The following is a 57,671-nucleotide window of genomic DNA, read 5'->3' on the forward strand; positions in this document are numbered from 1 at the left end:
TCAGCAGCACCTTCTGCTGCAGCGCCCGCGGCACCGCGAACCGCGCCATGATGATCATGAAGATGAACAGGTTGTCCACCGACAGGCTGTACTCGGTGATCCAACCGGTGAAGAACTCGGTCGCCGGGTTCGCTCCGGCCAGCAGGAACAGCCCGAGACCGAACAGACCGGCCAGACCGACGTAGAAGACCACCCACATGGTGCATTCACGCAAGGTCGGTACATGCGGGCGCCGACCCACGATCGCCAGGTCGGCCAGCAGAATGGCGAGCAGCCCCACGATGGTTGCCACCCACACCCAGTCATGCACCACCACGATGTGGCCTTCCGGTAGAGACGGTGATCTACCGGAGGTCTCTTCCACCGTGGCGCCGCCACAGCCACCGGCCCCGGGGCACCGCGGCTCGCGCCACGGCGCACCGTGTTGACGGAACCGGCGCGTCGGGAGTACTCCCCTCCTTGCCCCTATTCTCACCCCGCCACCCCGCCGTCGCGAGCCAGGGTGACCAGGTTCGCAATGCCTTTTTCGCCCGACCGGGCGAGCGGACCCGGCCGTACCTGCGTCGCTGGCGCTCGGCATACTGGCCGGCATGGTGCTGGAGGTAGGGCTGATCGACGTCACCGCTGGTAGCGAGGACGATTTCGCCGCCGCGTACCGCACGGCCCGGGAGCTGCTGACCGGCACGCCCGGCTGCCGTTCGGTGCGGATGACCCGGGGGGTGGAGAGCCCGTCCCGATTCGTCCTGCTCGTCGAGTGGGACTCGGTCGAGGCACACGAGCAGAACTTCCGGGCCAGCGAGCGGTACGGCGCGTGGCGCGGCCTGATCGGCCCGTACTTCGCGCAGCCGCCGCGGGTGGAGCACTTCACCGACCTGCACTGAGCCGAGCCACTCGCCGGGCCCCCTCGGTCGGGTGCGCACCCGGTCAGCCGAGCGGGTCTGCGAACCGCCAGGTCAGTACGGCGTCGCAGGCCGCCGTGGCCGTCTCCAGTCGCGCCGGCAGCGGCCCGGTCAGCTCGACGACCGGCGCCGGCTGCGCGGCCAGTACCTCGCGGAACCGCTCGGTCATCCACGGCCGGAGCTGTTCCCCGTCGCGCAGCCCGTCGTCGACGAACGGCACCCCGACGTGGTCGGTGAGCAGGTACAGGTCCGGGCGCCGGGCCTGCGCCGTCACGGCCGCCGAGGCCGTACCGAGGTAGCGCTGCTCCCACACCGCGGTGGCGAACGCGTCCGTGTCGCACACCAGCAGCGGCGAGGTGTCCCGGGCCGCCGTGTCCTCCCGCTCGTTCTGCCGCCGGGCCACCTCGACGAAGTCGTCGCGCTGCCACGTCACGTCGAACACCGACGCGGCCGAGTCGGCGGCGCGCAGCACGGCGAGCTTCTCCTCGGTCCGCTCCCGCCCGTACTCCGGCACCCAGCGGGTGCGCGCCCAGACGCCGCCGCGCCGCCGGTACCGGTGCGCGAGTGCCCGGGCGAGGGTGGTGGTGCCGGTGGACTCCGCGCCGACCACGACCACCCGGCGCGCCAGCCCGGCCCGTACCGGGGCGGCCAGCAGCGACCAGTGGGCCGCCGGATCCGCCCGTACCGCGGTACCCGACACCGGCACGACCCGCCGGTCCGGATCGACCGGGACGTGCCTGGCGTCGAAGCGCCGCGCCAGCTCCGGCCCGTACGACTCGGAGCTGAACACCGCGTCGATCCGCGCCGGCACCCCGTCGTCCGCCGCGGCCTTCGCCACCAGCGTGCGGGTGAACTCCACGTGCGCCGCCCACACCGCGTCGTCGTGGTAGTCGATCGGATCGTCGTCGTACCCGCCGACGACACGCACGTGCGGCTGGCCGGCATGGATCTCCCGCAGCCAGGCCAGCCGGTCCGCCAGCGGGATCGACTCCATGGTGGACGGTGCGCACACCACGGTGAGGCGGGCGCAGGCCGCCGCGGCGGTGTCGATCAGGTACCGGTGGCCCGCGTGCGGGGGGTAGAACTTCCCCAGTACCAGGCCGTGCCGGTGGCGGGCGACGGCGTTCACGGCTGCTCCGGTTCGGCCGGACCGACCGCCGGTTCCGCGCCCGCCGCCCCGGCCGTGACCGGTCGGGCACTCGCCGCCCGCACCGTGGGCCCGCCCGCCCGTCCGGCATCCGTCGGGTCGGGCGCCGGCCGCGGCCGGGTGGCGCCGGCGCGGTGCAGGTCGGCCAGCCAGCCACGCAGACCGAACAGGCACAGCGCGAGGAACAGCACGTACAGCAACGCGGTCAGCCACAACTGCTTGTAGGCGTACAGCGGGATGTAGACCAGGTCCGCGGCGATCCAGAACAACCAGCTCTCCCACCGCTTGCGCGACTGCCCGTACGTGGCGAGCAGCGACAGCACCGTGGTGACCGCGTCACCGACCGGCACGGTCGAGTCGGTGAGCCGGGACAGCAGCAACCACAACCCGGCGGTACCGGCGAGGCCGCAGCCGGCGAGCCAGCACCACTCGACCCGGGTGGTCCGGGTGACCGGCAGCTCGACCCGGCGACCGGTGCCGTACACCCACTGCCACCAGCCGTAGCCGGCCAGCGCGATGTAGACGATCTGCAGCCCGGCGTCCGCGTACAGCCCGGAGCCGGCGAACAGCACGACGAAGAACACGTTGTTGGCGATGCCGATCGGCCAGTTCGCGATGTGCTGCCGCGCGACCAGCCACACGCACAGCGCACCGGTGACGAACCCGAACGCCTCCGCACCACTCACCGACGTACCCAGCGCGGTGAACAGCGGCGCGGTCAGCGCCGCCAGGATCGACCCGAACACCCACCCTCCCCACCGAACCGGCCGGGCACACGCTACCGGTCGGTGCGGTCGGGGAGAAGTCAGGCCGGCGACATCCGGAACATCGACCCGACGTCGAACAGGGTGTCGATCCGCTCGTTGAGTCCGGCGCGCTCGTCACCCCAGACCCGCATCAGCACCTCGTCCTCGGATGCCCGCGCCATCACCACCACCAGCCGGGCCACCCCGCCGAGGATGGGATGGGTGTACCAGGAGCCGGTGGCGTCGTCGGTCTGCTGCAACGCCGACTCGGCGGCCGACCACTCGGCCGGATCGAAGCCACTGCCGGCGTACATGGTGAGCAGCTCCAGCAACGGCCGGGTGTTGCCGGCCGGCAGCCGACCACCGCCGAGCAGCGTCATGTCCTCGGCGTCCGGGGGCACTGGCGAACCGGTGCGGCGCCCGACGGTCATCAGCTGTCCACCTCACTTCACGCCGGCGGCGTCCATGCCGCGCAGCTCCTTCTTCAACTCGGCTATCTCATCACGGATTCGCGCGGCGAGCTCGAACTGCAACTCCCGGGCGGCCGCGAGCATCTGGTCGTTGAGCTGCTGGATCAGGTCGGCGAGCTCTGCGCGGGCCATCCCGGCGCCGGTCGGCTCGCCGGACGCGGCCCGGGAACGGTTGCGGCTGCGCGCCTCCGGCACCGGCGCCTTGCCCCGGGACTGCTGCCGGCCACCGCCGCCGACCAGCGACTCGGCGTCGTCGGCGGCCCGGTAGATGTCGTCCAGGATGTCGCCGATCTTCTTGCGCAACGGCTGCGGGTCGACGCCGTGCTCGGCGTTGTAGGCGACCTGCTTCTCGCGCCGCCGATCGGTCTCCTCCAGCGCGTGCCGCATCGACGGGGTGATCGCGTCCGCGTACATGATCACCTGGCCGGACACGTTGCGGGCGGCGCGGCCGATGGTCTGGATCAGGCTGGTACCGGAGCGCAGGAAGCCTTCCTTGTCCGCGTCCAGGATCGCCACCAGCGACACCTCGGGCAGGTCGAGCCCCTCCCGCAGCAGGTTGATGCCGACGAGCACGTCGTACTCGCCCTGGCGCAGCTCGCGCAGCAGCTCGACCCGGCGCAGCGTGTCGACCTCCGAGTGCAGGTAGCGCACCCGGATGTTGTGCTCCAGCAGGTAGTCGGTGAGGTCCTCGGCCATCTTCTTGGTCAGCGTGGTGACCAGCACCCGCTCGTTGCGCTCGGTGCGCTCGTTGATCTGCGCCATCAGGTCGTCGATCTGCCCCTTCGTGGGCAGCACCACCACCTGCGGGTCGACCAGGCCGGTCGGCCGGATCACCTGCTCGACGAACTCACCACCCGAGCGCTCCAGCTCCCACGGGCCGGGGGTGGCCGACATGTACACGGTCTGGCCGACCCGCTCTTCGAACTCGTCGAACCGCAGCGGCCGGTTGTCGGCGGCCGACGGCAGCCGGAAGCCGTGCTCGATCAGGGTGCGCTTGCGCGACGCGTCGCCCTCGTACATCCCGCCGATCTGCGGGACGGTGTTGTGCGACTCGTCGATGATGGTCAGGAAGTCGTCCGGGAAGTAGTCGAGCAGGGTGTGCGGCGGGGTGCCGGGCGCCCGGCCGTCGAAGTGCATCGAGTAGTTCTCGATGCCGGAACAGAAGCCCACCTGCCGCATCATCTCGATGTCGTACTGGGTGCGCATCCGCAGCCGCTGCGACTCCAGCAGCTTGCCCTGCCGGTCCAGCTCGGCGAGCCGCTCGCCCAGCTCCGCCTCGATGTCGCGGATGGCCCGCTCCATCCGCTCCGGGCCGGCCACGTAGTGGCTCGCCGGGAAGATCATCAGATCCTCGGCCTCCCGGATCACCTCACCGGTCAGCGGATGCAAGTAGTACATCTTCTCGACCTCGTCGCCGAAGAACTCGATGCGCACCGCGAGCTCCTCGTACGCCGGGATGATCTCCAGCGTGTCCCCGCGCACCCGGAACGTGCCGCGCTGGAACGCCACGTCGTTGCGGGTGTACTGGTCGTCGACCAGCCGGCGCAGCAACGCGTCCCGGTCGTATTCGGTACCGACGGTCAGCCGCACCGCCCGCTCGATGTACTCCTGCGGGGTGCCCAGGCCGTAGATCGCCGAGACGGTGGCCACCACCACCGTGTCGGAGCGGGTCAGCAGGTTCATCGTCGCGGCGTGCCGCAGCCGGTCGACCTCCTCGTTGATCGAGGAGTCCTTCTCGATGTAGGTGTCGGTCTGCGGGATGTACGCCTCGGGCTGGTAGTAGTCGTAGTAGCTGACGAAGTAGCCGACCGCGTTGTTGGGCAGCAGCTCCCCGAGCTCCTTCGCCAGCTGGGCGCACAGCGTCTTGTTGGGTGCCAGCACCAGGGTCGGCCGCTGCAACCGCTCGATCAGCCAGGCGGCGGTGGCGCTCTTGCCGGTGCCGGTGGCGCCGAGCAGCACGGTGTGCCGCTCCCCCGCCTTGACCCGCCGCTCCAGCTCGTCGATCGCGGCGGGCTGGTCACCAGCGGGTTGGTAGTCGCTGATCACCTGGAAGGCGCCCTCGCGACGGGGGATCTCACGCGTCATGCATCCAGGCTACGACGGGCCCCCGACAGTTCGGGGCGGCCGACGCGGCACGGTCGCGCAGCCCGGGCGGCCACGCCGAAACCGGCACGAATCTCGCTGTTCGCCCACTCGGCCGGAACGGGTTGTGTGGCCCACCCCACCGGTCTACCGTTCGTGGCAGCAGGCCGCTTGCGGCACCGACCGGGGAAGACGAGCGAGGCCGATCCACTCACGGTCTCGTACCGCATCTCCGGCGGGGGTCGCAGCCCCGGCCACGGCCGGTGAGGCGCGCCCGAGGCAGGTCGGGGGTTGAGCCTGACCGCCCACCGTGGGCGACCTGCCCGGCGAGGCTCCGGCCGCGAGGCCGGGGCCTCGCCGCGCGAGCCCCGCCCGGCTCAGAGCCAGCCGTTGTCGCGGGCGATCCGGGCCGCCTCGGTGCGGTTGCGGGCCCCGGTCTTCCCGATCGCGCTGGACAGGTAGTTGCGCACGGTGCCACCCGACAGCGCCAGCCGGTCGGCGATCTGCGCCACCGAGGCGCCGCCCGCGCCGGCCGCCAGCACGTCGCGTTCGCGCTCGGTCAGCGGGCTCGGCCCGGCGCCGAGCGAGGCGACCGCGAGCGCGGGGTCCAGTACCACGTCACCGGCGGCGACCCGGCGGATCGCGGCGGCGAGCTCGTTCGGTGGGGAGTCCTTGACCACGAAGCCACGCGCGCCGGCGTCCATCGCCCGCCGCAGGTAGCCGGGACGGCCGAAGGTGGTCAGGATCAGCACCCTGGTCTCCGGTACCGCGACGCGCAGCTGCTCGGTCGCCTCGATCCCGGTCAGGACCGGCATCTCGATGTCCAGCAGCGCCACGTCCGGGCGGTGTGTGCGGGCCGCGGCCACCGCCGCCGCCCCGTCGGCGGCCTCGGCCACGATCGTCAGGTCCGGTTCCAGGCCGAGCAGCGCCGACAGCGCGCCCCGGACCAGGTGCTGATCCTCGGCCAGCAGGATCCGGATCACGATGCCCCGGCAGCGGCGGCGACCCGGCCGCCCGGCGCGGTGACCGGCAGCTCGGCCCACAGCCGGTACCAGCCGTCGACCCGCTCGGTGTGCACCGCGCCGCCGAGCGCGGTGACCCGCTCGCGCAGCCCGGTCAGCCCGTTGCCGTACGGGCTGGTGGCGTCGCCGTGGCCGTCGTCGGCGACCTCGACCACGACCGGGTCGGCCGACCGCACGGTGATCCGCGCCGTGCCGGCGCGGGAGTGCCGGACCACGTTCGTGACGCCCTCGCGCACCACCCAGCCCGCCACGTCGGCGAGCGGGGCCGGCACCGAGCCGGCGTCCGGGGCGGACAGCACGCAGCCGATGCCGGCCGCCGCGAGCAGCGCCTGCGCGGTGGACAGCTCGCCGGTCAGCGACGAGTCCCGGAACCCGGACACGGTGGCCCGGACCTCCTCCAGCGCCTCGCGGGCGAGCCGGCCGGCCTCCGCGCTCTGTTGCCGGGCCCGCTCCGGGTCACTCCCGGCCAGCCGACCGGCGAGGTCGGACAGCAACGCGACGGCCGCCAGCCGCTGGCCGAGCACGTCGTGCAGGTCCCGGGCGATGCGCAGCCGCTCCTCGCTGACCGCCAGCCGGGCCATCTCGGCGCGGGCCATGCGCAGCAGCACCATGGTGCGCAGCAGCCAGAAGAACATCGAGGTGAACAGCGCCACCGCCGCCACCGAGGCGACGTAGCCGATCAGGCTGACGCCCCGGTCGCCGTACCCGACGGCAACGACCGTGGTCGCCACCAGCGTGGTGACCTGGCTCGGGATCCACCACCTCGGCGGCAGCTGCCCGGGCAGGATCGCGACCAGGTAGTACGGGAACGCGTACCGCCAGGTCGACCCGATCGGGACCATCAGCAGGACGCCGACGGCGATCAGCCCGATCAGCGCGTACGGCGCGGCCAGCCGGAACGGACGCTGCATGCCGACGTGGATCAACCGGACGAAGAACACCACGTAGGCGGCGAGGCCGACGATGGCGAACACCAGCATCGGCGCGCCCGGCGGCTCGGTGGCGACCGACACGCAGATCGGGATCAGGTAACCGAGCCAGGCGCAGGTCAGTAGGGTCGCCGCGCGCCGCCGGCGCGGCGTCCACTCGAAGTCCTCCTGCGTCACACCTGACATGGTGCCTCACTCCCCGATCGCCGCATCGCCCCGGACGCACCGGTACCGGTCGCCGGGCAGCATGCCCGCCCGGCGACCGGCCCGGTCAGGACGCCTTCCGGAACCGCCAGCCGGCGAACCCGAGCAACACCACCAGCCAGGCCGCGAACAGCAGCGCACCGCTGCCGAACGGCTGGTGCCCGTCGAGCAGCCGCCAGCTCAGCTCGCCGGCCCGGTACGACGGGAGCACCCGCGCGACCTGCGCGAGCCAGTGCGGGAACACCTGTACCGGCATCCACAGTCCGCCGCCGATGGACAGCACGAACAGCAGCGCCACCGACACCCCGCTCGCCACCTCGTCGCGCACGCTGTACCCGATCGCCACGCCCAGCGCGATGAACGGGATCGTGGCGAGCCACAGCAGCGGCACCAGCGCGAACCAGGTACCGGCCGGCAGCCGTACCCCGTTGACGACGAAGCCGCACGCCATCACCAGCAGGATCACCGGCAGCGTCAGCAGGATCGAGGCGCCGAGCTTGATGCCGAGGTAACCGATCGGCCGCAGTGGGGTCAGCGCGAGCGTCCGCGTCCAGCCGCGGGTGCGCTCGGTGGCGATCCGGGCGCTGACCCCGGTGAGCCCGGCGCCCATCGCCCCGTACAGCGCCATCGACACCATGTACTGCGCGGACCAGTCCTTGTCGCCGCCGCTGCCGAAGACCTGCGTGAACAGCAGGTAGAACCCGACGGGGAAGCAGATCGTGTAGGCGAGGAACGGCACGTTGCGCAACGTCCGCCGGATCTCCATCACCAGGTACCGGCCCATCAGGCCACCTCCGCCGGTGCGTCGGGTCGGGTCAGGGCCAGGAACGCGTCGGTCAACGCGGCCGCGGCCACCTCGATGTCGCGCGCCTGCGGGTAGCCGGTCACCAGCGCCCGCAGCGTCGCGTCGGAGTCGGTGGTACGCACCAGCACCGCGTCGCCGTGCACCTCGACGTTCGTCGCACCGGGCAGCTCCGCCAACGCCGCCCGGTCCGCGCCGGGCAGCGTGCATCGCACGGTGCGGGCCGCGGCCATCGCCCGGATCGCGGTCGTCGGGCCGTCCGCGACGACCCGGCCCCGGTCGATCAACACGATCCGGTCGGCGATCTCGTCCGCCTCCTCCAGGTAGTGCGTGCTGAACAGCACCGTGCGACCGGCCGCCGCGAACCCCCGAACCGAGGCCCAGAAGTCGCGCCGGGACGCCACGTCCAGCCCGGCGGTCGGCTCGTCGAGTACCAGCAGGCTCGGGTCGCCGAGCAGCGCGAGCGCGAACCGGACCCGCTGCGCCTGGCCGCCGGAGAGCCGGTCGGTACGGCGCTTCAGCAGGTCGGCCACCCCGGCGGTCTCGGCGACCTGCCCGATCGGGAGCGGATGCGGCTGCAGCGCGGCGATCGCGGTGAGCAGCTCGCCGACCCGCGCCCCCGGGATCAGCTCACCGGTCTGCAGGACGGCGCCGACCGATCCGGCGTCCAGCGCCGCCCGCGGGCGGGTGCCGAACAGCTCGGCCTGCCCGGTGTCCGGCGCCCGCAGGCCCAGCATGATGTCGACGGTGGTGGACTTTCCGGCACCGTTGGGCCCCAGCAGCGCCACCACCTCGCCGGGGCCGATGCGCAGATCGACGCCGGCGACGGCGGTCACTGCTCCGTATCGCTTGCGGATGCCGCGCAACGACACGGCATCGGAATGCTTCAACTCGGTCACCAGTACAGGGTCCCGAAGACGCGAAAGCGCCGGTAGTGCCGTTCGAGCAGCGTTCCGCCATGACATTCGTCAGTGCCCGGCGGAAACCAGGGCGGTGGTCCGCCCCCGGCGGAAACCAGGGCGGTGGTCCGCCCCCGGCGGAACCGGTCCGCCCCCGGTGGAAACCAGTCGGCGCCCGGCGAAACCAGTCGGTGCCTGGCGGGACGGAACCAGCGCAGTGGTCGGCGCCACCACGGGCATTGCTGCCTAGGTAACTGGATCTTTGTCGGGACGCCAGCCGGTGTCGGCCATCCAGCGATCCAGCCGCGGCAGCGCATCGTCGAACCAGGGCCCCTTCAGCTCGGCGTACGCCGAGGTCGTTGCGCCCGAGGCGGCCAGCCGCTGCTTCAGCGCCGCGTAGCCGTCCCGCATCGCCGGCTCGGCGCGCAGCCAGTCGCGGAACGCCAGCGCGTACCGCCAGGCCGGGCTCGCCTGCGCCCGTACGTGCAGCTGCACCAGCCGGCCCGGGTCCGCCGACCCGTGGAACCGCTTCACCAGCACCGGCTCCGGCGCCCCCGCCGGCGGCGGGTCGTCCCACCAGTCCCCGCCGTACCGGGGCAGGCCGGCCGCCGCCAGCGGCTCGGCCAAGGCGTCCGCGGCGGCCAGATCCGGCACCACCAGCTGCAGGTCCAGCACGTCCTTCGCCGGCAGGCCGGGCACCGAGGTCGACCCCACGTGGTCGAGCCGCACGTAGCGGTCGCCCAGCGCGTACCGGATCCGCGCGGCGATCCGCTGGTACTGGATCGGCCAGGTCGGGTCCGGCGCGACGATGTGCAGCCGCTCGGGCCGGCGCACCGGCCGCTGCTGCCGGACGTTGCGCTCGTAGTCCAGCAGCCGGGCCGACCACAGCCGCTCGACGGCGCCGTCCAGCGCACCCCGGGTACCGGAGTTGTCGAGGACGACGTCGGCGGCGGCGCGGCGCCGCTCGTCGCTGGCCTGCGCGTCGATCCGGGCCTGCGCGTCGGCCACGCTCATGCCCCGCGCCACCAGCCGCTCCCGCCGAACGGCCGGGTCGGCCTCGACCACCACCACCAGGTGGTAGGTGGGCGTGAGCCCCACCTCGACCAGCAGCGGTACGTCGTTGACCACCACCGCGTCGGCCGGTGCGGCGGCCATCAGCTCGTCGGACCGGGCCCGCACCAGCGGGTGCACGATCGCCTCCAGCCGGCCTCGCGCGGCCGGATCGGCGAACACGAGCCGCGCCAGCCGGGCACGATCCAACCCCTGCGGGCCGACGACATCCGGCCCGAACTCGGCCGCCACCGCGGCGAGGCCCGGCGTACCGGGCGCGACCACCTCGCGCGCCAGCACGTCCGAGTCGACCAGCACCGCGCCGCGCGCCACCAGCCGCCGAGCCACCTCAGTCTTGCCGGCGCCGATCCCGCCGGTCAGTCCCACCCAAAGCACGGGCGCAAGTCTGCCAGCCGGGCCCGCCACCCCGGGCACGACACCGTCGCGCCCGGGTACGAGATCGCGGCCACGGGCGCCCTGATACGAGGTCGCGGGCACGGGCACCCGGTACGAGATCGCGGGCACGGGCACCCTGGTACGAGGTCGCGGGCACGGTTCCGGGCGTCGCCCTGGTACGACGAAGCCCCGCCGGGATACCCGGCGGGGCTCGGTCGTGCTATCCGGTGCGGCGCAGTCCGGTCAGGACTTGCCGCCGGCCAGCTTCTCCCGCAGTGCGGCCAGCGCCTCGTCGGTCGCCAGCGTGCCGGCCGGCTCCTGACCGCCACCGCTGGTGGCCGGCGCCGACTGGGTCTGCGTGCTGCCGGAACTCACCGGCGCGCCACCCGCCGGTGCCTCGGCGGCCGCGGCCGCCTCCGCCTCGCGCGACTCCGTGATCTGCTTCATGTGCTGCTCGAACCGGGTGTGCGCCTCGGCGTACTCCCGCTCCCAGGCCTCGCGCTGGCTGTCGTAGCCCTCCAGCCACTCGCCGGTCTCCGGGTCGAAGCCCTCGGGGTACTTGTAGTTGCCCTCGGCGTCGTACTCGGCGGCCATGCCGTACAGCGTGGGGTCGAAGTGCTCCTCGCCGGTGTCGGCGAAGCCCTCGTTGGCCTGCTTGAGCGACAGCGAGATCCGGCGGCGCTCCAGGTCGATGTCGATGACCTTGACCATGACCTCCTTGCTCACGGTCACGACCTGCTCGGGCACCTCGACGTGCCGCTCGGCCAGCTCGGAGATGTGCACCAGGCCCTCGATGCCGTCGTCGACGCGCACGAACGCACCGAACGGAACCAGCTTGGTGACCTTGCCCGGCACGATCTGGCCGATCTGGTGGGTCCGGGCGAACTGGCGCCACGGGTCCTCCTGGGTCGCCTTGAGCGACAGCGACACGCGCTCGCGCTCCAGGTCGACGTCCAGCACCTCGACCTCGACCTCCTGGCCGACCTCGACGACCTCGGACGGGTGGTCGATGTGCTTCCAGGACAGCTCCGAGACGTGCACCAGGCCGTCCACGCCACCCAGGTCCACGAACGCACCGAAGTTGACGATCGAGGACACGACGCCCTTGCGGACCTGCCCCTTCGCCAGCTTGTTGAGGAACTCGGTGCGCACCTCGGACTGGGTCTGCTCCAGCCAGGCGCGGCGGGACAGGACCACGTTGTTGCGGTTCTTGTCCAGCTCGATGATCTTCGCCTCGAGCTCGCGCCCCACGTACGGCTGGAGGTCGCGCACCCGGCGCATCTCCACCAGCGAGGCGGGCAGGAAGCCACGCAGCCCGATGTCGAGGATCAGGCCACCCTTGACCACCTCGATGACGGTGCCGCGCACGACGCCGTCCTCGTCCTTGATCTTCTCGATCGTGCCCCAGGCCCGCTCGTACTGAGCGCGCTTCTTGGACAGGATCAGGCGGCCTTCCTTGTCCTCCTTCTGGAGGACGAGGGCCTCGATGTGGTCACCGACGGACACGACCTCGTGTGGATCGACGTCGTGCTTGATCGACAGCTCGCGCGAGGGGATGACGCCCTCGGTCTTGTAGCCGATGTCGAGCAGGACCTCGTCCCGGTCGACCTTGACGACGGTACCTTCGACGATGTCGCCGTCATTGAAATACTTGATCGTCTCGTCGATGGCCGCGAGGAATGCTTCCTCGGAGCCGAGGTCGTCAACGGCGATCTGGTTGCCGGCGGCCTTGCTGGCCGCGGCGATGTTCGAGGTGGCCTCGACACTGCTCGTCATGTGGGAGAGTGCTCCGTCGGTGGATGATCTTCTCGGTCTGCACGCGGCGGGATCAGCTCACCCGAGCGGAGGCAGCAGCCGTGAAGAAGATCAAGATGACGAGGATCCCCTGTTGTGACCACCGGACCGGCTCCGGATGATGGCGGGCCTGCTCCCTGCTGAGACACGCAGACCCCGAGCGCACCGGCAAGCCTACCGTGCGCCATACCATAAGGTCCAACCCTCCCCCAAACCATGGCGGTACGCCGCGAGCCGCGCCCGGAATCATCCGGTTCGTACCAACGGTGGCCGATCGTGCCCGGACCGCTACAGCACGGTGAGGTCGACGGTCGCGGCGAGGGCGGCGTAACCGGCGTCGCTGGGATGCAGGTGGTCACCGCAGTCGTAGTCGGTGGCCAGCCGGCTCGGGTCGGTCGGATCCCGCAGCGCCGCGTCGGCGTCGAGCACCGCGTCGAACACGCCGCTGGTGCGGATCCACGAGTTGACCCGCACCCGCACCGCGTCGCCGGCGGGCGACCAGGCGCGGGCGCCGGCGTACGGCAGCAGGGTCGTGCCGACCACCCGCAGGCCGCGGGCGTGCAGCGTGGCGACCATCGTGCGGTAGCCGGCGATCAGCGTGGCCGCCCGCACGCCGCGGTCGAACTGGATGTCGTTGATGCCCTCCAGCACGACCACCGTGCGCACCCCGAGCCCGGCCGGCACGTCGGTGCCCAGCCGGGTCAGCGCCGCCACCCCGGAGGTCGGCGGGCCGTCACGCAGCAGCCGGTTGCCGGCGATGCCGGCATCGAGCACCGCGTGCCGCTTCCCCGGCGGTCGCCCGGCCAGCCGGTCGGCGAGCAGATCCGGCCAGCGCCGGTTGGTGTCGCTGCTGGAACCGGTGCCGTCGGTGATCGAGTCGCCCAACGCGACCACCGTGCCCACCGCATCGGCGGTGCGCACGTCGACCCCGGCCAGCAGGTACCAGTGGCTGGTGGTGTGGCGGAACGCGGTGGCACCGGCGGTGGTCGCATCGCCGCCGGCGAGGTAGTTCGTCTGGTGCGCGGAAGGGTGGTAGCTGACCGCCAGCCGTGTGTGCCGGGGCAGGTACAGGCTGACCAGCAGGTCCCGCCCGCCGGTCACGGTCAGCGGCACCGGGTCCGAGGCGACCGACGTACCGGCCGGCACCCGTACCGAGCGGGCGCCGGCGAAGGTGACCTCGCGCAGCAGCGCCGGCGCGGCCGTCGCGCCCGGCTGGGCCGGCAGCGCCACGGTGGTGTGCCCGACCGTCACGGACCTCGTCCCGTACGTGTTGGCCAGCCGGATGCGCACCGCGGTGCCGCCGACGCTCAGGTGCACCACGTTGCGCACGGTGCAGGAGCCGCACGGCAGCCGGCCGGCGGTCGCCTGCGCGGCACCCCATCCGCCCAGCCAGTGCCCGGCCCGGGCCGGCGTGGACGGCAGGTGTTCCAGCCCGGCCCGCCGGACCAGCACCGCCGGGGTCACCACCAACGCCGTCAACACGACGGCGAGCAGGGCGGCAGGCAGCAGCCGACGCGAACCCATCCGGGTCCTCCAGCGTGACGAGGGGTGTGGCATCCAGGCTAAGGCGGGTCCGCACGGGTTCCGGCACGCTGTGGCTCTACCGTGATGTGATGTCGAATGACCGGGTCGCCCGCCGCCCGCTGGACAGCGACGCCACCCGCCGGGCCGCGCGCCGCTGGTGGGACTCCGATGCCGAGGACTACCAGCGCGAGCACGGCGCGTTCCTCGGCGACGCGGACTTCGTCTGGTGCCCGGAGGGGCTGCGCGAGTCCGACGCCCGGCTGCTCGGCGACGTGGCCGGCCGGCGCATCCTCGAAGTGGGCTGCGGGGCGGCGTCCTGTTCGCGCTGGCTGGCCCGGCAGGGCGCGCGACCGGTCGCGTTCGACCTGTCCGCCCGGATGCTCGGCCAGGCCCGCGCCGGCGCCCGCCGCTCCGGTACCGACGTGCCGCTGGTGCAGGCCGATGCGCTGGCGCTGCCGTTCGCCGACGGCGCGTTCGAGCTCGCGGTGACCGCGTTCGGGGCGATCCCGTTCGTGGCCGACTCGGCCCGGCTGATGCGCGAGGTCCATCGGGTGCTCGCGCCGGGCGGCCGGTTCGTCTTCGCGGTGACCCATCCGATGCGGTGGATCTTCCTGGACGACCCGGGCGAGCGCGGCCTGGTCGCGGTGCACTCGTACTTCGACCGCACCCCGTACGTGGAGTACGACGAGCGGGGCGTCCCCAGCTATGCCGAGCAGCACCGCACCCTCGGCGACCGGATCCGGGAGCTGGTCGGCGCCGGGTTCGTGCTGGACGACCTGATCGAGCCGGAGTGGCCGGCGGGCCACGAGCAACTGTGGGGCAGTGGAGCCCGCTGCGCGGCCGGCTGTTTCCCGGCACCGCCATCTACGTCGCGCACCGCTGAGCCCGTCCCGGCCGCCGGGCCGGCGTAGGTTCGGCCGATTACGCCCGGTACGGGCATCGCCGTCGTTACCGTGAGCGCGTGACTGCCGACAGCGCGACAGCGGCCGACGCCGGACCGGTCGAGGTGACCGGCAGCCGCCGTTGGCTGATCATCAGCGGCCTGCTCGCCTGCATGCTGCTCGCCGCGCTGGACCAGACCATCGTGGCCACCGCGCTGCCCACGATCGTCTCCGACCTCGGCGGCGTGGCGCACCTGTCCTGGGTGGTCACCGCGTACCTGCTGGCGGTCACCGCGACCACGCCGTTGTGGGGCAAGCTCGGCGACCTGTTCGGCCGCAAGCGGCTGCTGCAGATCGCCGTCGCCGTCTTCCTCGTCGGCTCCGCGCTCGCCGGTACCAGCCAGAACATGCTGATGCTGATCGCGTTCCGGGCGATCCAGGGGCTCGGCGGTGGCGGGCTGCTGGTGCTGTCCCAGGCCACCGTCGCCGACGTGGTACCGCCGCGCGAGCGGGGCCGGTACCAGGGCGTGTTCGGGGCGGTGTTCGGCGCCTCCAGCGTGATCGGGCCGCTGTTGGGCGGCTTCTTCGTCGACAACCTGTCCTGGCGCTGGGTGTTCTACGTCAACCTGCCGATCGGCGCGGCGGCGCTGGTGATCACCGCACTGGTGCTGCCGGCCGCGCTGCCGCGGGCGAGGCCGTCCATCGACTACCTGGGCATCGTGCTGGTCGCCGCCGCGTCGGTGGCGCTGGTGCTGTTCACCAGCTGGGGCGGCACCGTCTACCCGTGGCTGTCCTGGCAGGTGATCGGCCTCGCGGTGCTCGGGGCGGCCCTGATCGCCGCGTTCGTCGCCGCCGAACGCCGCGCCGCCGAGCCGGTGATGCCGCTGCGGCTGTTCTCCACCAGAGTCTTCTCGGTCGCCTCGGTGGTCGGGTTCGTGGTCGGCTTCGGCATGTTCGGCGCCATCACGTACCTGCCGATCTACCTGCAGGTGGTGACCGGCGTCGGGCCGACCGAGTCGGGCCTGCGGATGCTGCCGATGATGCTCGGGGTGCTCGTCACCTCGATCGGCAGCGGCCAGCTGATCACCCGCACCGGCCGGTACAAGATTTTTCCGGTGCTGGGTACCGCGGTGATGACGATCGGGCTGTACCTGCTGTCCCGGATGGACCAGCACACCGGGTTCTGGGCGGCGTCGGGCGCGATGCTGGTGCTCGGCGCCGGGCTGGGCATGGTGATGCAGGTGCTGGTGCTCGCGGTGCAGAACGGCGCCGAGTACCGCGACCTGGGCGCGGCGACCTCGGGAGCGACGTTCTTCCGCTCCATCGGCGGGTCGTTCGGGGTGGCGGTGTTCGGCGCCATCTTCGCCAGCCAGCTGACCTCCAACCTGGCCCGCTACCTGCCGCCGGGCGCGCTGCCCGGCGACGCCACGGTCGCCGCCGGCCCGTCGCGCGAGTCGCTTCGCCGGCTGCCGCCGGCCATCCTCGACGACGTGGTGCACGCGTACGCGCGCAGCATCCACACCGTGTTCCTGTGGGCGGTGCCGGTCGCGGCGCTGGCCTTCCTGCTCACGTTCCTGCTGCCGGCGGTGCCGCTGCGCAGCACCAGCCGGGCCACCGATCCGGGTACCCCGCCGAGCGGCCGCGACTCGTGGGCGGAACTGGAACGCGCGCTGACCCTGCTGGTACACCGGCAGGACGCGGTCAAGGTGTACGGCTGGTTGGCCGAGCGGGCCGGCGTACCGGTCGGCGCCGGCCCCTGCTGGCTGCTGTGCTGGCTGGGCCGCAACCCGGCACCGGCGCCGGCCGACCTGCCGCGCCGGGAGGGCATCGGGGCCGGCCGCCTCACCCAGTGGCTCGGCGAGCTGCGCGACGCCGGGCTGGCCCGTATCGGCACCACCGTGACGCTGACTCCGGACGGCCGCGACGCGCTCGATCGGCTCGCCCAGGCCCGCTGTGCGGGGTTGGAGCGGCTGCTCGACGGCTGGGAGCCGGATTTGCATCCGGACCTGCACGAACGGCTGGTCAAGCTGGCCCACGAGCTGCTGGGCACCGAACCCGGCCGCGAGGTCCGGGCCGGCTGACCCGCCCGGCCGATCGCGCGTCCCGCCCGGTTCGCCGCCGCCCGGACGGGGCCGGCAGACTGGCTGCTCGGAGGTGGTCATGAAGGTATACGTGTCGGTGGACCTGGAGGGCGTGGCGGGCATCGTCGACTGGGCCCAGTGCACCCGCGGCGGGGAGGACTACGAGCTCGGCCGGCAGCTCGCGCTGGCCGAGGTGAACGCCGCGATCGAGGGGGCGCAGGCCGCCGGCGCCACCGAGATCCTCGTCAACGACGCGCATTCGGTGATGCGCAACCTCGCCCCGGACCGGCTCGCCGGGCACGCGAACTACCTGTCCGGCCGGTTCAAGCCGGACTACATGATGCAGGGGCTCGACGACGGCTTCGACGCGGTGCTCTACCTCGGGTACCACGCCGCGATGCCGACGGCGGGCATCCTGTCCCACACGTACAACCCGGGCGCGATACTGGACGTCCGCATCAACGGCACGATGGCCGGCGAGTCCGGCATCAACGCGCTGGTGGCACAGCACCACGGGGTGCCGGTCGCGGTGGTCACCGGCGACCAGTACGTGGGGCCGGAGGCGGCGCCGTTCTGCCCGGGCATCCGCTCCGCGGTGGTGAAGGAGTCGGTGAGCCGGTGGGCGGCGAACAACCTGCACCCGGAGCGGGCCCGGGCGCTGATCGCCGAGCAGGTCACCGCGGCGCTGCGGGAGCTCGGCACGCTGGCCGCGCCGGGGATCGAGCTGCCGGTGACGATCGAGGTGGACCTCGCCACCCCGGACATGGCCGAGCAGGCGTCCTGGATCCGGTCGGTGCGCCGTACCGGCGGGAACACGGTGCGGTTCACCGACGACGATCCGCTGCGCGCGTTCCGGACGTTCATGACCGTGGTGTTCCTGACCCGTTCGCTGGTCGAGTCGCGCTGAACGCCGGCCCGACCGGCGGGACACGAACGGGCCCGGATGCACCGCACCCGGGCCCGTCGTGTGTCGCTGGATGTCAGGCGGTGATGCCCGCCTCCTCGACCGCGACCTCGTCGTGCGGGGTGTGCTCGATCATCTCCTCCATCCGCTGCTTGGACATGCGGGTGGTCCAACCCAGCCAGTAGATGACCGCGGTCAGCACCGCGCAGGCGACGAAGCCCCAGATCAGCCACGAGTCGCCGGCGCCCTTGTTGATCAGGCTGCCGACGTAGCTGACGATGGCCAGCCCGGCCAGCCAGATCACCGTCCAGTAGCCGTGCTTGAAGTCCAGGCCACCGACCGACTTGATCTGCCCGGTCGCCTGGAACACCGCCAGCAGGATCAGGCCGACGATGATCGCGACGAAGAACTTCCAGTTGGTGTCCCAACCGGACCAGAACACGATCAGGTTGGCCGAGTAGAACGCCAGCACCGGGATGATGTGCCCGCCCGGGATCCGGAAGGGCCGCTCCTGGTCCGGCAGTTCCTTGCGCATCGCGGCCCACACCAGCGGCCCGGAGCCGAACGAGAGCACCGTGGCCGAGGTGACCAGGCCGACCAGCTGCTGCCAGCTCGGGAACGGCAGCAGGAAGATCACGCCCAGGATGAACGTGATGATCGTCGACACCCACGGCACGCCGGTCTTGGTCAGCTTGCCGACGCCCGCCGGCGCGTTGCCGTTGCGGGCGGTCACGTAACCCAGCCGCGAGGTGACCGCGGTGTAGATCAGGCCGGTGTCACCGGGCGAGACGATCGCGTCGATGTAGAGCACGACCGCGAGCCAGGCCAGCCCGATCGCGGACGCGATCGCGGCGAGCGGACCGAAGTCGTTCTTGAACGCCAGGTCCGTCCACCCGTGCGAGGTGACCAGGTCGTGCGGGTTGACCGCGGCGATGAACGCGATCTGCAGCAGGATGTAGATCACCATGGTCAGCACGACCGACCCGATGACCGCGAACGGCACGTTGCGCTTCGGGTTGCTCGTCTCACCGGCCAGCTCGATGCCCTGCCGGAAGCCGAGGAACGAGAAGACGACGCCGGCGGTCGCGATCGCGGTGAAGATGCCGGAGGGCCCCTTCGGGGCGAAGCCGTGGCTGGTGAAGTTGGCGCCATGGAACGCGGTGATCAGGAACATGACGATCACCAGGACGATCACGATCAGCTTCCACCACACCAGCACGTTGTTGATCTGCGCGAAGTAGCGCACGCCCAGCACGTTGATGATGCAGAAGACCGCCAGCAGGGCGATCGCCACCACGATGCCGACCGGCCGGAGGGTGAACACGCCGCCGGCGTGCGCCTCGGTGAAGCCGGAGTAGTACTTCGTCGCGTACTGCAGGACGCCGGTGACCTCGATCGGCGCGACCACCGCCGCGGCGAGCCAGGTGATCCAGCCCAGCGTGTAGCTGGCGAACGTGCCGAACGCGTACTGCGGGAACCGGATCACGCCGCCGGTGACCGGGAACATGGTGCCGAGCTCGGCGAACGTCAGTCCGATCAGGATGATCATGACGCCGCCGATCAGCCACGAGAAGATCGCGGCCGGGCCGGCCTGCTGGGAGGCGCGCAACGCGCCGAACAGCCAGCCGGAGCCGATGATCGAACCCACGCCGGTGAACAGCAGTCCGATCATCCCGATGTCGCGCCTCAGATGGCGCTTGTCTGCCGGGCCGGAGCCCGGGGTCTCTCCTGTCGCGGCGCTCAATCCACGACCTCCTTGTCCGTCACCGACCGGGGCGCGAGGACGGCCACCGATCCGTACCTGCCGCAGTCGGGACCGATGTCCCAGGCCGCTTGAATGCTCGATACCCGAGAAGGCGGGCGGATGATCAACAGGCACATTACTTCTACTTAAGACAACTGAGAGTTATACGACTGCGCGTGTTCCCACGCGACCACGGATCATGCCCCTGTCAACACCCCTACCTGTACGCTCCGGAGTCAAATTACGATGTTTATGGGAGTCTGATCGTACATTTCGGGCGCAGAAGGCACGCGGGGTGATCACATGTACGATCTACAACGAGTGGGTAACGCGGCCGTTATCCGCCCGACAACGAAGGACAGAAGTGCACGCCACGACACCGACAGTGTCGGTTGACGCGGTGGGCGCGAGCACGCGCCGGGATCCGAGCGGCCGGGCGCGCCCCGCCGGAAACCCCCGCGGTCAGTGACCGGCGGTCGACCAGTCCGGCCCGACCCCGACCGAGACCGACAGCGGCACCGACAGCGCCTGCGCCTGCCCCATCTCGGTGCGCACCAGCTCCTCGACCGCGGCCCGCTCCCCCGGCGCCACCTCGAACACCAGCTCGTCGTGCACCTGCAGCAGCATGCGCGAGGCCAGCCCCTGCGCCCGCAACGCGGCGTCGACGCGCAGCATCGCCAGCTTGATGATGTCGGCGGCCGACCCCTGGATCGGCGCGTTCAGCGCCATCCGCTCGGCCATCTCGCGCCGCTGCCGGTTGTCGCTGGTCAGGTCGGGCAGGTAGCGACGGCGACCGAGCATCGTCTCGGTGTACCCGTCCCGGCGGGCCGCATCGACCAGGCCGCGCAGGTAGTCGCGCACCCCGCCGAACCGCTGGAAGTACTCGTCCATCAGGCCGCGGGCCTCCTCGGCGGTGATGCCGAGCTGGCTGGACAGCCCGTACGCCGAGAGGCCATAGGCGAGGCCGTAGTTCATCGCCTTGATCCGGCTGCGCTGCTCGCCGTCGACCGCCTCGGCAGCCACCCCGAACACCCGGGCCGCGGTCGCCGCGTGGAAGTCGGCACCGGACACGAACGCCTCGATCAGCGCCTCGTCGCTGGACAGGTGCGCCATGATGCGCATCTCGATCTGGCTGTAGTCGGCCGTCAACAGCTGCTCGAACCCGTCGCCGACGACGAACGCCCGGCGCAGCCGGCGGCCCTCCTCACTGCGGATCGGGATGTTCTGCAGGTTGGGGTCGGTGGACGACAGGCGCCCGGTGGCCGCCACCGTCTGCTTGAACGTGGTGTGGATGCGGCCATCGGCGCTGACCGACTTGAGCAGCCCCTCCACCATCGACCGCAGCTTGGACACATCGGCGTAGCGCAACAGGTGGGGCAGCACCGGGTGCTCGCTCTGCGCGTACAGCGACTGCAGGGCGTCGGCGTCGGTGGTGTAACCGGTCTTGGTGCGCTTGGTCTTCGGCAGCCCCAACTCCTCGAACAGCAGCTGCTGCCGCTGCTTGGGTGAGCCGAGGTTGAACTCGCGCCCGACCACGTCGTACGCCGCCTGCGCGGTCGACTTCACCTCGCCGGCGAAGTGCGCCTCCAGCTCCGACAGGTAGTCGGTGTCGGCTCCGATGCCGGTGCGCTCCATGCCGGCGAGCACCCGGCACAGCGGCTGTTCCAGCCCCACCAGCAGCTGCACGCTGCGGCCCTCGGCGGTGTCGCCGCCCCCGGCCGCCGCCGCGACCGGGTCCGGCCCGCCCGGTTCGGCCGCGGCGTCGCCGCGCGCGGCAAGCTCGGCCAGCAGCGCCGGCGCCAGGTCCAGCGTCGCCCGGGCCCGCAGCATCAGCTGCTGCTCCGCCGCCCGCTCCCCCAGCGCGTCGGCCAGCCCGTCGAGGGTGAGCTGCCCGTTGTCCGGCTCGTCCGCCCGCAACTCGCGGTGCAGGTAGCGCACCGCGAGGTCTTCCAGGTCGTAGCTGCGCTGATCCGGCCGGGCCAGGTAGGCGGCGAGCGCGGTGTCGGTGGCCAGCCCGGCCAGCTCCCAGCCATGCGCCTGCAACGCCAGCAGCACCGGCTTCGCGTCGTGCACGATCTTCGGCCGGTCGGGGTCGGCCAGGAACGCCGCGAGCGCCGCGTCGTCGGCCGCGTCCAGCTTCGTCGGATCGAGATGGCAGGCCGCGGCACCCTCGTCGACGGCCAGCGACAGCGCGGTCAGGCTGCCCGTCCCCCGGCCGAACGAACCGGACACCGCCAGCCCGACCGGCACCCCGGGCCTGGTGTGCGCGGCGAGCCAGTCGCTCAGCCCGCCGGTCGACAGCACCGAGCCGGCGACGTCGAAGCCCTCCTCGGCCTCCGGCTCGGGCGCGGCCAGGTAGCTGTAGAGCCGGTCGCGCAGTACCCGGAACTGCAACGTGTCGAACACCTGCGCGACCTGCTCGCGGTCCCAGCCGTGCCAGGCGAGGTCGTCCGGCTGCACCGGCAGCGGCAGATCGGAGATCAGCTCGTTCAGCTCGTGGTTGCGGATCACGTCGGCCAGGTGCGCCCGCAGCGACTCGCCCGCCTTGCCCTTGAGCTGGTCGGCGGCGGCCACGATGCCCTCGACCGACGAGTACTGCCCGATCCACTTCGCGGCGGTCTTCGGGCCCACGCCCGGCACCCCGGGCAGGTTGTCGGAGGTCTCGCCGACCAGCGCGGCGAGATCGCGGTACCGCTCGGGCAGCACGCCGTACTTGTCCTCGACCGCGGCCGGGGTCATCCGGGCCAGCTCGGAGACGCCCTTCTTCGGGTACAGCACGGTGACGCTGTCGTCGATCAGCTGGAACGAGTCGCGGTCGCCGGAGCAGATCAGCACCTCGAAGCCGGCACCGGCGGCCTCGGTGGCCAGCGTCGCGATCACGTCGTCGGCCTCGAACCCCTCCTTGCTGACCTGCACGATGCGCAGCGCCGCAAGGACCTCGCCGATCAGGCTGACCTGGCCGTGGAAGTCGGCCGGCGTCTCGGCCCGCCCCGCCTTGTACTCCGCGTAGCGCTCGGTGCGAAACGAACGCCGGGACACGTCGAACGCCACCGCGATGTGTGTCGGCTGCTCGTCGCGCAGCACGTTGATCAGCATCGAGGTGAACCCGTACACCGCGTTGGTGGGTTGGCCGGTGCTGGTGGAGAAGTTCTCCACCGGCAGCGCGAAGAACGCCCGGTATGCGACCGAATGGCCGTCGATCAACAGCAGGCGGGGCCGCCCCGACCCGGCCGAACCGGTCGCAGGTGCAGGGCTCGGCGCGGAACTCTTCGTGCTCGCAGTCACCTGAGTGACTGTAGCGGCGGGCACCGACAAAACCGACGGCGCCCGCCGCCGCTCAGCGGTCCCGACCGGCCGGCGCCGGACCGGCGCCGACCGCCTTCCGGTCGGGACCGCTCACAGCACCTTCGACAGGAACAGCTTCGTCCGCTCCTGCTGCGGGTTCTCCAACACCTGCGAGGGCGGCCCGGACTCGACCACGACCCCGCCGTCCAGGAAGACCACCGTGTCGGCGACCTCGCGGGCGAACCCGATCTCGTGGGTGACCACCACCATCGTCATGCCGGAGGCGGCCAGGTCGCGCATCACCTGCAGGACCTCGCCGACCAGCTCCGGATCCAGCGCGCTCGTCGGCTCGTCGAACAGCATCAGCTCGGGATCCATCGCCAGCGCCCGGGCGATCGCCACCCGCTGCTGCTGCCCGCCGGACAGCTCCGCGGGGTACGCGCCGCCGCGGTCACCCAGACCGACCCGGGTCAGCAGCTCCGTCGCCCGCGACCGGGCGTCCGAGCGACGGATCCGGCGCACCCGGCACGGCGCCTCGATCAGGTTCTGCTCCGCGGTCAGGTGCGGGAACAGGTTGAACCGCTGGAACACCATGCCGATCCGGCTGCGCTGGGCGGCGACCTCCTTCTCCCGCATCTCGTGCAACCGGTCGCCGACCTGCCGGTACCCGACGAGCTCGCCACCGACCCAGATGCGCCCGGCGTCGATCTTCTCCAGGTGGTTGATACAGCGCAGAAACGTCGACTTGCCGCCGCCCGAGGGACCCAGTACGCAGGTCACCTCGCCCGGCGCGACCGCCAGGTCGATGCCGCGCAGCACCTGGCTGCGGCCGTACGACTTGTGCACGTTGTCGGCGACCACCATGTACCGGCCCGGATCGGCGGTCACCTGCGCCTGCACCAGGCCGCCGGCATCCTCGTCGCTCATGAGTCCACCTCCGTACCGACCGCGCCACCGGCGCCGGCGGAGCGCGCGCCCCGCAGCCGGATCGCCCGCGGCCCGTGCCCGCGGGAGAACCGCTTCTCCAGGAAGTGTTGCCCCACCATCAGCACCGAGGTCATCGCCAGGTACCAGATGCAGGCGGCCACCAGCATCGGGAAGATCGCGTAGGTGCGGGCACCGATGTGCTGCAGCTGGAAGAACAGCTCGTTGGTCACCGGCACGTACGCCACCAACGAGGTGTCCTTGAGCATCGCGATCGTTTCGTTGCCGGTCGGCGGCACGATCACCCGCAGCGCCTGCGGCAGCACGATCCGCCGCAGCAGCAGCGGCCGGCGCATCCCGAGCGCCTGCGCCGCCTCGGCCTGGCCCGGATCCACCGACTGGATGCCACCGCGCACCACCTCGGCCATGTACGCGCCCTCGGACATCGCGAGCGCGAGCAGCCCGGCGACGAACCCGCTCAGCAGCGTCACGGCGTTCACGCCGAACAGCCGCGCGTTCAGGTCGATGCCGAACAGCGCACCGAGCTGATGGTCGAACGGCAGCCCGAACTCCAGCCGGCTGTACAGGATGCCCAGGTTGCCGAACAGCACGCACAGCACCAGCCGCGGCACGCCGCGGAAGAACCAGACGTACACCCAGGCCGCGCCGGCGAGGATCGGGTTGGGCGACAACCGCATCACCGCGAGCACCACGCCGAGCGCGATCCCGATGATCATCGCCAGGACGGTCAGTTCGATCGAGGTCACCGCGCCGCGCACCACCGGCGCCGACAGGATGTTGTCGAACAGGAACGTCCACTGGAACGCCTTGTTCGTCACCAGCATGTGCGCGAACATCAGCGCGAGCACGACGAGTACCGCGACCGCCACCCAGCGGCCGGGGTGGCGCACCGGCACCGCTCGGATCGGCTCCGGCCGTCCCCGGCCGGAGCCCGTCACACCGGTCGACATCATCGACTACTGCGACACCGACGGGTTCACCGTCGGATTGTCGATCTTGCCGACCTGCACGCCCCAGTTCGTCAGGATCTTCTCGTACGTGCCGTCCGCCATCAGCGCCTTCAGGGCGCCCTGGATGGCCTGCGCGAACGCGAGCTGGTCCTTCTTGATCACGTACCCGTACGGCGCCGCCTCGTAGATCTTGCCCAGCGACTCCAGCTGCCCCTTCGACTGCTTCAACGCGTACGCCACGATCGGCGAGTCGGCCAGCATCGCGTCGTCCTTGCCCGACACGACCGCGGCCGTCGCCTGGTCCTGACCGTCGTACTGGTCGATCTTGATGGCCGGCTTACCCGCCGAGGTGCACTTCTTCGACCGCGCCTGGATGTCGTCGACCTCGATCGTGTCGGTCTGCACCGCCACGGTCTTGCCGCAGGCCGCGTCCGGCGACACGTTCTTCGGGTTGCCCTTCTTGGTCGCCCACCAGACACCGGCCGAGTAGTACGTGACCATGTTGGCCTGCTTCATCCGGTCCGCGTTGACCGTGAACGACGACACGCCCGCGTCGTACTTGCCCGACTCGACGCCGGCGATGATCGTGCCGAACTTCGCCGACTCGTACGTCGCCTTCAGGCCCAGCTTCGCCAGCACCGCGTTGTACAGGTCGACGTCCCAGCCCTCGACGGTCTTACCGTCGGAGGCCAGGAACTCGTTCGGCGCGTACGACGAGTCGGTACCGATCTTGAGCGTGCCCTTGCTCTTGATCGCCGCCGGTACCTTCGCCGCCAGCGCCTTGTCCACCCCCACCTTCGGCGTCGGCGACGGCTTGCCCGTCCCCGACCCGGAGCCGTCGCCGCCGCTGCCACCGCCGCAGGCGGCCAGCGTCACCGCCAGCACGGCCGCGACCGCGCCGGTGCACGCCCACCGGACGCCCGACCTGCCAACCATCCTCATGACAATCCTCCAGATTTGCCGTCCTGGTCCGACCCGGGCCGCTACGCGACGCCCAGGTAGGCCTCCTGGACCGTCGGGTCGGCGAGCAGCTCCGCGCCCGTGCCGGTGCGTACGATACTTCCGGTCTCCAGCACGTATGCACGGTGCGCCAGCGACAGCGCCTGCTGCGCGTTCTGCTCCACCAGCAGGATCGTCGTACCCTGCGTGTTGATCTCCGCGATGATCGCGAAGATCTGCTGGATCAACATCGGCGCCAGCCCCATCGACGGCTCGTCGAGCAACAACACCTTCGGCCGCGCCATCAGCGCCCGGCCGATCGTGAGCATCTGCTGCTCTCCACCAGACATCGTCCCGCCGAGCTGCTTGCGCCGCTCCGCCAACCGCGGAAACAGGTCGAACACCCGATCCCGGTCCTCGGCTATTCCGGCAGTGTCCCTGCGCGTGTAGCAGCCCAGGTCCAGGTTCTCCTCGACCGTCATGCCCGGGAAGATCCCGCGGCCCTCCGGCGCCTGCGAAATACCCGACACCACGCGCTGATCCGCCCGCATCCGGGTGATGTCGCGGCCCTGCAACCGGATGCGGCCCTGCTGAGCCGCGCGCAGCCCGGAGATCGCCCGCATCGTGGTCGTCTTCCCGGCGCCGTTCGCGCCGATCAACGCCACGATCTCGCCCTCCTCGATGCCCAGGCTGATGCCGTGCAGGGCCTCGATCCGACCGTAGGCGACGACCAGGTCTTCCAACTCAAGCAGCATCGTCCGGCACCCCCAGATACGCAGCGACCACCTTCGGATCCGACCGCACCTCCGCCGGCACCGCGTCGGCGATCTTGCGACCGAACTCCAACACCACGATCCGGTCGGTCACCCCCATCACCAGCCGCATGTCGTGCTCGATCAGCAGTACCGTCTGACCCCGGTCCCGGATCCGCCGGATCAGCTCCAGCAGCTCCTCCTTCTCCGCCGGGTTGAACCCGGCGGCCGGCTCGTCCAGGCACAGCAGCGCCGGCTCGGTCGCCAGGGCCCGGGCGATCTCCAGCCGCCGCTGGTCGCCGTACGGCAGGTTGCGGGCCAACTGGTTCGCCGTCGACCCGATGCCCATGAAGTCCAGCAGCTCGTGCGCCTTCGCCCGCCCGGCCCGCTCCTCCTTGCGGTGCCGCGGCAGCCGCAGCAACGCACCGGGCACGCTGGTGCGGTGCCGGGCGTCCGTACCGACCAGCACGTTCTCCAGCGCCGTCATCTCCGGAAACAGCCGGATGTTCTGGAACGTACGGGCGATGCCCAGCCGGGTGATCTGGTGCCGGCTGCGGCTGACCAGCGGCCGGCCGTTGAGCCGCACCTGACCGGTGGTCGGCCGAAACACCCCGGTCATCACGTTGAAGCAGGTCGTCTTGCCGGCGCCGTTCGGCCCGATCAGCCCGAGGATCTCGCCCTCGTTGACCGTGAAGCTGACATGGTCGAGCGCGGTGACCCCGCCGAAGCGCATCACCACGTCGTCGACCTCCAGCAGCGGCCGCGTCTGCCGCGCCGTACCCGCCCCGTCAGCGGCCGGCGCACCGGCCGCGTCCTTCGCCGGCTCACCGGCAGCGCCCATGGCCGGCTCACCGGCGGCACCCTCGGGCGGCCCGCCAGCGGGACCCATGGCCGACTCGCCGGTCGTGTCCACCTCAGACATTCGCGGTCGCCTCCTCCGCAGCCTCGCGTTTGCGGTCGGCCAGCTCCACCGCGCGTCTCCGGCTGGGGATCAACCCCTGCGGCCGGAAGATCATGATCACGATCAGCGCGAGGCCGAACACCAGGAACCGCTTGTCGGCGAACCCCCGGAACCGCTCCGGCAGGTACGAGATGAGCACCGCACCGAGCGTCACCCCGGCCAGGTTGCCCGCCCCGCCCAGCACCACGGCCGCGACGAACAGCATCGAGGTCAACACGTCGAACGAGTTGGAGTTGATGAAGCCCTGCCGGCTGGCGAACAGCGCACCGGACAGGCCACCCAGGCCGGCACCGATCGCGAACGCCCACAGCTTGAACTTGAACGCCGGGACACCCATCAGCTCCGCGGCGTCCTCGTCCTCCCGGATCGCGAGCCAGGACCGGCCCACCCGGCTGGACTCCAGCAGCTTGACGCCGAACATGCAGATCAGCACGACGGTCAGCGCCAGCCAGTAGAACGGCCGGGTGTCGATGATCCCGAAGATCGGATCGCCGTTGCCCCAGTGGCCCGGCGGCGCCGGCACGCTCGGGATACCGATCTGGCCCTTCGTGATCGACCAGTTGACCGCGATCAGCCGGACGATCTCACCGAAGCCCAACGTCACGATCGCCAGGTAGTCGCCGCGCAACCGCAGCGTCGGCCCGCCCAGGATCACCCCGGACACCATCGACAACGCGATCGCGATCGGGATCAGCATCAGCCACGGGTACTTCGTCGCGAGCGGCGACGCGGGCGAACCGAAGATCGCCACCGAGTACGCGCCGACCGCGAAGAACCCGATGTAGCCCAGATCCAGCAGGCCGGCCAGCCCGATCACCACGTTCAGGCCGACCCCGACCAGCACGTACACCGCGACGGTGAACAGCACCGAGGCGAAGTTCGTGTCCGGCGTCGGGATCAACGGAATCGCCAGGTTCGGCAGCAGGTAGAAGAACACCGCCACCGCCACCCCGAACAGGATGCGCACCGGCCGCGGAATCGCCCGCCAGCGCGACCGCATCGCCGACAGGCCGGCCAGCCGCCGGTCGTCGGCCGTTCGCAACGCCGACATGACCGGGTTACCCCGCCGTGCCTTACCCCCACCGGGGCCCGTGCTCGTCATGCGCGCGCCTTTCCGAGCGACTCACCCAACAGGCCGGTCGGCCGGAACATCAGGATGACCACCAGCACCACGAACGCCACCACGTCCCGCCAGGACGTACCGAACAGCGCCGAGCCGTAGTTCTCCACCAGCCCCAACGCGAGACCGCCCAGCAGCGCACCCCGCAGGTTGCCGATCCCGCCCAGTACCGCGGCGGTGAACGCCTTGATACCCAGCAGGAAGCCGATGTCGGCGCGAGTCACGCCGATCTTCAGGTTGTACAGCAGGGCGGCCGCACCGGCCATCACCCCGCCCAGCGCGAACGTCAGCACGATCACGCGGTTCTTGTTGATGCCCATCAGCGCGGCCGTGTCCGGATCCTGCGCCACCGCGCGGATACCCCGGCCCAGCCGGGTCCGGTTGATGAACTGGTCCAGCACCACCATCATCACGATCGCGGCCAGCAGCACGCCGAGATCGACGTTGGTCACGTGCACGTTGCCGATGGTGATCAGGTTCGCGGTCTTGAACAGATCCGGCATGCCGTACTGGTTGCGGCCGGTGATGACACCCACCGCCTCGCTGATCGCCACCGAGGCGCCGATCGCGGTGATCAGGAAGACCAACCGGGGCGCGTTGCGCCGCCGCAGCGGTCGGTACGCCACGAACTCGACGGTCAACGCCGTCACACCCGACCACACCATCGCGCCGACCAGCCCCACCAGCAGGTACACCACCATCATCGGCAGCGACGGGACCGGATCGTTCTCGTGCAGGCCCACCAGGTTCCAGGCGATCAACGCGCCGAAGGTACCCATCATGAACACTTCGGAGTGCGCGAAGTTGATCAGCTTGAGCAGGCCGTACACCAGCGTGTAGCCCAGGGCGATCAACGCGTAGATCGCGCCCTGGGACAGACCGGTGACCGTCAGGTCACCGATGTTCGAGAACAGGAAATGGAAATTCAACGACGCTCCACGGCGACAAGGCGCCCCCGGCCATCCCGTCGCCGGCCGGTGCCGCGAGACACCGGCCGGCGACCCGGAACGGGCCACGAGCACGAAGGGCTGCCGCAGGGCCGGCGGAGCGCGCCGCCGGCCCCGGCGGCGGTCAACTGGTGGCCTTGATCTCCTGGTCCTTCACGATCTCGCCGCCGGAGACCTTGTACGACCAGATCACGATCTCCGACTTCGCGATCTCGCCGTTCTTGTCGAACTTGATGTGCTTGGTCACGCCGTCCTTGTCGTACGAGTCGATGAACGACAGCATGTCCTTGCGCGACGTCTTGCCGGCGGCAATCCCGTCCAGGAACACGTTCGTGGAGTCGAACGCCTCCGGACCGTAGGTGCCCGGTTCCTTGCCGAACGCCTTCTTGTAGTCGGCGAAGAACGTGCCCTTCGCCTCGTCACCCGGGATGCACGGGCAGGTCACCACGGCACCCTCGGCCGCCGCGTTGCCGGCGCCCTTGACGAAGCCCTCGTCCTTCACGCCGTCGTCGGACACGAACGTCGCCTTCACGTTCGCCGCCCGCAGCTGCTTCACGAACGGACCCGCCTCGGCGTAGTACCCGCCGTAGAAGACCGCGTCCGCCTTCGAGCTCTTGACCTTCGCCACGGTCGCCTGGAAGTCGGTCTGCTTCGGCTGCACCGTGTCGGTGCTGACCACCGCGGAACCCAGGCTCTGCTTCACCACGTCGGACAGACCCTTGCCGTACGCGGTGGTGTCGTCGATGACGAAGACCTTCTTCGCCTTGACCGTGTCCTTGAGGTAGGTCGCCGCCGCCGGGCCCTGGGCGTTGTCGTTGCCCAGCATCCGGTGGAAGACCTTCCAGCCCTTCTGGGACAGCGACGGGTTGGTCGCCGACGCCGAGATCAACGGCAACCCGCCCTGGTCGAAGATGCCGTCCGCGGCCTCCGACTCACCGGAGAACGCCGGGCCGACCACACCGACGACCTTCTGGTCCTGCACGAGCTGCTGGGCCAGACCCGGCGCCTGCTTTTCGTCACCCTGCGAGTCCTTCGACTCCAGGGTCACCTTGCAGTCCTTGTGCTTCGCGTTGTACTGGTCGACCGCCAGCTTCACGCCGTTGTAGATGTTGATACCGAGGTTCGCGTTCGGACCGGTGCGCGCGCCGAAGAAGGCGATCTTCGAGTCGCACTTGCCCGACGCGGACGAACCACCGTTCTGCTCGGCACAGGCGCTCATCGCCACCACCGCCGACAGCGCGACCGGGACCACCAGCCACGCTCGTGTCACCCTGACGTTCACGTTCTGCTCCGCCTCCCTCAAGACGCGCGCCCACTGGTTCCGCGGTGCCGGGACACGACGTACCTGACAGGGCGCGCGCCTGCCTGTGTGGCGCGGAACGTAACCGAGGTCGGGCCCCTACGGGAAGGTGGGCAGGGGGTCCGACGTACCAAACCGTTATCTGGCAGACGCTCAGCGCTGACGCCGCCACCAGCAGAAACCATCATTCAGCGGGAGCAATCACGGCAGACCGCACCCCGCCGTCCGACCACATCACGAGCAGGTAACGGTCAGCGCGACACCGCACGGAAAGCCACCGGCGCGAGCCGTTCGCGGGCACGACGCAACGGCCCGACGGGCTCGGCGCACCGCGGGCTCGGGCGATGCGGATCAGGCCTCGGCGCCCTCGGTGCGGGCCGTACCGCCCTCGGCGACGATGCGGTCCGCCACCTGACGCATGGTCAGCCGGTGGTCCATCGCGGCGCGCTGGATCCACCGGAACGCGTCCGGCTCGCTCATCCCGTACTGCGTCATCAACTGACCCTTTGCCCGGTCGATCGCCTTGCGCGAGTCGAGCCGCTCACCGAGGCTCGCCACCTCGGCCTCCAGCGCCGCCAGCTCGGCGAACCGGGACAGCGCGATCTCGATCGCCGGCACCAGGTCGCTCTTCTGGAACGGCTTCACCAGGTATGCCATCGCACCGGCCGCCTGCGCCCGCTCCACCAGGTCACGCTGGCTGAACGCGGTCAGGATGACCACCGGCGCGAGCCGGTCGCCGGCGATCTGCTCGGCGGCGGCGATGCCGTCCATGATCGGCATCTTCACGTCGAGGATCACCAGGTCGGGTTTGTGCTCGCGGGTGAGCCGGACCGCGGTTTCCCCGTCCCCGGCCTCGCCGACGACCTCGTAGCCCTCCTCGGCCAGCATCTCGGCGAGATCGAGCCGGATCAGCGCCTCGTCCTCCGCGATCAGCACCCGCCGGCGGGCGGTCTCGCCCGTCTGTTCCGCACTCACGACTCGGCCTACCTCCGGTCCCGGTCAAGCCTCCGACGGTGCCGCGTACCCAGCCCCGTCGACCACGCCACAGCCTAGCCGGTACGCTTTGCACGTCTGGATCTGAGGAGTCTTCCACCAACCAAGGGTGATGTCCGATTTTCCTGACAAATGCCGAGATGGTGGAATAGGCAGACACCGAGGCCTCAAAAGCCTCTGCCCTCCGGGGCGTGCGGGTTCGAGTCCCGCTCTCGGCACCAGAACTGTCACACGGTGCCGGCAGAGTGCGACCATGCATCCGCCCGAGACCTACGAGCGCGCCGTGCGGCTTCGCGAATCGGGCGTTTCCCTCGCCCGGATCGCTGACCAGCTCGGCCTGCCCCGCGGAACGGTCGCGCACTGGATCTACGGCTCGCGCGCCCGACACATGGCGCTGCTTCGGGCGAAGCAGCCGGTCCGGGTCTGCGCCGGCTGCACCCGGGACCCCGGCGATCTCGACGACCCTCGGGCGTACGCGTACCTGCTCGGTCAGTACCTCGGCGACGGCCACCTGGTCACCAGCGCCCGGGTGCCGGTGTTGCGGGTCTACTGCGCGAACGCGTACCCGGACATCATCGAGGAGTGCCGGCAGGCGATGCTCAGGGTGTTCGCCAGGAGCGTCAGCATCGTGCCGAGGGCCGGCTGCGTAGGAGTGCAGAGCTATTCGACGCACTGGCCGCATCTGTTCCCACAGCACGGCCCAGGGCCGAAGCACCGCCGCCCGATCTCGCTGGTGAACTGGCAGCAGGCGGTGGTCGCGGAGCAGCCACGAGCGCTGCTCCGCGGCTTGATTCACGCCGACGGATGTCGGTGCATCAACCGGGTGACGACGCGCGGCAAGCAGTACGCGTATCCGCGGTATCTGTTCGCGAACGAGTCGGTGGACATTCTGGGCATCTGCGGGGCGGCGCTGGACCGGATCGGGGCGCGCTGGCGGTTCAACCGGCGCAACAGCATCTCGGTGGCGACCCGGGCGGACGTCGCGCTGCTGGACGAGTTCATCGGCCCCAAGACCTGAGCCGCGCGGAGGGCCGGGCCGGTCTCAGCGCGGTGTGCGGGCGGTGTCAGCGCGCGCGGGCACGCTGGTCTCGACGAGCTGTGGAGAGGAACGTGAGGATGGGACACGCGGATGTGCGTGCGCCGGGCGGGTGGTGCCGGTGACGTACGCGATCGAGGCCGAGGGGCTGGTGAAGCGGTTCGGCGCGACGACCGCGCTGGCCGGGGTGGATCTGGCGGCGCCGGCCGGCCGGGTGCTGGGGCTGCTGGGTCCCAACGGCGCGGGGAAGACGACCGCGGTGCGGGTGCTGGCGACGCTGATCCGGCCGGACGCCGGGACGGCGCGGGTGTCCGGGTTCGACGTGGTGCGTCAGGCGCACGAGGTGCGCCAGCTGGTCGCCCTGACCGGCCAGTACGCGGCGCTGGACGAGGGTCTGACCGGGGTGCAGAACCTGATCCTGGTGGGCCGGCTGCTGGGGTTGTCCCGGCGCGAGGCGAAGGCGCGGGCAGCGGCGTTGTTGGCGCGGTTCGGGTTGTCGGAGGCCGGCGCCCGGCGCGCGAAGACGTACTCGGGTGGGATGCGCCGGCGGTTGGACCTCGCGGTGAGCCTGGTGGGCCGGCCGAGCGTGCTGTATCTCGACGAGCCGACGACGGGCCTGGACCCGCACTCGCGCAACGAGCTGTGGTCGATCGTGCGGGGGCTGGTGGCGGACGGGGCGACGGTGCTGCTGACCACGCAGTACATGGACGAGGCGGACCAGTTGGCGGACGACATCGTGGTGGTGGACCGGGGCACGGTGATCGCAACGGGTACGCCGGACGAGTTGAAGACCCGCACGGGTGGTCAGACGTTGGAGATCCGGCCGACGGATCCGGACCGGATCGAGGAGGCGGCGGGCATCGTGGCGGCGTTGGCGGGGGTACGGCCGGTGGCCGAGGGCGGGCGGTTGTCGGCGCCGGTGTCGGATCCGGCGTTGCCGGCGGCCGTGTTGCGCCGGTTGGACGATGCGGCGATCACGGTGACGGAGCTGGCGTTGCGTCTCCCGAGCCTGGACGACGTGTTCCTGTCGTTGACCGGCCACCGGGCGCAGGCGCAGGCCGAGGGCGAGCCGATGGTCGAGACCGTGTCGGGGAGGGCGTGATGGCGAGCGTGGCGGCGCCGGCGACGCACCGGTTGGCTCCGTGGACGGCGGTGCAGCACTGCTTCACCCTGGCCTGGCGCAACCTGGTGCAGCTGAAGTCGAATCCGGGTGAGCTGGCGGGTTTCATCATCCAGCCGCTGGTGTTCATCGTGCTGTTCGTGTACGTGTTCGGCGGTGCGATCGCGGGAACGTCGGGCTCGTACCTGCAGTACGTGTTGCCGGGGCTGATCGCGCAGTCGGGCGTGTTCTCGATCATGGCGACGGGTGCCGGGCTCAACCAGGACATCACGAACGGGGTGTTCGACCGGTTGCGGAGCCTGCCGATCGCCCGGTCGGCGCCGCTGGTGGGGCGCACGATGGGCGAGCTGGTGCGGTTCGCGGCGTCGCTGGTGATCTTGCTGGCGTTCGGGATGCTGATCGGGTTCCGGGTGCACACCAACCCGCTGGAGGCAGCGGCGGGCCTGCTGCTGGTGCTGGCGTTCGGGGTGGGCCTTGCGTGGGTGTCGATGCTGATCGGGCTGTTGGCGAAGTCGGCGACGACGGTGCAGTTGTTCTCCGGGGTGTTGATGTTCCCGATCACGTTCGGCTCGAACGTGATGGTGCAGACGAGCACGATGCCGGGGTGGCTGCAGGCGTGGGCGAACGTCAACCCGGTGTCGTACCTGTCGACCGCGGTGCGGGGGCTGCTGACCGGTACCCCGCTGGGTTCGTCGGTGTGGTGGTCGTTGGGCTGGTCGGTGTTGTTGACGGCGGTCTTCGCGCCGTTGGCGATCGCGGCGTACCGGCGCAAGGTGTGAGGCGGCGGGCCGCCGGCCCGCCCCGCACTGTCTACTGTGGATCGAGCGGGATCTGCAGGTAGCGGTAGATGCCCTCGAGGTTGAGTTCGGCGCCGTCGGCGCGGGCGCGGGCGTAGTCGTCGGCGCCGAGTCGAGCGCCGATCTCGTCGAGGGCGGCGGCGAGTTCGGCGTTGGGGTGGGTGCGTCCGGACCAGAGGGCGTCGAGGGCGCCGGCGAGCGTGGCGGCGTGCCGCGGGTCGTGGTCGCGGTGGGTGAGGATCAGCGTCTCCGCGAGCAGCGAGGCGAGCGGCAGGTCGAGGTGGGCGCCGCGGGCGAGGCGGCGCAGCCCGTCCCGGGCGAGGGTGTCGGCCTCGTCGGGGCGGCCGGCGTCGAGGGCGACCCGGGCAAGCCCGTTGTACGCCATGGCGGCGAGCTGTGGCGGCCGGTGCCGGGTGGCGGTGTCGTCGGTCCAGTCCAGGACGCGCCGGTAGCAGGCCTGCGCCTCGGGGTAGCGACCGCGCGCCCGGTGCGCCTCGGCGCTGACGGTTTCGCGCTGGAACCACCACTCGTCGTCGCCGGGGCGGTCGCCGCGGCTGGTGTGCGCGCGCAGCGCGATGGCCTGGGCGAGTTCGGCTTCGGCGGTGTCGACGTCGCCGGCGCGGAGGCGGATGTGGGCGAGCCGGAGCAGGAAGCCGGGTTGTTCGCGGTCGGGGATGAAGCGGCGGGCGATGTCCCAGGCTTCGGTGAGGACCTCGGCGGCGCGTTCGGCGTCGCCGGCGAGGACGAGGTGTTCGCCGTAGCCGACAAGCGCCGCGGACAGCCCCCAGCGTTCGCCGAGGGTGCGGAACGCCTCGACGGCGCCGGCGAAGTCGTCGCCGGACTCGGCGATCGACCGGTACGCGTCCTGGACCAGGTTGGCGTGCACGAGCCGGGCGGCGGCCGCGGTCCAGGGCTCGGCGTGGTCGACGAGGTCGGCAAGCAGGCGGCGGACGGCGTCGTGGTTGCCGACCAGCATCCCCGGTACGGCGCTGCCGAGGGCGAGCAGCGGGGGCAGCGGCCCCTCGCCGCGGGCCCGCTCGACGAGGCGTTCGAACTGGTCGATGACGGTGCGCAGCCGTTCTGGTTGGTGGCCGTGTTCGGCGATCAGTTCGAGGTTGGCGCCGCCGAAGCAGATGGCGTACGCGGCGGTGAGCCCGGCGGGTGGTTCGGCGGGGGCGATGCGGTTGACCTCGCGCAGCCATCGGATGGCGTCGTCGGCGTGCCCGAACAGGAACCAGTACCAGACGAGTGCGGCGCCGAGCCGCAGCGCGCTGCGGTCCTGCCGGTCGTCGATGGCGTACCGCAGGGCGGCCAGCAGGTTGTCGTAGTCGGCGCTGAGCCGGGCGAGGGCCGTCTCCTGCTCGGCGGTACGCAGGATGGGTTCCTGGGTCTCGGCGAGGTGCAGGTAGTGGCGCAGGTGAGCGGCCCGGGTGGCGCGGGTCTCGCCGGCCTCGGCGAGCCGCTCGGCGCCGTAGGCGCGCAGTGTCTCGAGCATCCGGTACCGGTTGTCGTCGCCGGCGTCGACCAGGGACTGGTCGACCAGGCCGGTGAGCGCGTCGAGCAGTGCGGTGCCGGGCAGCGCCGGGTCGGTGGTGTCGGGCGGGTCGGCGCAGACGGCGTCGAGCGCGTCGAGGCTGGCTCCGCCGGCGAACACCGACAGCCGGCGGGCCAGCGCGCGTTGCGGTTCGTCGAGCAGGTCCCAGCTCCAGGACACGACCGCCCGCAGGGTCTGGTGTCGGGGCAGCGCGGTGCGCTGCCCGCCGGTGAGCAGCCGGAACCGGTCGTCGAGCCGGTCGGCGACCTGGTCGGCGGTGAGGCTGCGCAGCCGGGCGGCGGCGAGTTCCAGCGCCAGCGGCGCGCCGTCGAGGCGGCGGCAGATGGCGCCGACGGCGCCGGCGTTGCCGGCGGTGACGGTGAAGCCGGGGCGGACGGCGGCGGCCCGGTCGACCAGCAGCCGTACCGCGGGGCTGGCCCGGGTGGCGGTGATGTCGACGCCTTCGGCGGGGGTGTCCAGCGGCGGTACCGGGTAGAGCTGTTCGCCGGTGAGGCCGAGCGGCGCGCGGCTGGTCGCGAGGATCGACACCTGCCGGCAGTGGGTGAGGATCTCCTCGGCCAGGTGCGCGGCAGCGTCGACGAGGTGTTCGCAGTTGTCCAGGATCAGCAGCAGCTGCCGGTCGCCGAGCAGCTCGCCCAGCTGTACGGCGCGGTCGCGCAGGCTGGACGGGCTGCCGGTGAGCGTGGGTGTGCTCGCGCCGAGCGCGGCGAACACGGCGTGCGGCACGTTGGCGGGGTCGCTGACGCCGGCGAGTTCCACCAGCCAGACGCCGTCCGGGTGGGTGTCGAGCTGCGCGCCGGCGGCTTCGGTGGCGAGCCGGGTCTTGCCGGTACCGCCGGGCCCGGTGAGGGTGACGAGCCGGTTGTCGGCCAGCAGCTTGCGCAGCTCGCCGAGTTGCCGGTCGCGGCCGACGAAGCTGGACAGGGCGACGCGCAGGTTGGTGCGCGGGGTGGCCGGTGTCGCCGCCTCCGGCGCCGGCGACCGGTCGGCCGCTGGCGGGCTCGCCGGTCTGCCGGCACCTGGCGGGTTCGGCGCACCGTCGCCCGGCCGGCTCGGCGTGGCGGGCGCGCGGGTGGGCGTGGTTTCGCCGCGCAGGACGGCGAGGTGGGCGGCGGCGAGCTCGGTGCCGGGGTCGACCCCGAACTCGTCGGCGAGCGCGGCGCGGGTGCGTTGGTAGGCGGCGAGCGCGTCGGCTTGGCGCCCGGCGGCGGCGAGGGCCCGGACGGCGAGGGTGCAGAGCCGTTCGTCCAGCGGGTGTTCGCCGGCCGGTCCGGCGATGGTGGCGGCCGCCTGCTGCGGTGTGCCGGCGGCGAGCTGCGCCTCGGTGAGATCGCCGAGGGCGGTGCGCCGGTCGGCGTGCAGCCGCTCGGCGGTGGCGGCCGCGTACGGGGCGGTGACGTCGGCGAGCGCGGGTCCGCGCCACAGCCGCAGCGCCTCCTGCAGCCGTTGGATGGCGCCGGCGGGGTCGCGGTGTCGCAGCCGGTGCCGGCCGTCGGCCGCGAGCGCGGCGAAGCGGCGCACGTCGACTGCGTCGGCGGGCACGTCGAGCTGGTAGCCGGCCGGTACCGACCGGATCGGGGTGTCGGCGGGGAGCGCTCGGCGCAGCCGGGACACCAGGGACTGCAGTGCGTTGCCGGCGCCGGCGGGCGGTTCGTCGCCCCACAGCGCGGCGATCAGCCGGTCGGTGCCGACGGGCCGGCCGGCGTCGAGGGCGAGCCGGGCCAGCAGGGCCCGGAGCCGGGCACCGGCGACGACGACGGCGCCGTCACGTCCGGCACTGCTGTCGCGGTCGGTGTTGGCGGCGGATCCGATCTCCACCGGCCCGAGCAGGCTGATCTGCACGGCACCTCCTCCCGGTTGTCGATTCTCCCCCGCGGAGGCGAGCGCCAGCCGCACCGGGGCCCACCGACCGCCGCAGAAACCGCCGGGGGATCGCATGGTCGGCTGGCTCCGCGCGGGCGCGAAAGCGCTCGATGTCCCGTCATATCGAACAGATCTTGACAACTCCGGCGGTACGTGAGCTGATGGGACCGACCCGGCGTCGATGCCGCGCCCACGTTGTGTCGCATCGCCCCTCGCGCCGGGCGCCGCCGTCGCAGGAGGTCCCATGCGTGTGTTCCGCGCCCTGCCCGCTGCCGCCGCGCTCGTGCTCGCCACGGCGAGCCTGTCGGCGTCGATGGCCGGCACGCCCGCCAGCGCCGCACCGGCCCCGGTCCCCCAGATCGCGCCGACGCCGCAGCAGGTGACGCCCGGCCACGGCACGCTCGCGGTGCCGCCGACGGTGACCGTGGTCGCGGGCCCCGGCACCGACTCCGCGGCCCGTAGCGCCTTGCGCGCGACGCTGCGGGCGGCCGGCGCGCGGCACGTACGTACCGTGTCGCCGGCGCAGGATCAGCCGGCCGGCGCGCTGACGGTGTACCTGGGTGGGCCGGCGGAGAACCCGGCGACCGCCGGCGCGCTGGCCGGGCTGCACGCCGACGGCCCGGCCGGGCTGGCCGCCGAGGGGTACGTGCTGGCCAGCGGCAACGAGCGCGGGCACGGCGTGGTGGCACTGTCCGGTGTGGACGGTGCCGGTACGTTCTACGCGGTGCAGACGCTGCGGCAGCTGATCGTCCATCACACGCTGCCGGCGGTGACGGTGCGGGACTGGCCGGCGATGCCGATCCGCGGCACGATCGAGGGCTTCTACGGCACGCCGTGGTCGCACGCCGATCGGCTCGACCAGCTCGACTTCTACGGCGCGCACAAGCTCAACACCTACGAGTACTCCCCCAAGGACGACCCGTACCTGCGGGCGCAGTGGCGCGACGAGTACCCCGACGCGCAGCTGGCGGAGCTGGCCGAGCTGGTGGATCGGGCGAAGGCCAACCACGTGCGGTTCACCTATGCGCTGTCGCCGGGGCTGTCGGTGTGCTACTCCTCGGCCGACGACCTGGCGAAGCTGGTGGCGAAATTCGAGCAGGTGTACGCGATCGGGGTGCGCTCGTTCAACATCCCGCTCGATGACATCAGCTACACCAAGTGGAACTGCGACGCCGACGCGCAGAAGTTCGGCACCGGCGCGGCCGCCGCGGGCGCGGCCCAGTCGTACCTGCTGAACGCGGTGAACGAGGCGTTCATCGCCCAGCACGACGACGTGGCGCCGCTGCAGACGGTCGCCACCGAGTACTACAACGTCACCGAGTCGCCGTACAAGAAGGCGCTGCGCGAGCAGCTCGACCCCGACGTGGTCGTGATGTGGACCGGGATCGGGGTGATCGCCCACGAGGTCACCGTCGAGCAGGCACAGCAGGCCAAGCAGGTGTTCGGGCACGACATCCTGCTGTGGGACAACTATCCGGTCAACGACTACCTGCGGGGCCGGCTGGAGATGGCGCCGTACCTGCACCGGCAGGCCGGGCTGTCCGGGGTGCTGGCGGGCGACACGGCGAACCCGATGAACCAGGCCGCGGCGAGCAAGATCGCCCTGTACACGGTGGCCGACTTCTGCTGGAACGACGGCGCCTACGACCCGCAGCGGTCCTGGACGGCCGGCATCGAACAGTACGCCGGGGGCGACCACCGGCTCGCCGCGGCGCTGCGCGCGTTCGCCGACGTGGAGTACCAGGTTCCGAACATCACCGGGGAGCAGGCACCGGAGCTGTCCGCGGCGATCACGGACTTCTGGGCGGCGTGGGCGGCGAACGACGCGCACGGCATCGCGACGTTCGAGCGCCGGGTGGCCGCGTTCGCGGCGGCGCCGGGGGTGATCCGGCAGCACGCCGAGCCGTCGTTCGTCACCGAGACCGACCCGTGGCTGACCTCGATGGGCGCCTGGGGCCAGGCGATGACCACCGCGCTGGACCTGCTGCACGCGCAGCGCGACGGCGACACCGACCGGGCCGCCACCGACCGGGCCGCGATCGCCGACCAGGTGGCCGCCGCCACCGCACCGGTCGACCCGATCGACGGCAAGACCCCGGTCAAGGTCGGTGACGGCGTCGTCGACCAGTTCGTCACCGACGCCCTCGCCACCGACTGACGTCGCGTCGGTGGACTGCCGCCGCGGCCCACCGACGCCGCGGAGGTGGACCGCCGGTGCGGCCCATCTCCTTGTCCTGCAACGGTTTCGCCGGCACGCGCCCGTCGGGTCGAGTCGTGACCGGCCTACTCCGTCGAGGCCGCGAAGCCGGCGAACTCGACGGTGGCCGGGCTGCCGGCGGCGTGCGAGGTGACGAACATCCCTGCGTCCTGGACGGCGCCCTGACCCCGCACGGTCGCGGTGCCGACCGGATGCCAGGTGTTTCCGTCCAGCGAGTAGTACCCCGCATAGCGGTCCACCGCGCTACGTACCAGTCGCAGGTGCACCGGCAGCGTGTACGCGATGGTGCCGTTGGCCGGCGTCACCGCGTTGATCCGGGTACCGCCGTCGGAGTTCCACTCCAGCTGGATGCCGCCGGACGGGGAGACGAGCAGGATCACGCCCTCGGGGCCCGAGTCGGACGCGGTGATGTCGTCGCGTACCAGGATGCCGGCCTTGCCGAACCCGGAGAGGTGGTCGGCGCCCGTCACGGTGGTCTCGATCGTCGTACCGGCGCTGACCGCGCCGGGACGGTAGATCGTGGTGTACGCATCGGCGCTCTTGTACAGATCCTTCCCCGCACCGGAGATGCCGAACGCACCGTCGAGCTGGGCGTACCGGGCGGGCCCGTCCGTCGCCGACGAGTACGTTCGGTAGGGCGGGCGAACCGGCGGGCTGGTCATCGCGACGGTGACCGACGTCGAGGTGCTCCACCGGAGCCGGCCGTGCCAGCGTCCGCCGGCCGTGGCGGTGAGCTCACCGGTCGGGAACAGCTGGTCGGGCGGCGCCGGGGTGAGCCGGAACGTCGCATGCACGCTCTGCCCGCTCGCCACGGCGGCAAACACGGTCGGCGAGGTCGCGCGGACCTGCCAGCCGTGCGGCGCCGACACACCCAGCTCGGCGCTCTGCACCGGCAGTACCCCGTAGTTGGTGAACGTGGCGGTCGCGGTCACCGGTTCGCCACCGGTCACGGTGCCCAGCCCGTCGAGTCGCAGAGCGGTGTGCGGCGCGTCCTGCGCCGGGTTGTCGATCGGGGTCACCCGGTACAGCGCGGCGCCGTGTGCGGGCACGTTCGCCGCGACGACCCCGGCGGTCTCGGTACTGTCGTGCTCCCACAGGTCGCGGACCCGGTACCCGGTGGTGTCAGCGGCCAGCCCGACCTCGGCGGCGGTGGTCGACATCGGCTGGCTGGTCGCCGAACGGTTCAGCAGCGCCACCGCGACACTCCCGTCGGCCAGCTGCTTCGCCCACACCTCCCGGTCGCCGTCGTCGCGTACCTTGGTGCCCTCGATCCCGGCCGGATCCTGGTCGATGGCGATGACCTCGCGGTTGGCGAGGACGTCCCGCGAGGTGGCGTCCAGGTGGCGGATGTCGGCGCCGGCGATCAGCGGCGCGGCCAGCATCGCCCACATACCGAAGTGCGCGCGTGCCTCCGTGTCGGTCAGGCCCGGGTAGCTCGCGGTGTACCCGCCCGGTACGACGCCGACCTCCAACATGTCCGGGTCGTTCCAGTGCCCGGGCCCGGCGAACGGCGCGAGCCCGACCTGCCGGTCGAGGATGTTGACCACCCCGGCCGCGCCCTGGTCCCACACCGGCTTGATGTCACCGGTGGTACGCCACATGGTCGCGACGTCGTCCCAGTAGCCGGTCGCGCCCAGGGCGTTGCCGTCGGACGGGTTGATGCTGTACACGATGTCGCGGCCGGTGGCGTGCAGCGCGTCCCGCATCTGCGCGAAGGCGGTCGTGCGGTCCACGCCGTACTCGTCGGCACCGCACCAGTCGTACTTGAGGTAGTCGACGCCCCAGGACGCGAAGGTGTCGGCGTCCTGCTGCACGTGCCCGAGCGAGCCGGACATGCCGGGATACCCGCGGTTGCGCTGCGCGCAGCTGCGCGCGCCGGGGTTGCCGTAGATGCCGAGCTTGAGGCCGAGCGAGTGGACGTAGTCGGCGAGCGGCTTGATGCCGTGCGGGAACCGGGTCGGATCGGCCTGCAGCGCACCGTCGACGGTACGTTCCGGCGCCTGCCAGCAGTCGTCGATGTCGACGTAGCCGTACCCGGCGTCGCGCAGGCCGGTCGACACCAGCGCGCGAGCCTCCTCCCGGACCACCTGGTCGCTGATGTCGCAGCCGAACTGGTTCCAGCTGTTCCAGCCCATCGGCGGCGTGGCGCCGACGGTGTCGGTCGAGGTCGAGTTGCCCGCGGATCGGGCGCCGGGGGCGCTCGCGGCTGCCGGCCCCGGGCCGGCGAAGGCGGCGACCAGAAGGACGATCAGGGCCGCGGTCGCGCCGAGTCTCGGGCGAAGCCGCGGTGGCGGATGGTGCGCGCGGTGCGGCATGGAGGACTCCCTCGCAATGTTTGATTGTGTTGTCTCACCGAACCAGCGGCCGTCGTCCGTATGTCACGGCAGCCGGGAGCACAGGATGGTCGACCTTGAGGTGCAGGTAGACGAGGGGTTGAGGGCAGGCGACGGCGCGCCGGGCCAAGGAAGGGCACTCTGCATCGGACAGCTTCAAACTCAAGCACACAGAACACGACAGGTCAACGGTCGGCAGAAGAAAGGAGTCGACTGGCCGAGCCCGGAGGCGGCCACGGGACGCCGGAGCGTCAGTCGCCGACGCGGCGCAGCAGGCCCTCCTGGACGACCGTGGCGACGTGGTGGCCGTCGATGGTGAAGATGCGGCCGGTGGCGAGGCCGCGGCCGCCGGAGGCCGACGGGCTCGAGCAGTCGTACAGGAACCACTCGTCGGCGCGGAACGGGCGGTGCAGCCACAGCGCGTGGTCGAGGCTGGCACCGGCGAACCCGTCCGGGCCCCACACCTCGCCGTGCCAGGACAGGACGGAGTCCAGCAGGGTCAGGTCGGAGGCGTAGGTCAGCGCGCACGCGTGCAGCAGCGGGGTGTCCGGCAGCCGGCCGGCGACCCGCAGCCAGGCCCGCTGGTGTACCTCGGCCGGCCGGTCACCGCTTTTCACCCAGCCGGGCTCGCCGACGTAGCGCACGTCGACCGACTGCGGCACCCGGGACCAGATGCCGAGCCGCTCGGGGTAGCGCGCCATCCGTTCGGCCAGCGTCGGCACCGACTCCGGCGGTGGCACGTCGGCCGGCATCTCGGCCTGGTGGTCCAGGCCCGCCTCGGCGCGCTGGAACGACGCCGACATGAAGAAGATCGGCCGGCCGTGCTGGATCGCGGTGACCCGGCGCACCGAGAAGGACCGGCCGTCCCGGATGACTTCCACCGAGTACACGATCGGGATCGACGAGTCACCGGCGCGCACGAAGTAGCCGTGCAGCGAGTGCACCGTGCGGTCCGCGTCGACGGTACGGCCGGCGCCGACCAGGGCCTGCGCCGCGACCTGGCCGCCGAACACCCGCTGCGGGGCCACCGCGGGGCTGCGCCCCCGGTACAGGTTGACCTCGATGGTCTCCAGGTCGAGCACGTCGAGCAGGTCGTCGACGGCGGCCTGCCCGGTCAGCTGCTCCGTCGATCCGGGGTGCCCGCCGCCAGGCCCGGCATCCGGATCCGGCCGGCCCGCCGCGTCGGTACGGCCGGCCGGGTCGTGCTGGTCGGCCACGGCGCTCAGGTGGCGTCGGCCAGCGAACCGAGCCGGTGCACCCGCACCGTGTTGGTCGAGCCAGGCACGCCGGGCGGGCTACCCGCCACGACCACCACCGAGTCGCCGGACTGGCCCCGGCCGACCTCCTGCAGCGCCTGGTCGACCTGCCGGAACATGTCGTCGGTGTGGTGCACGAACGGCACCAGGAACGTCTCCACGCCCCAGGTCAGCGCCAGCTGCCGGCGCACCTTGTCGTCCGGGGTGAAGGCGAGCAGCGGCAGCGACGAGTGCAGCCGGGACAGCCGGCGCACCGTGTCGCCGGTCTGGCTGAACGCCACCAGCGCCTTCGCGCCGATCACCTCGGCGGTGTGCGCGGCCGCGGCGGTGATCGCACCGCCCTGGGTGCGCGGGTCGTGCTGCAACCCCGGACAGCAGAACTCGCCGGACTCGGCGTACTCCACGATCCGGGCCATGGTGCGCACCGTCAGCACCGGGTACCGCCCGACCGAGGTCTCGGCCGACAGCATCACCGCATCGGCGCCGTCGAGCACCGCGTTCGCCACGTCGGAGGTCTCCGCGCGGGTGGGACGGGAGTTCTCGATCATCGAGTCGAGCATCTGGGTGGCGACGATGACCGGCTTGGCGTTCTCCCGGCACAGCTGCACCGCGTGCTTCTGCACCATCGGCACCTGCTCCAGCGGCAGCTCGACGCCGAGGTCGCCACGGGCCACCATCAGCCCGTCAAACGCGTCGACGATCGCATCCAGCCGGTCGACCGCCTCCGGCTTCTCGATCTTCGCGATCACCGGGACCCGGCCGCCGAGCTCGTCCATGATCTCGTGCGCCGGCTTGATGTCGTCGGCGGAGCGGACGAACGACAGCGCCACCAGGTCGACCCCGAGCCCCATCGCGAACCGCAGGTCGTCGGCGTCCTTGGCGGACAGCGCCGGGACGCTGATCGCCACGTTCGGCAGCGACAGTCCCTTGTGGTCGGAGACCGGGCCGCCCTCGACCACCAGGCAGCGGATGTCGCGGCCCTCGACGTCGGTGACCTCCAGCGCGATCTTGCCGTCGTCGACCAGCAGCCGGTCGCCGAAGTGCACCTCGCCGGGCAGCTTCTTGTACGACACGGAGACGCGCTCGGCGGTGCCCTCGACGTCCTCGGCGGTGATCACCACCGAGTCGCCGGTCTTCCACTCGACCTTGCCGTCGGCGAAGGTACCGAGCCGGATCTTCGGACCCTGGAAGTCGGCGAGGATGCCCACCGCCCGACCCGCCTCGTCGGCGGCCTGCCGGACCATGTGGTAGACGGCCTCGTGGTCGGCGTGGGTGCCGTGGCTGAAGTTCAGCCGGGCCACATCCATGCCGGCCTCGACCAGGCCTCGCATCCGGTCGGGCGTCGCCGTTGCTGGCCCGATGGTACAAACGATCTTCGCTCGACGTGTCACGGCAGCCAGGCTATACCCGACGCCGGATCGACTGTGGCGCCCGTCCCACCCTGTCCGATCAGCGGAAAGAGGCATCCGCGGGCTCCTGCCGGCCCGGCCGGAAATCGTTCGCCGACAGCACCGAAACGGCGAAGATCCGACAGTGTGGACGCGTTCGACGCGACGGATCACGGGTTGGTCACCGGTACCCCCGGAGCTTGTCCGGCATCGCTACCGTTGCCGCGTCCGGTACCGATACCGCCTGACGATCCCCGGGACGGTGCGCATGCCCAGCGAGTACGACTACGTCAGGGAGCCGAGCGGCTCCACCCCCGGCACCTGGCTGGGGCTGTCGATCGCCTCGACGGTGTGCTGCTGCACCCCGTTCGGCATCGTCGGCATCGTCTTCTCCGCGCTGGCGATGGGCGCCCGCGACCGCAACGAGATGGCCGAGATGGAGCGCCACCTCTCCCGCGCCCGCGGCTGGACCATCGCCGCCATCGTCTGCGGCATCATCGGCGGAATCATCGTCTTGGCGCTCCGCGGCACCTCCGACTTCAACTGACCACGGCGGGCCGGGCCGCGGCGGCGGCCGCGGCGATCCGGTCCACGTCGGCGGCGACCGTGGCGGTGTCCTCGGGCCACAGGCTGCCCGGGTAGCGCAAGTCGCCCCACCACTGCGGCGTGAACACACCGTCGTCGCGGGCCGCGGCGAACTCCGCGGCAAACCACGGCAGCGCACCGCGCGCCAGCGTCCGGGCCAGCGCCTCGGACGCCGCCGGCACGCCTACGTCTGCGAGATGGCTGAACCGTTCCCGCCGATCGGCTACCTCGACACGCTCGCTGGCGCTCTCTACGTCGAGGCCGATACCGTGGACCGGTTCAAGAGCGTTCTCGATCGACTCTGCGCCGTTGCCCTCGATGAGCGCGAGTCGGTCGCGCTCATCGAGACGGCGCCAAAGGATCTGGAGTGACTGGATTCCACCCCGAGACTGGCCTTTTGGAATGGCGCACCAGCTCGCGCAGCAGCAGTAGCGGCGGCAACTGCGTTGAGGTCGGTGCTGGGCGTTGGCACGTAAGCGCCCATAGCAGCGGTGGCGGTGCCTCCCGTGTCGAGGGCGGTGACGTACCTGACGCAGTGGCGGTGCGGGACAGCAAGGATCGGGACGGCGGCATGCTCGTCGTCGGCACCGCACCATGGACCGCATTCGTCGCCGCCGTGCGCAACGGCCCCCTCGGCTGATCGCGAACTGTCCAGCGGGCGACATAGGTGATTGCACCATTGCGCTACGTTTCTCCCCGTAGTTGATCTCGAGGAGGACCGTCGTCGGCCGGTGGGAACGGCGCGGCAGCAGCACCGAGTTCCGGTGGCGGCGGCAGTGCACTCCCCTGGATCATCGCCGTCGTCGTGGCCATCGCGCTGGTCGTCGTCATCGTCGTCGTCGCACGGCGGCGCAGTCGCACCGCCGGAGAGGTGAGACATCCCGGCCGCAGCGGGACCGGGCGTCCCGGTCCAGAGGATGAGGACATGTCTGCGACTCGCGGCTCGTGGCGAGCGACGCCCACGCCGTACACGGTGAGGTGGGTGTCCGCGTGAGTTACGAGGTGCCGGGGTGGCTGGAGTGGCTCAGCTGGGTGGTGGGGGCGGACTGGCCGGCCGGCGACGAGGACGCGATGCGCCGGCTGGCGGACGCGTGGACCGCGATGGGTACCGCGCTCGGCGACGCCTCGGACAACGGTGACCAGGCGGCCGATCTGGTCATGACCGCGCTCGACGCCGCCGACGGTCGCGCGTTCGACCGGACCTGGTCGGCCTACTCGGGTGACGACGAGGCGTACCTGTCGAAGCTGAAGGAGGCGTGCGACGGTCTCGCGACGCTGTGCGAGGGCTGCGCCGAGGACATCGAGTACGCGAAGTACACGTTCATCGTCATGCTGGCTCTGCTCGCGTTCGACATCATCATGATGATCGCGGCCGCCGCGGAGACGTTCGGTGCCTCGCTCGTCGAGATCGCCGTCGAGGAGGGCCTGACCCAGCTCGCCGCCCGCCGCGTCGCCACCATGGTGGTCGAGAAGATCGCCGAACGTACCGCCGAGAAGGCCGCCGAGTTCTCGGTCAAGCAGCTGGTCAAGGAGGGCATCAAGAGCACGCTCAAGGGCGAGCTGCCCGACTTCGGCGCGCAGCTGCTGATGACCGCGCAGGGCGACGAGAAGGGCGGCTGGAACTTCGCGCGTACCGGCAACAGCGTGCTCAACGCGGGAGCCGGCGCCGTGCTGGGTGGTGGCGCCGATCTCCTGGGCAACAAGACCGGGCTCGGTCGCGCCGTCTTCGGCGACAACCTGTTCGGGCAGACGGTCAAGGGCGCGGTGGTCGGCGGGGCGACACCGTTCGCGGTCGGCGCGGTGACCGGTGAGCCGGCGTCCTGGCGCGACGTCGCGGAGGGCGCGACCGGTGGCGCGGCGGGCGGCGCGATCGGCTTCGCCAGGGGCAAGGCGGAGGAATGGGCCAGTTCCACGCCGCACGGCGACCACGTCGCGATCCCCGACGCCGATCCGCCCGAGACGCTCCTCGCCTCCTCGTCCCGACCGGTCACCGACACGTCCACAGTGGACACGTCCGCGACGGTGGATGCCGGCCGCTCCCCCGCCAGCGCGGACGTAGGCACGGCGTCGTCGGCGGGTGGACCCACACACGCCAGTGCCACGACCCACGTCGACTCCGGCGCGCCTGCCGGCACGGCACGGGCGGAGCCCGCTCGGTCCACGACGCACCCGGCGCAGGACCGTACCCGCGTCGCAGAGCCCACCCGACACGGCACCGGCGACTCCTCCGGCGCCGATCGCTCCCGCCGTGCCCCCGACCGCCCCACCCCGCCTTCCCAAGACGCGGCGCGCGCGGGCCGCGCATCGCCCGATGCCCCACGCACCCTCGCCGGCCCCGACGGCATTGCGGCCCGAGACGGCGGGCCACGGCAGCCCGGTGGACGATACGCCGACGACGTCGGTGCCTCGGCCGACCATTCTCCTCAGGCGGGGACCCATGCCGGCGCCGCGCCGTCGCCCACCGCGGATGCTGTGCGGACAGGGGATGGCAGCAACGCCGGAGATCGTGGTCGGGGCGGAGACGGCGGCCGAGGCGGGGACGGAGAGCGGGCCGGCGATGGCCGCGGCGCCGACCGGTCGGTCCACACGGACGACGCCCAGTCGGCCAACCGGCATCGGACCGCGACCGAACCGCAGACGTCACGCCACGAGGCATCGGAGCGATCCGGGCGCGGCTCGGCCACGCCCGTCAACCACATCGACGCCGTCCTCAACCCACCGGCCCGAACCGCCCACCCCACTGGCGGCGAGACCCCCGGGTCCGGGACTGCCGAAACATCGGCACGCCGTGCCACCGACCAGGCCGGCGCGTCGCCCCGCCAGACCACGAGTTCGGACGCCGCCGGCACGTCAGGACAGCGCACCGGAGATCCAGCGTCGAGCCGAGATCCCACGACTGGGACACCGGGCCGGGCTGCGAGACACGATCGTTCGCGCACGCCTGCCGCCGACGAGCGCGCGACAACGGATGACCCATCCGCGCCGCACCCCAGCGACGGCAGTGCCGAACAGCCCGGTTCCCGTGCCCTGGACGGGGTGGCAGCCAAAGATCCTGCGGCGGCGGACGCGGGACAGCCGTCGGCTGACAAGGGGGCGAGCGGAGAACTCGACTACGACCCGCAGCATCCTGGCTTCAACGCGGTGGGCGTGGACCACGTCATCCGCGATGGTCATGAATGGGTACACGTCTCGGACGTCGGCTGGCACCGCGTCGATTACCGATCCACGGACGAACGATACGCCGGCAAAGGATTCGCCACTCGGCTCAAAAGCTTCGTCCACAAATATTTCCCTCCGCGCGACGGTCACACCTCCGACGACCTTTTCAACGAGGCCCGCGGCAAGCTCGCCCATCCGGTACCTGACGAGCTTCGCGACCGCTACCAGGAAGCCACCGACGAGGAACTCGTCGCACTGACCAAGATCCGGGAAGAATCGAGGTTCGAATCTGCCGACGACCTCGTCATCCAGAAAGTACTGAGCCCTTTTCATCGTGGTGGGGATGTGTTGGGCCGCTGGGGATCGAGACGGGTTCGTGACCGAGAGGGGCGTGTCGCGGTCGGGGATGTAGCGAAGCCCTTGCTATGACGGCGATCGACCAAGATCTGCTGTCGTCAGCAAGGGCTTCTTCATGTTGTTTTACCGTGCCGCGCTGCCGTTGTCATCTCAGACCCTGACCTTCGTGTCTGGACTCATCCGCCGCCATCGTCGGCAACTCGGCTCGCGGTGGCGGGCGCTGGATGCGGGGCAACAGGCGCTGCTGGTGCTGGTGTATCTGCGCAAAGGTGAACCGTTCACGCAGGTCGGGGCGGGTTTCGAGGTGTCCACAGCCACCTGCTGGCGCTACGTCAACGAGACGGTGGAGCTGCTGGCCGACCGGGCACCGAAGCTGCAGGCGGCGCTGAAGACCGCGAGGCGGGCCGGCATGGCCTACGTGATCATCGACGGAACCCTGGTCCCGATCGATCGGGTGGCCGCCGACCGGCCGTTCTACTCCGGCAAGCACCGGATGCACGGGATGAACCTGCAGGTGATCTCGGCACCCGACGGGGCCATCCTGTGGGTGTCGGGTGCGTTGCCCGGCAGCGTGCACGACACCGCCGCCGCCCGCATCTGGAACATTCTCGCCGCGCTACGCCAGGCCGGGCTGATCGCCCTGGGCGACAAGGGCTATCACGGGATCGGCGAGCCGGTGATCACTCCGTACAAGGGCAAGGGTAAACCCGAGTCTCAGAAAGCTGCCAACCGGGCGCACGCGAGGCTGCGTGGCCCCGGCGAACGCGCCAACGCCCAGCTCAAAACCTGGCGCATCCTGCGCAAGCTACGCTCCAGCCCCCACCGCGCCGGCCGACTCGCCAAAGCCATCCACGTCCTTCAAGACCACGAACTCGCAGCAGGATGAAAAAGGCTCACTGTCCGACGCCGTCACCAACGGCTATCTCGAATCCAACTGGGACACCGTCGGGGGATTCGTGGCGAAGCTGGTCGACACCCTTCACCTCACCACTCCTGCAAAGATCTTCTCGGCGCTACGGCTCGATTATCCTGGGTCGCAGTTCAGGCCGACGCAGGAAAGCATCACGGTGCTCCGCACACGGATCAACCCGGGAACAGCTGAAAGAAATCTATTCGCCCCGGGATCGCCACGCACGGTCCGAACTGCAGATCAAGTTGGCAGTCACAGACTCGCCTGGCGCGTGCACGAGGACGCTCCGCCGTTCTCGGGAAGTGCCTTCACCGCGGAACCCGTCGACGGTGTTCCCGAGTTCCTGATCGGCGATGGACCTGGATATGACGGTGCCATACGCCTTAGCGAGGGTGCCGAAATCTGGCGGATCGCAGCGAACGGCGACGAGCAACTCGTCGCCGTCTTCCATGGCGGGGTCTGGACGCAACTCACGAACAAGTAACTCGGTGGCTCCAGATATCGGACCACACGATCGTTACTCAGGCTGAGGCTCGTCCGCCTGAAAGATCCCTGGAAACATCCACGGCCGGACCGAAACCAGCACACCATCCGGGTTGCGGAAGATTATCGCCCGGTAACGATCGTCGCAGCGCGCTTCAACCGACCTAGGTGGCTCTCGGACCCCATTGCGAGGGACGAACTCCACCGCTGTTGCACCCACCTGCGGAGCACTGGCATCTGAGGCGCCTTCGGCGAGACGAAAGTTGGGGGCGACGGAGGGTACCTCGCCGACGAGAGTCGCCTCGGCTCCACCAACGCACCGCAATAGCAGTTCGACCGTGATCACTGACGCCGTGCCGTATGCGCGTGCCGCTGCGACGTCGTCGAAGCGGCGCGGCGGCTTGTACTTGTCCGGTGTACTCCACCACCAGACTCCCTGCACCACCGCACCCAGGCCGAACAGCTCATTGGTCATCAGGAGAGCGCGATCTCGTGGAGGTCGGGGAGGTCGGTGCGGGGAGCCCACGTCTGGTAGACGCCCTTGTCGACGCGGTCCATGCCGAGGGCTTCGGCGACCGGGGCCTGGCCCCCGGTGTACTCGATGCGGACCCGGTCACCCTCGTCATAGAGCGCCTTGATCGGCACGCCGCGCCAGGTGCCGACGGTGGAGATGTAGGCGCCGGCCAGGCCGTCCTCGTCGGTGACGTCCCGCTCGTACCGGCCGGGTGCCGTCTCGCGGAAGCCGTCGCCCGGCCGATCGGTGTAGATGAAGACCCGGTACCCGTCGGTGTTCGCCGGGTACGGCTCGTCGTGCCAGATCAGGTAGAGCCCTTCGCGGATCATCGTCACCTTCCCGCCAGCCGGTTCCAGCGTGCGTTGGACGAGCTGTACACGGCGACGAGGTCCTCCCGGCCGCGACGATCGATGCGGTACATCTCGGCACCGGAGGTGATCCGGGTGCTGTCCACCTTCCACTCCGGGATCGGCGTCGCCGGGTCGACGGCGAAGCCGTTGCCGGCGAAGGGTGGGTGCTCGACAACCCAGCCGCGATCGCCCCAAGCACCGAGCGCTGCCGCATCGGTGCCACCCCACGGAACGCGGAACACGCTGGTGACCACCGGGCGCCAGCGGATCACCCACACGTACTCGTCGTCGCGGCTGAACGGCGATCCCGCGTAGTCGAGGCCGAGCCCGGCGACGATGTCGGGCACGGTGCGCAGCGGTTCGACGTCGGCGAGCTTGTACACGTAGCCGGCGACCAGGTCGTACCCGTCGTCGAGGTAGCGGCCGAGCTGGTCGGGCGGTACCACCTTCTGCATGACGCTCGGCGCCCCGCCGCTCTCCGGCGGAGACGACGAGGCGCTTGCCCCGGCACCGTCCGATGACGAGGGCAAGCCACTGTCCTCGGCGGATGCCGAGCGGGAGGACGTGCCGCTCTCTCCGGCAGCCGGGTCGCCGGCGAGGCCGGGCCCAGCGGTCGCGGCCGCAGGTGGCGGGGAGCCGATCGACGGGCCGGCCGCCGAGGGCGCCGCAGCCACGAACGGTCCCGCAGCCACGGACGGGGACGCCGTCGCGGAAGGGGTCACACCGGACGCAGACGCCGTCGCGGAAGGGGCCACGCCGGACGCAGACTCCGTCGCGGAGGGCGTCCTGTCGGACGGGGACACGGATGGTGCCGCGATGCCGAGGGCCGAGCGCAGCTGGGCGAGGTCGAAGATCGCGCCGATCGGCAGGCCGACGTCGACGCCGAGCCGCCAGCGCTCGTCCGGCCAGTTCGCGACCAGGTCGGCGAGTGACTGCTTGCGGAACAGGGTGAACCTGCCGTTGGTACCGGCGGTCATTGCGGAACCGGAGGTGAACGACGCGACCGCCCGGGTGTCACCCGAAACGAAGGTGATCCAGCTGTTGTCGCGGACCACCTCGTCGTCCATCGGCAGCACCAGCTCGCCGCCGGTCAGGACGTCGAGGTAGCCAGCCAGATCGCGCGCCTCGACGGTGGCGGCGAGGGCGCGCTCGAACTCGGTACCGGGGGTCCAGTCGGTCATGTACGTCCCGTCAGGTGGTGAAGGTGTTGGCGTCCTCGGTCTGGTCGTAGTTGTCCGCCGCGGTGACCAGGTTCTCGCGCATCTGCCGGATGCCGTGCACGACCTGCTTGATGCTGTGCGCCGTGGACTTCGCCGGCTTGCCGTAGTTCTTGAGGAATGCCTGCCCGTACTTGTCGTCGCCCCACGCGCCGCCGTCGGCGTCGAGCGCCTCGTTCAGGGTGGACAGTGCATCGGCGAGGTCGCTCGCGACGTCGCCGAGACCCGGCGCGTACCGCCGGACGGCGCGTGTGTCGATCTCCATCCGGCTCATCGCCGAGGCTCCTGGTACGGGTCGGGGAACATCCGGGCGAGGTCGAGCCGGCCGTGCTCGTCGCGGACGGCGTCGAGCCGCTCGCGCACCTCGTCCGGGACGGACGGGGCGATCAGCTCGGCGCGCTGGGTGTCGATCTTGGCCGCGGCCGCGCGGCTGGCGGCGACGATCAGCGCGCCCAGCTCGGCGGCCGGCAGCCCGGTCGCGGCGGGTTCCAGGTCGACCGCGGTGAGCCGGCCCTGATGGTCGACGGTGACGCCGATCCGGCCCTCGGCGTCGCGGGCGGTCGCGGTCAGCTCGGCGGCCCGGCGCTGCGCGTCGAGCAGTCCGCTGCGGGCCTGCGCGAACTGTTCGGTCAGTTCCGCGATGTGCTCCCGCCACTCGGGTCGCACCGCCGCTCACCCCCTGTTTGCCACCGATCGCCACCCGCACGCAAGCCTACCGACGACTCGCCAGCGCCCGCCGCGGCCACGGTGACGAGCCGAGTCACCACCGGTGCTCGACGCGGGCGATCGGCGCAGGCACGGCACCGGATCGCTGGGCCGGTGCGGGCACGCTCAGGCCACGACGACCTCGACGCCGGCCGCGCGGAGCCGGTCCAACTCGCCGCGATCGGCCGAGGCGTCGGTGACGAGCGTGTGCACGCCGTCGATCGGCACCATCTGGGCCAGCGTCACCCGTCCGACCTTGGAGCCGTCGGCGACCACGATGACGCGCTGCGCGCTGGCGGCCATCGCCCGGTTCGTTCGCGCCTCGGTCTCGTCGTGCGTCGTCACGCCCGCCCCGGCAGCGATGCCGTCGGCACCGAGGATCGCGGTGCCGACGTTCACGGCGCCGAACGTGCGCTCGGCCAGGGCGCCGACCATCTCCAGCGACTGGGTGCGCAGCGAGCCGCCGGTCGTGACGATCCGCAGGTCCGGATGCGTGTGTACCAGGTCTGCGATGGTCAGCGAGTTGGTGACGATGGTCAGCAGCGGGTGGCGGGACAGCTCCATGGCGACGCGCGCCGTCGTCGTCCCGCCGGACAGCGCGACGGCGTGCCGGTCCCGCGGTACCCGCGCGGCGACGGCCCGGGCGATCGCGAGCTTGGCGACCGGGCACTGGGTGTCGCGCAGTTCGACCGGAAGTTCGCCCCCGGAATCGACGGCTCGAACGCCGCCGTGGGTGCGCCGGACGAGTCCGTGGTCGGCGAGTTCGGCGAGGTCTCGGCGCGCCGTCGCCGCCGACACGCCGAGCATCGCGACGAGTTCGGGCAACGTCATCGCGCCGCGGTCGGCGACCGCCTCCAGGATGCGTACGAACCGCCGGCCGCGCTTGCGCGACCCGAGATCGGCGAGGGGCATGCCGTCTGTCATGGACCACTCTCCCTTGCCCACGGTCACCAGATTCCGGCGGCCGTGTCCAGCGTGTTCGCCGGCGCGACGCGGGCCGCGCCGCCGCCGGACGTCGGCGGCGACCCGGCCCGGCGTCGATGGCGCCTACCGGCCGGCATTCCCGTGCAGCGCGGACATCAGCATCCCGGTGTCCCGGGTACCGAGCCGCACGAACATCGGGATCTGGGAGAGGTCCGCGCCGTACGAGCGCAGCGTGGTGGGGCCGTGCACGGTGCGGTGGTGCAGCACGTCGTACCACCGGCCGGCGGGGATGTCGATGTCGCGTGCGGTCGTGTCGGTGTCGACCGGCGCGGCCAGCAGCGAGCCGCCGAGCATCCACTCGTTGGCGAGGGTGTAGCTGGCCCGATCTGCCGGGAAGTCGAAGAAAACCGGCCGCATGATCGGATCACCGGTGTGCACCGCCGCGTGCACCTGCCGCAGGATGTAGGGCGTCAGCTGCTCGTGCAGCAGCATCGCGTCCCGGTACGCGTCGATGGTCTGCTGGTCGTAGCGCGGGTTGACCGGCGAGGTCGAGGCGTATTCCAGCGGCATGAGCGCGGCGGCCTGTGCCCACCGGATCAGTACCTGCTTGCTCGGCGGATCCTCCGGCGCGCCGGACGAGCCCCCGATCATGTCCGTCTCGACGAACGGGTACCCGATGGTGCTCAGCGACAGCACCTGGGACAGGGACGCCTGGAAGGAGTGCCAGTCGGTGCCCTTGTCGTTGTCGCGCATGGCAAAGCCGTACTTCTGGGTGCCGGTCCAGGCGGCGGTGAGCCCGAGACCCTCCATGTCGAAGTCGTCGGCGTACTCGTGTGCCAGCTCCAGGTAGTCCCGCGTGCTGTACCCGGCGTCGGGCGCGCAGGAGGGGTCGTAGAACCGGGTGTCGAACTTGAACCCCTGCACGTCGTAGGTGTCCATCAGGTGGTGCATGATGCCGCTGAACCAGGCGCGGGCCTGCGGGTTCGCCAGGTCGACGATCCCGGCGCCCTGCTCCCCGTTCCACCACGGCACCAGGCACACCTGGTCGGGGTCGGCCTTGGACCTGAAGAAGTAGCCGTGCTGCTTCGCGTAGTCGAAGTTCTTCGTGCCCTTGTTGATCCACATCGTCATCCACAGCCCGAGGTCGTAGCCGAGCTGGTGGACCTGCGCCGACATCGCCTTCGGGTCGGGGAACCGGACCGGGTCGAACGTGTAGTCGCCGTAGTTGCTGTTCCACCCGTCGTCGATCTGCACGGCGTGGCCGGGGATGCCGTTGGCCCGCAGCTTCCGCACGTAGTCGAGGAAGCTCGCCTGGGTGACGTCGGTGTTGAACTCGGCCCAGCTGTTCCAGGTCGGGGTGGCGAAGGCGGCGTCCGGGTCGTCGACGGTCTGCGGCGTGCCGGCGATGGCGACGTAGTCCTCGTACACCGCCCGCGGCGTCGACTCGACGAACACCGTACTGGCGAAGCGGTCGGTGCGGGTGACGGTGAAGCTGCCGAGCCCGCTGTGCTCGTGGTTGATCTGGACGTTCATGTCGTCGTTGGTGTCGACCCACAGCCCGCTCGCGCTGGAGGTGTACCAGAACGGGTTGTTGCGGTCGTGCGACGAGGGGCCCATCGCCGTGTTGTCGACGTCGCCGGCGTTGAGCGGCCACGGCTGGTCGTGGATCGGACCGCCCTGTGGCGTGCTGGTGAGCCCCTGCCCGTACCAGTAGCCGGCCGAGGACAGGTCGAAGTTCTGTGCGACGGTGTCGACCGGGCCGGCGCCGGTCCCGGTGACCGTCCACGCCATGTCGTACTGGCCGGCGTGGGGAGTGAGCCGCAGCGTGATCAGGTCGCCGGGGCTGGTCGTCGCCATGGTGAGGGTGAGCGTGCCGGCGGCCCACTCGGCGCCGGTGACCCGGCTCGCCGCGTACGTCGAGCCCCCGGCGGTGAACGTCAGCGGCGCGGTCGCCGGCGACGCGGACCGACCGGTCGTCGCGAGCACGGTACGGCCGCCGCGGCTGGTCGTGATCTGGACCGGATCCTTGCGGATCGTCACCGTGTAGGCCGGCGCTCCGGCGGCGGCCGGTTCGGTGAGCGTGACGACGGCGCCGCCGGTCGTGGTCCGGGCAGTGCCGGCGGCGGCGACCGTGGTGGGGACGAGTGCAGTGGCCAGCAACGCGGCACCGAGCCCGGCGATGGCGGCACGGGCGATGCGCGCGGATGCGTGGGACATGGATCACCACTTCCTGTGCGAACGGGAGAGCGGGGAATCGGGCGCAATGCGTCTCGGCACCCGACGTCGAGTAGCGTAAACAATTGTTGCGCGACTGGTCCATGCATTCTTGGGATCAGGCATCGGCACTGATCGAATGCGCAGAAATACTGATCGACCGACTCGACGAATCCCATGCCTGCACACTAATACGGGCACGCCGGGAGGTCCGGGCGACCATTGCTTGATCAGCCTACCGGCGGATTGGAGGAATCAGGACTGGTGGAGTTTGATCGCCTCGACAGAATGGTGGACGTGCTCGAGCATTCGCCGGTACGCGAGATCGGCGTCGGAGTCGGCCAGCGCATGCAGAATCGCCCGGTGCTCCACCCAGGAATCGGGCGCGCGGTCCACCACGATCTGGGTCAGATGCCAGGCGATCCGCCGCTGGAGCCGTTCGAGGAGTTCGAACGCGGCGTTGTTGCCGCCGATGCGGGTGATGGCCCCGTGGAACGTGCCGTTGAGATCGATCAGCCGCCGCGTGTCCCGGTCAGCGAGCGCCGCCTCCCCGTCCGCGCAGATCGCGTCCAGCCGCTTGACGCCCGCCTCGTCGATGGTGCGGGCCGCGAGGGCGCAGCTGTCCGCCTCCAGGATCGCGCGCACGTGGAAGACCTCGCGGATCTCTCGCATGGTCGGCGCGTGCACGGTCGCGCTTCGCCCCGGCGACAGGTCGACGAAACCGTCCGACGCCAGCGCCCGAAGCGCCTCCCGCACCGGTTGCCGGCTGACGCCGAGGCGGGCCGCGAGCGCTCCCTCGGCAAGCCGCTCACCGGGCGCGAGCACACCGAAGACGATCATCTCCTCCACCGCGTCTCGCACCTGCTCCTGCAGGCTGGAGCGCTGAATGGTAGGGATCGCAGGGGAAGCGGACGATCCGGC

49 protein-coding genes, 1 tRNA gene and 1 pseudogene (2 of these 51 cut by a window edge) are annotated in these 57,671 nt (G+C 71.2%); 15 read left to right on the forward strand and 36 right to left on the reverse strand.

What is annotated here, in order from left to right:
- Positions 1–316, reverse strand: partial view of a TerC family protein gene (locus Asera_RS24470; RefSeq protein ID WP_030447559.1) — the start only. 677 nt of this gene lie to the left of the window's left edge; 316 of the gene's 993 nt are visible here — the first part of the coding sequence; the start codon lies at positions 314–316; its stop codon lies beyond the left edge, outside the window.
- Positions 317–590: 274 nt separating this feature from the next.
- Here Asera_RS24470 and Asera_RS24475 point away from each other — a divergent pair, with 274 nt between their 5' ends.
- Entirely contained in the window at positions 591–881 is a 291-nt protein-coding gene (locus tag Asera_RS24475) for an antibiotic biosynthesis monooxygenase family protein (RefSeq protein WP_030447560.1), read from the forward strand.
- A gap of 43 nt (positions 882–924) precedes the next feature.
- Here the strand turns inward: Asera_RS24475 and Asera_RS24480 are convergent, their stop codons facing one another.
- The 11 genes from Asera_RS24480 to Asera_RS24530 form a co-directional block, all read right to left on the reverse strand.
- Positions 925–2,028 carry an AAA family ATPase gene (locus tag Asera_RS24480; RefSeq protein ID WP_030447561.1) on the reverse strand — a complete coding sequence of 368 codons (1,104 nt, stop codon included), beginning with the start codon at positions 2,026–2,028 and terminating at the stop codon, positions 925–927.
- Entirely contained in the window at positions 2,025–2,792 is a 768-nt protein-coding gene (gene pnuC / locus Asera_RS24485) for a nicotinamide riboside transporter PnuC (RefSeq protein ID WP_084132020.1), read from the reverse strand. The genes Asera_RS24480 and pnuC overlap by 4 nt, the downstream gene beginning before the upstream one ends.
- Before the next feature lie 59 nt (positions 2,793–2,851).
- Positions 2,852–3,223 (reverse strand): hypothetical protein, encoded by a 372-nt coding sequence (locus Asera_RS24490; RefSeq protein WP_030447563.1) that lies wholly within the window; start codon positions 3,221–3,223, stop codon positions 2,852–2,854.
- A 12-nt stretch (positions 3,224–3,235) separates the two neighbouring features.
- Positions 3,236–5,347 carry an excinuclease ABC subunit UvrB gene (gene uvrB, locus Asera_RS24495; RefSeq protein ID WP_030447564.1) on the reverse strand — a complete coding sequence of 704 codons (2,112 nt, stop codon included), beginning with the start codon at positions 5,345–5,347 and terminating at the stop codon, positions 3,236–3,238.
- Between the two features lie 374 nt (positions 5,348–5,721).
- Positions 5,722–6,327, reverse strand: coding sequence for a response regulator transcription factor (locus Asera_RS24500; RefSeq protein ID WP_051802559.1), 606 nt, complete (start codon positions 6,325–6,327; stop codon positions 5,722–5,724).
- Positions 6,324–7,481: a sensor histidine kinase gene (locus Asera_RS24505; RefSeq protein WP_084132023.1), complete on the reverse strand. Its 1,158-nt coding sequence runs from the start codon at positions 7,479–7,481 to the stop codon at positions 6,324–6,326. Before Asera_RS24505 ends, Asera_RS24500 begins: the two co-directional genes overlap by 4 nt.
- Before the next feature lie 85 nt (positions 7,482–7,566).
- On the reverse strand, positions 7,567–8,283 hold the full coding sequence (locus Asera_RS24510; RefSeq protein ID WP_030447567.1) for an ABC transporter permease: 717 nt from the start codon (positions 8,281–8,283) through the stop codon (positions 7,567–7,569).
- Complete coding sequence (locus tag Asera_RS24515; protein WP_244844011.1) at positions 8,283–9,200, reverse strand: ABC transporter ATP-binding protein; 918 nt, start codon at positions 9,198–9,200, stop codon at positions 8,283–8,285. Before Asera_RS24515 ends, Asera_RS24510 begins: the two co-directional genes overlap by 1 nt.
- Before the next feature lie 246 nt (positions 9,201–9,446).
- Positions 9,447–10,646: a dephospho-CoA kinase gene (coaE, locus tag Asera_RS24520; RefSeq protein WP_030447569.1), complete on the reverse strand. Its 1,200-nt coding sequence runs from the start codon at positions 10,644–10,646 to the stop codon at positions 9,447–9,449.
- A gap of 243 nt (positions 10,647–10,889) precedes the next feature.
- Entirely contained in the window at positions 10,890–12,422 is a 1,533-nt protein-coding gene (gene rpsA, locus Asera_RS24525) for a 30S ribosomal protein S1 (protein WP_030447570.1), read from the reverse strand.
- A gap of 306 nt (positions 12,423–12,728) precedes the next feature.
- Entirely contained in the window at positions 12,729–13,964 is a 1,236-nt protein-coding gene (locus Asera_RS24530; RefSeq protein ID WP_030447571.1) for an SGNH/GDSL hydrolase family protein, read from the reverse strand.
- 89 nt (positions 13,965–14,053) lie between these two features.
- Here Asera_RS24530 and Asera_RS24535 point away from each other — a divergent pair.
- The 3 genes and pseudogenes from Asera_RS24535 (at position 14,054) to Asera_RS24545 (ending at position 17,833) form a co-directional block, all read left to right on the forward strand.
- A pseudogene (locus Asera_RS24535) lies at positions 14,054–14,847 on the forward strand (class I SAM-dependent methyltransferase).
- A gap of 78 nt (positions 14,848–14,925) precedes the next feature.
- Positions 14,926–16,926, forward strand: a complete 2,001-nt coding sequence (locus Asera_RS24540) for an MFS transporter (protein WP_030447573.1) — start codon at positions 14,926–14,928, stop codon at positions 16,924–16,926.
- 79 nt (positions 16,927–17,005) lie between these two features.
- Positions 17,006–17,833: a M55 family metallopeptidase gene (locus Asera_RS24545; protein ID WP_030447574.1), complete on the forward strand. Its 828-nt coding sequence runs from the start codon at positions 17,006–17,008 to the stop codon at positions 17,831–17,833.
- A gap of 73 nt (positions 17,834–17,906) precedes the next feature.
- Here Asera_RS24545 and Asera_RS24550 read toward each other — a convergent pair whose 3' ends face one another.
- The 11 genes from Asera_RS24550 to Asera_RS24600 form a co-directional block, all read right to left on the reverse strand.
- Complete coding sequence (locus Asera_RS24550) at positions 17,907–19,574, reverse strand: APC family permease (protein WP_051802536.1); 1,668 nt, start codon at positions 19,572–19,574, stop codon at positions 17,907–17,909.
- A gap of 462 nt (positions 19,575–20,036) precedes the next feature.
- The gene (gene polA / locus Asera_RS24555) at positions 20,037–22,784 is read right to left on the reverse strand and encodes a DNA polymerase I (RefSeq protein WP_030447576.1); all 2,748 of its coding nucleotides are present in this window, start codon (positions 22,782–22,784) and stop codon (positions 20,037–20,039) included.
- A 186-nt stretch (positions 22,785–22,970) separates the two neighbouring features.
- Positions 22,971–23,723: an amino acid ABC transporter ATP-binding protein gene (locus Asera_RS24560; protein ID WP_211255656.1), complete on the reverse strand. Its 753-nt coding sequence runs from the start codon at positions 23,721–23,723 to the stop codon at positions 22,971–22,973.
- Positions 23,724–23,782: 59 nt separating this feature from the next.
- Positions 23,783–24,754, reverse strand: coding sequence for an amino acid ABC transporter permease (locus Asera_RS24565; RefSeq protein WP_030447578.1), 972 nt, complete (start codon positions 24,752–24,754; stop codon positions 23,783–23,785).
- A gap of 6 nt (positions 24,755–24,760) precedes the next feature.
- Complete coding sequence (locus Asera_RS24570; protein WP_051802537.1) at positions 24,761–25,690, reverse strand: ABC transporter substrate-binding protein; 930 nt, start codon at positions 25,688–25,690, stop codon at positions 24,761–24,763.
- 47 nt (positions 25,691–25,737) lie between these two features.
- Positions 25,738–26,448, reverse strand: a complete 711-nt coding sequence (locus tag Asera_RS24575; RefSeq protein ID WP_030447580.1) for an ABC transporter ATP-binding protein — start codon at positions 26,446–26,448, stop codon at positions 25,738–25,740.
- A complete protein-coding gene (locus tag Asera_RS24580; RefSeq protein WP_244844221.1) occupies positions 26,438–27,178 on the reverse strand; it encodes an ABC transporter ATP-binding protein in 741 nt (246 codons plus the stop codon). The genes Asera_RS24575 and Asera_RS24580 overlap by 11 nt, the downstream gene beginning before the upstream one ends.
- A gap of 181 nt (positions 27,179–27,359) precedes the next feature.
- Positions 27,360–28,406 carry a branched-chain amino acid ABC transporter permease gene (locus Asera_RS24585; RefSeq protein WP_030447582.1) on the reverse strand — a complete coding sequence of 349 codons (1,047 nt, stop codon included), beginning with the start codon at positions 28,404–28,406 and terminating at the stop codon, positions 27,360–27,362.
- A 98-nt stretch (positions 28,407–28,504) separates the two neighbouring features.
- Positions 28,505–29,455 (reverse strand): branched-chain amino acid ABC transporter permease, encoded by a 951-nt coding sequence (locus Asera_RS24590; RefSeq protein ID WP_030447583.1) that lies wholly within the window; start codon positions 29,453–29,455, stop codon positions 28,505–28,507.
- A gap of 142 nt (positions 29,456–29,597) precedes the next feature.
- Positions 29,598–30,755: a branched-chain amino acid ABC transporter substrate-binding protein gene (locus Asera_RS24595; RefSeq protein ID WP_035297387.1), complete on the reverse strand. Its 1,158-nt coding sequence runs from the start codon at positions 30,753–30,755 to the stop codon at positions 29,598–29,600.
- 369 nt (positions 30,756–31,124) lie between these two features.
- Positions 31,125–31,748, reverse strand: a complete 624-nt coding sequence (locus Asera_RS24600) for an ANTAR domain-containing response regulator (protein ID WP_030447585.1) — start codon at positions 31,746–31,748, stop codon at positions 31,125–31,127.
- 152 nt (positions 31,749–31,900) lie between these two features.
- Between Asera_RS24600 and Asera_RS24605 the strand changes: the two genes are divergently transcribed.
- The 4 genes from Asera_RS24605 to Asera_RS24620 all read left to right on the forward strand — a co-directional run bounded on the left by Asera_RS24605 (position 31,901) and on the right by Asera_RS24620 (position 34,701).
- Positions 31,901–31,987: transfer RNA gene (locus Asera_RS24605), tRNA-Leu, on the forward strand.
- Between the two features lie 32 nt (positions 31,988–32,019).
- Positions 32,020–32,784 carry a helix-turn-helix domain-containing protein gene (locus tag Asera_RS24610; protein WP_030447586.1) on the forward strand — a complete coding sequence of 255 codons (765 nt, stop codon included), beginning with the start codon at positions 32,020–32,022 and terminating at the stop codon, positions 32,782–32,784.
- Positions 32,785–32,923: 139 nt separating this feature from the next.
- Complete coding sequence (locus Asera_RS24615; RefSeq protein WP_030447587.1) at positions 32,924–33,904, forward strand: daunorubicin resistance protein DrrA family ABC transporter ATP-binding protein; 981 nt, start codon at positions 32,924–32,926, stop codon at positions 33,902–33,904.
- Positions 33,904–34,701: an ABC transporter permease gene (locus Asera_RS24620; protein ID WP_030447588.1), complete on the forward strand. Its 798-nt coding sequence runs from the start codon at positions 33,904–33,906 to the stop codon at positions 34,699–34,701. The genes Asera_RS24615 and Asera_RS24620 overlap by 1 nt, the downstream gene beginning before the upstream one ends.
- 31 nt (positions 34,702–34,732) lie before the next feature.
- Here the strand turns inward: Asera_RS24620 and Asera_RS33665 are convergent, their stop codons facing one another.
- Complete coding sequence (locus Asera_RS33665; protein WP_051802538.1) at positions 34,733–38,116, reverse strand: AfsR/SARP family transcriptional regulator; 3,384 nt, start codon at positions 38,114–38,116, stop codon at positions 34,733–34,735.
- A 265-nt stretch (positions 38,117–38,381) separates the two neighbouring features.
- On the opposite strand from Asera_RS33665, the gene Asera_RS24630 reads away from it, so the two are divergent.
- Complete coding sequence (locus Asera_RS24630) at positions 38,382–40,295, forward strand: glycoside hydrolase family 84 protein (RefSeq protein WP_051802539.1); 1,914 nt, start codon at positions 38,382–38,384, stop codon at positions 40,293–40,295.
- Between the two features lie 125 nt (positions 40,296–40,420).
- Here the strand turns inward: Asera_RS24630 and Asera_RS24635 are convergent, their stop codons facing one another.
- The 3 genes from Asera_RS24635 to pyk all read right to left on the reverse strand — a co-directional run bounded on the left by Asera_RS24635 (position 40,421) and on the right by pyk (position 45,335).
- Positions 40,421–42,670 (reverse strand): NEW3 domain-containing protein, encoded by a 2,250-nt coding sequence (locus tag Asera_RS24635; protein WP_084132033.1) that lies wholly within the window; start codon positions 42,668–42,670, stop codon positions 40,421–40,423.
- Positions 42,671–42,939: 269 nt separating this feature from the next.
- Positions 42,940–43,806 carry an acyl-CoA thioesterase gene (locus tag Asera_RS24640; RefSeq protein WP_030447591.1) on the reverse strand — a complete coding sequence of 289 codons (867 nt, stop codon included), beginning with the start codon at positions 43,804–43,806 and terminating at the stop codon, positions 42,940–42,942.
- A gap of 104 nt (positions 43,807–43,910) precedes the next feature.
- Positions 43,911–45,335 (reverse strand): pyruvate kinase, encoded by a 1,425-nt coding sequence (gene pyk / locus Asera_RS24645; protein WP_244844013.1) that lies wholly within the window; start codon positions 45,333–45,335, stop codon positions 43,911–43,913.
- A 265-nt stretch (positions 45,336–45,600) separates the two neighbouring features.
- Here pyk and Asera_RS24650 point away from each other — a divergent pair, with 265 nt between their 5' ends.
- Complete coding sequence (locus Asera_RS24650) at positions 45,601–45,879, forward strand: CD225/dispanin family protein (RefSeq protein ID WP_030447593.1); 279 nt, start codon at positions 45,601–45,603, stop codon at positions 45,877–45,879.
- Here Asera_RS24650 and Asera_RS24655 read toward each other — a convergent pair.
- Positions 45,872–46,099, reverse strand: coding sequence for a hypothetical protein (locus Asera_RS24655; RefSeq protein WP_030447594.1), 228 nt, complete (start codon positions 46,097–46,099; stop codon positions 45,872–45,874). The two genes, Asera_RS24650 and Asera_RS24655, sit on opposite strands and share 8 nt — an antisense overlap.
- A gap of 15 nt (positions 46,100–46,114) precedes the next feature.
- Between Asera_RS24655 and Asera_RS24660 the strand changes: the two genes are divergently transcribed.
- The 5 genes from Asera_RS24660 (at position 46,115) to Asera_RS24680 (ending at position 50,827) form a co-directional block, all read left to right on the forward strand.
- Positions 46,115–46,288: a Scr1 family TA system antitoxin-like transcriptional regulator gene (locus Asera_RS24660; protein WP_157034951.1), complete on the forward strand. Its 174-nt coding sequence runs from the start codon at positions 46,115–46,117 to the stop codon at positions 46,286–46,288.
- Positions 46,285–46,557: a DUF397 domain-containing protein gene (locus Asera_RS24665; RefSeq protein WP_030447595.1), complete on the forward strand. Its 273-nt coding sequence runs from the start codon at positions 46,285–46,287 to the stop codon at positions 46,555–46,557. The genes Asera_RS24660 and Asera_RS24665 overlap by 4 nt, the downstream gene beginning before the upstream one ends.
- Before the next feature lie 350 nt (positions 46,558–46,907).
- Positions 46,908–49,505 (forward strand): WXG100-like domain-containing protein, encoded by a 2,598-nt coding sequence (locus Asera_RS24670; RefSeq protein ID WP_212804724.1) that lies wholly within the window; start codon positions 46,908–46,910, stop codon positions 49,503–49,505.
- A 43-nt stretch (positions 49,506–49,548) separates the two neighbouring features.
- Positions 49,549–50,319, forward strand: coding sequence for an IS5/IS1182 family transposase (locus Asera_RS24675; RefSeq protein ID WP_030450047.1), 771 nt, complete (start codon positions 49,549–49,551; stop codon positions 50,317–50,319).
- A gap of 70 nt (positions 50,320–50,389) precedes the next feature.
- Positions 50,390–50,827 carry a hypothetical protein gene (locus Asera_RS24680; protein ID WP_212804725.1) on the forward strand — a complete coding sequence of 146 codons (438 nt, stop codon included), beginning with the start codon at positions 50,390–50,392 and terminating at the stop codon, positions 50,825–50,827.
- A gap of 33 nt (positions 50,828–50,860) precedes the next feature.
- Here Asera_RS24680 and Asera_RS24685 read toward each other — a convergent pair whose 3' ends face one another.
- The 8 genes from Asera_RS24685 to Asera_RS24720 form a co-directional block, all read right to left on the reverse strand.
- Complete coding sequence (locus Asera_RS24685) at positions 50,861–51,301, reverse strand: hypothetical protein (protein ID WP_157034808.1); 441 nt, start codon at positions 51,299–51,301, stop codon at positions 50,861–50,863.
- Positions 51,301–51,669 carry a hypothetical protein gene (locus Asera_RS24690; protein ID WP_030446246.1) on the reverse strand — a complete coding sequence of 123 codons (369 nt, stop codon included), beginning with the start codon at positions 51,667–51,669 and terminating at the stop codon, positions 51,301–51,303. The genes Asera_RS24685 and Asera_RS24690 overlap by 1 nt, the downstream gene beginning before the upstream one ends.
- 2 nt (positions 51,670–51,671) lie before the next feature.
- Positions 51,672–52,871 carry a hypothetical protein gene (locus tag Asera_RS24695; protein ID WP_030446247.1) on the reverse strand — a complete coding sequence of 400 codons (1,200 nt, stop codon included), beginning with the start codon at positions 52,869–52,871 and terminating at the stop codon, positions 51,672–51,674.
- A 10-nt stretch (positions 52,872–52,881) separates the two neighbouring features.
- A complete protein-coding gene (locus Asera_RS24700; protein WP_030446248.1) occupies positions 52,882–53,172 on the reverse strand; it encodes a type VII secretion target in 291 nt (96 codons plus the stop codon).
- Between the two features lie 5 nt (positions 53,173–53,177).
- A complete protein-coding gene (locus tag Asera_RS24705) occupies positions 53,178–53,573 on the reverse strand; it encodes a YbaB/EbfC family nucleoid-associated protein (RefSeq protein ID WP_030446249.1) in 396 nt (131 codons plus the stop codon).
- A 165-nt stretch (positions 53,574–53,738) separates the two neighbouring features.
- Complete coding sequence (locus Asera_RS24710) at positions 53,739–54,536, reverse strand: DeoR/GlpR family DNA-binding transcription regulator (protein ID WP_211255579.1); 798 nt, start codon at positions 54,534–54,536, stop codon at positions 53,739–53,741.
- Between the two features lie 123 nt (positions 54,537–54,659).
- Positions 54,660–56,753 carry a TIM-barrel domain-containing protein gene (locus Asera_RS24715; protein WP_051802231.1) on the reverse strand — a complete coding sequence of 698 codons (2,094 nt, stop codon included), beginning with the start codon at positions 56,751–56,753 and terminating at the stop codon, positions 54,660–54,662.
- Between the two features lie 252 nt (positions 56,754–57,005).
- Positions 57,006–57,671: the 3' portion of a GntR family transcriptional regulator gene (locus Asera_RS24720; protein WP_211255580.1), read on the reverse strand. 21 nt of this gene lie beyond the right edge of the window; 666 of the gene's 687 nt are visible here — the last part of the coding sequence; its start codon lies beyond the right edge, outside the window; its stop codon occupies positions 57,006–57,008.

This window comes from Actinocatenispora sera, from assembly GCF_018324685.1.
Classification (GTDB): Bacteria; Actinomycetota; Actinomycetes; order Mycobacteriales; family Micromonosporaceae; genus Actinocatenispora; species Actinocatenispora sera.

What these genes read in the sequence shown, in the direction of transcription:
- Asera_RS24475 (WP_030447560.1), top strand. Translation starts at nt 591, where the DNA reads ATGGTGCTGGAGGTAGGGCTGATCGACGTCACCGCTGGTAGCGAGGAC.
- Asera_RS24490 (WP_030447563.1), bottom strand. Translation starts at nt 3,223, where the DNA reads ATGACCGTCGGGCGCCGCACCGGTTCGCCAGTGCCCCCGGACGCCGAG.
- uvrB (WP_030447564.1), bottom strand. Translation starts at nt 5,347, where the DNA reads ATGACGCGTGAGATCCCCCGTCGCGAGGGCGCCTTCCAGGTGATCAGC.
- Asera_RS24505 (WP_084132023.1), bottom strand. Translation starts at nt 7,481, where the DNA reads ATGTCAGGTGTGACGCAGGAGGACTTCGAGTGGACGCCGCGCCGGCGG.
- Asera_RS24510 (WP_030447567.1), bottom strand. Translation starts at nt 8,283, where the DNA reads ATGGGCCGGTACCTGGTGATGGAGATCCGGCGGACGTTGCGCAACGTG.
- rpsA (WP_030447570.1), bottom strand. Translation starts at nt 12,422, where the DNA reads ATGACGAGCAGTGTCGAGGCCACCTCGAACATCGCCGCGGCCAGCAAG.
- Asera_RS24530 (WP_030447571.1), bottom strand. Translation starts at nt 13,964, where the DNA reads ATGGGTTCGCGTCGGCTGCTGCCTGCCGCCCTGCTCGCCGTCGTGTTG.
- Asera_RS24545 (WP_030447574.1), top strand. Translation starts at nt 17,006, where the DNA reads ATGAAGGTATACGTGTCGGTGGACCTGGAGGGCGTGGCGGGCATCGTC.
- Asera_RS24560 (WP_211255656.1), bottom strand. Translation starts at nt 23,723, where the DNA reads ATGGTGGTCGCCGACAACGTGCACAAGTCGTACGGCCGCAGCCAGGTG.
- Asera_RS24565 (WP_030447578.1), bottom strand. Translation starts at nt 24,754, where the DNA reads ATGTCGACCGGTGTGACGGGCTCCGGCCGGGGACGGCCGGAGCCGATC.
- Asera_RS24570 (WP_051802537.1), bottom strand. Translation starts at nt 25,690, where the DNA reads ATGGTTGGCAGGTCGGGCGTCCGGTGGGCGTGCACCGGCGCGGTCGCG.
- Asera_RS24575 (WP_030447580.1), bottom strand. Translation starts at nt 26,448, where the DNA reads ATGCTGCTTGAGTTGGAAGACCTGGTCGTCGCCTACGGTCGGATCGAG.
- Asera_RS24580 (WP_244844221.1), bottom strand. Translation starts at nt 27,178, where the DNA reads ATGCGCTTCGGCGGGGTCACCGCGCTCGACCATGTCAGCTTCACGGTC.
- Asera_RS24585 (WP_030447582.1), bottom strand. Translation starts at nt 28,406, where the DNA reads ATGCGGTCGCGCTGGCGGGCGATTCCGCGGCCGGTGCGCATCCTGTTC.
- Asera_RS24610 (WP_030447586.1), top strand. Translation starts at nt 32,020, where the DNA reads ATGCATCCGCCCGAGACCTACGAGCGCGCCGTGCGGCTTCGCGAATCG.
- Asera_RS24620 (WP_030447588.1), top strand. Translation starts at nt 33,904, where the DNA reads ATGGCGAGCGTGGCGGCGCCGGCGACGCACCGGTTGGCTCCGTGGACG.
- Asera_RS24630 (WP_051802539.1), top strand. Translation starts at nt 38,382, where the DNA reads ATGCGTGTGTTCCGCGCCCTGCCCGCTGCCGCCGCGCTCGTGCTCGCC.
- Asera_RS24635 (WP_084132033.1), bottom strand. Translation starts at nt 42,670, where the DNA reads ATGCCGCACCGCGCGCACCATCCGCCACCGCGGCTTCGCCCGAGACTC.
- Asera_RS24650 (WP_030447593.1), top strand. Translation starts at nt 45,601, where the DNA reads ATGCCCAGCGAGTACGACTACGTCAGGGAGCCGAGCGGCTCCACCCCC.
- Asera_RS24660 (WP_157034951.1), top strand. Translation starts at nt 46,115, where the DNA reads ATGGCTGAACCGTTCCCGCCGATCGGCTACCTCGACACGCTCGCTGGC.
- Asera_RS24675 (WP_030450047.1), top strand. Translation starts at nt 49,549, where the DNA reads ATGTTGTTTTACCGTGCCGCGCTGCCGTTGTCATCTCAGACCCTGACC.
- Asera_RS24685 (WP_157034808.1), bottom strand. Translation starts at nt 51,301, where the DNA reads ATGACCAATGAGCTGTTCGGCCTGGGTGCGGTGGTGCAGGGAGTCTGG.
- Asera_RS24690 (WP_030446246.1), bottom strand. Translation starts at nt 51,669, where the DNA reads ATGATCCGCGAAGGGCTCTACCTGATCTGGCACGACGAGCCGTACCCG.
- Asera_RS24695 (WP_030446247.1), bottom strand. Translation starts at nt 52,871, where the DNA reads ATGACCGACTGGACCCCCGGTACCGAGTTCGAGCGCGCCCTCGCCGCC.
- Asera_RS24700 (WP_030446248.1), bottom strand. Translation starts at nt 53,172, where the DNA reads ATGGAGATCGACACACGCGCCGTCCGGCGGTACGCGCCGGGTCTCGGC.
- Asera_RS24710 (WP_211255579.1), bottom strand. Translation starts at nt 54,536, where the DNA reads ATGACAGACGGCATGCCCCTCGCCGATCTCGGGTCGCGCAAGCGCGGC.
- Asera_RS24715 (WP_051802231.1), bottom strand. Translation starts at nt 56,753, where the DNA reads ATGTCCCACGCATCCGCGCGCATCGCCCGTGCCGCCATCGCCGGGCTC.